This window comes from Mesorhizobium sp. P2_D1 (assembly GCF_056404455.1).
Genome location: NZ_JBFUDZ010000014.1, coordinates 55,114 through 111,980, shown reverse-complemented (window position 1 = coordinate 111,980; position 56,867 = coordinate 55,114). Strand labels below are relative to the sequence as shown.

Below are 56,867 nucleotides of genomic sequence, written 5' to 3'. Positions count from 1 at the left end.
AGGATGGCAGACTGGCACCGGCAAGCTGGGCCGAGGCCTTCGCCGCGATCAAGGATGCGGTGTCGAAGACAACACCAGAAAAGATCGGCGCCATTGCAGGCGATCTGGCCGCGGTCGAGGAAATCTATGCGCTGAAGCTGCTGATGGCTTCGCTCGGTTCGAAGAACACCGACTGCCGTCAGGACGGCGCCGCACTCGATCCGGCCCTCGGACGGGCCAGCTATATCTTCAACCCGACCATCGAGGGCATCGAGCAGGCCGACGCGGTGCTGATCATCGGCGCCAATCCGCGCTATGAAGCCTCGGTGCTCAACGCCCGCATCCGCAAGCGTTGGCGGATCGGCAATCTGCCGGTCGGCGTCATCGGCGATGTCGGCGACACGCGCTACGACTATGAACAACTGGGCGCCGGACCGGACTCGCTAAAGGATCTGGCCGACGGCAATGGCAAATTCTTCCAGACGCTGAAGAAGGCGACGCATCCGCTGATCATCGTCGGCCAGGGCGCGCTGGCGCGCGCCGATGGTGCGGCCGTGCTCGGCCAGGCGGCAAAGCTCGCCGCCGCCGTCAACGCCGCCAGGGCGGACTGGAACGGCTTTGCAGTGCTGCACAATGCGGCCGGTCGCGTCGGCGGCCTCGATCTCGGCTTCGTGCCGGGCGAGGGCGGCAAGAACGTCGCCGGTATGCTGGGCGAGATGGAACTGCTGTTCCTGCTTGGCGCCGACGAGATCGATATGGCCAAGACCGGCGGCGCCTTCGTCGTCTATATCGGCACGCATGGCGACCAGGGCGCGCACCGTGCCAATGTCATCCTGCCGGCGGCAGCCTACACCGAAAAGTCGGCCACCTATGTCAACACCGAAGGCCGCGTGCAGCAGACCAACCGCGCCGGCTTCGCGCCGGGCGATGCGCGCGAGGACTGGGCGATCCTGCGGGCGCTGTCGGATGTACTGGGCAAGAAGCTGCCGTTCGATTCGCTGCCGCAGCTGCGTGCGAAGCTCTATGGCGAATTCCCGCATCTGGCCCGCATCGACCAGGTCGCGGCCGGCAATGCCGAGGACATCGCCAAGGTGGCGAAGCTCGGCGGGCGGCTGAACAAGGGCACCTTCACCTCGCCGGTCGCGGACTTCTACCTGACCAACCCGATCGCGCGGGCATCGGCCGTGATGGCGGAATGCTCGGCACTGGCCAAGAGCGGCTTCAAGCAGGCGGCGGAATAAGCATGGACACTTTCTTCTCCTTCTACGTGCTGCCGGCGCTGCTGATCCTTCTCAAGTCGGTCGTGCTGATCGTCGTGCTTTTGATCTTCGTCGCCTACATCCTCTACGCCGACCGCAAGATCTGGGCGGCGGTGCAGCTGCGCCGCGGCCCGAACGTGGTCGGCCCATGGGGAACGCTGCAGGCCTTCGCCGATCTTTTGAAGTTCGTCTTCAAGGAACCGGTCATCCCGTCCGGCGCCAACAAGGGCGTTTTTCTCCTGGCGCCGCTGGTTTCTGCCGTGCTGGCGATCTCGGCCTGGGCGGTCATTCCGGTCAACCAGGGCTGGGCGATCGCCAACGTCAATGTCGGCATCCTCTATGTCTTCGCGATCTCCTCGCTCGAGGTCTATGGCGTGATCATGGGCGGCTGGGCGTCCAACTCGAAATATCCGTTCCTCGGCGCGTTACGTTCGGCCGCACAGATGGTGTCCTATGAAGTCTCGATCGGCTTTGTCATCGTCACCGTGCTTTTATGCGCCGGTTCGCTCAACCTGTCCGACATCGTGATGTCGCAGCAGGATGGGCTGGGCACCAAGCTCGGCCTGCCCAATACCTTCCTCGACTGGCACTGGCTGTCGCTGTTCCCGATGTTCGTCATTTTCTTCATCTCGGCGCTGGCCGAGACGAACCGGCCGCCCTTCGACCTGGTGGAAGCTGAATCGGAACTGGTCGCCGGCCACATGGTCGAATATTCGTCGACGCCGTTCCTGCTGTTCTTCCTCGGTGAGTATGTCGCCATCGTGCTGATGTGCGCGCTGGCCACCATCCTGTTCCTCGGTGGCTGGCTGCCGCCCTTCGACTTCGCGCCGTTCACCTGGGTGCCGGGCGTCATCTGGTTCGTGCTAAAGGTCTGCTTTGTGTTCTTCGGCATCTCCATGGTGAAGGCCTTCGTCCCGCGCTACCGCTACGACCAGCTGATGCGGCTCGGCTGGAAGGTGTTCCTGCCGATCTCGCTGTTCATGGTGGTCGCCACCGCCGCCTTCCTCAAGATCACGGGGTTTGCGTGATGTCCGCTCTGTCCCAAGCCGCAAAATCGCTGCTGCTGCAGGATTTCGTCAGCGCCTTCTTCCTGTCGATGCGCCAGTTCTTCGCACCGAAGGAGACGATCAACTATCCGCACGAGAAGGGGCCGACCAGCCCGCGCTTTCGTGGCGAGCATGCGCTGCGCCGCTATCCCAACGGCGAGGAGCGCTGCATTGCGTGCAAGCTCTGCGAGGCGATCTGCCCGGCGCAGGCGATCACCATCGAAGCCGGCCCGCGCCGCAATGACGGCACGCGCCGCACGGTGCGTTACGACATCGACATGGTGAAGTGCATCTATTGCGGCTTCTGCCAGGAAGCCTGCCCGGTCGACGCCATCGTCGAGGGGCCCAATTTCGAATTCGCTACGGAGACGCGCGAAGAGCTCTACTACGACAAGGACAAGCTTTTGGCGAATGGCGACCGATGGGAGCGCGAACTGGCGCGCAACATCTCGCTGGACTCGCCGTATCGCTGATATTTGACGCATGGACGGGGCGAGGGGCCTCGTCTAAGGACAACGCGACTTGGGAACCGGAGGCGGTACCAAGCCACAGAAGCGGACATGGCGAGAGCCGGTCCGGACAGGAACCCGGGGGAACCCCATGCTGAGTGGACTAGAGGCGGCCTTTTTCTACCTCTTCGCCTTTGTCGCGGTGGCGTCGGCGTTCATGGTCATTTCGTCGCGCAACCCCGTGCATTCGGTGCTGTTCCTGATCTTGACCTTCTTCAACGCGGCCGGCCTGTTCATGCTGACCGGCGCCGAGTTCCTGGCGATGATCCTGCTCGTCGTCTATGTCGGCGCGGTCATGGTGCTGTTCCTGTTCGTCGTCATGATGCTCGACGTCGATTTCGCGGAGATGAAGGAAGGCGCGCTGCAGTATGCGCCGATCGGCGCGCTGGTCGGGCTGATCCTGGCGGCGGAGCTTATCGTCGTGCTGGGCGGTTACACATTCGCACCGCAGCTCGCCTCGACGGTCTCCAAGCCCATTCCGGACCTCGCCACGCGCTCGAATACGGCAGCACTCGGCGACATCCTCTATACGGACTACCTCTACTACTTCCAGATCGCCGGCCTCGTGCTCTTGGTCGCCATGATCGGCGCCATCGTCTTGACGCTGCGCCACAAGGAAGGGGTCAAGCGGCAGTCGATCGCAGCCCAGGTCGGCCGCACCGCGGCGACCGGCATGGAAATCCGCAAGGTCAAGTCGGGCGAAGGAGTCTGAGATGGTCGTCGGCATCGCACATTATCTGACCGTATCGGCGATCCTGTTCACGCTCGGCGTGTTCGGCATCTTTTTGAACCGCCGGAACGTCATCGTCATCCTGATGTCGATCGAGCTGATCCTGCTCGCGGTCAACATCAACTTCGTCGCTTTCTCCGCCGCACTCGGCGATCTCGTCGGCCAGGTGTTCGCGCTGTTCGTGCTGACGGTCGCGGCGGCCGAGGCTGCCATCGGACTTGCCATTCTCGTCGTCTTCTTCCGCAACCGCGGCTCGATCGCGGTCGAAGACGTGAACATGATGAAGGGTTGACGGAACCACCATGTATCAGGCCATCGTCTTCCTTCCCCTGCTCGGCTTCCTGATCGTCGGCCTGTTCGGCACGTCGCTCGGCGCCAAGGCGTCCGAATACATCACCTCAGGCTTCCTGGTGATCGCGGCGGTGCTGTCGTGGGTTGCGTTCTTCAGCGTCGGCTTCGGCCATGGCGAGGTGTTCACCGTGCCGGTGCTGCGCTGGATCCAGTCGGGCGGATTGGAAGCGTCCTGGGCACTCCGGATCGACACGCTGACGGTGGTGATGCAGGTGGTGGTCAACACTGTGTCGGCGCTGGTCCACATCTATTCGATCGGCTACATGCACCACGATCCGAACCGGCCGCGCTTCTTCGCCTATCTGTCGCTGTTCACCTTCGCCATGCTGATGCTGGTGACCGCCGACAATCTGGTGCAGATGTTCTTCGGCTGGGAAGGGGTGGGTCTCGCGTCCTACCTGCTGATCGGCTTCTGGTACAAGAAGCCGTCGGCCAACGCCGCCGCGATCAAGGCCTTCGTCGTCAACCGAGTCGGCGATTTCGGCTTCGCGCTCGGCATTTTCGGTCTGTTCGTGCTGTTCGGTTCGGTCAATCTGGGCACCATCTTCGCCAATGCGGCGACGTTCATTCCCGCTGAAGGCGCGCCGCAAGGTGCCGCCGTGCTGACCTTCCTCGGGCACGCGCTCGACAAGCAGTCGGCAATGACGATCGTCTGCCTGCTGCTGTTCATGGGCGCCATGGGCAAGTCGGCGCAGGTGCCGCTGCACACCTGGCTGCCGGACGCCATGGAAGGCCCGACGCCGGTCTCCGCACTCATCCACGCCGCCACCATGGTGACGGCGGGCGTGTTCATGCTGGCGCGGTTGTCGCCGCTGTTCGAACTGTCGCATTCGGCGCTGACGGTCGTGACCTTCATCGGCGCCTTCACCGCCTTCTTCGCGGCAACCGTCGGCCTCGTCCAGAACGACATCAAGCGCGTCATCGCCTATTCGACCTGTTCGCAGCTCGGCTACATGTTCGTGGCGCTCGGCGTCGGCGCCTACGGTGCCGCGATCTTTCACCTGTTCACCCATGCCTTCTTCAAGGCGCTGCTGTTCCTCGGCTCGGGCTCGGTCATCCACGCCGTCTCCGACGAGCAGGACATGCGCAACATGGGCGGCCTGCGCAAGCTGATCCCGACCACCTACTGGATGATGGTGATCGGCACGCTGGCGCTGACCGGTGTCGGCATTCCGGTGACGGTCATCGGCACCGCCGGCTTCTTCTCCAAGGACGCCATCATCGAAAGCGCCTTTGCCGGCCACAATTCGGTTGCCGGCCTCGCCTTCGTGCTTTTGGTCATCGCCGCCTGCTTCACCTCCTTCTATTCCTGGCGGCTGATCTTCATGACCTTCCATGGCGAGCCGCGGGCGAGCCATGAGGTGATGCACCACGTCCATGAATCGCCGCCGGTGATGCTGGTGCCGCTGTTCATCCTGGCCGCTGGCGCGCTGTTCGCCGGCATCATCTTCCACGGCGCCTTCATCGGCGAGGGCTATGCCGAGTTCTGGAAGGCATCGCTGTTCACACTGCCGGACAACCACATCCTGCACGAAATCCACGAACTGCCGCTGTGGGTCGAGCTCTCGCCCTTCATCGCTATGCTGATCGGCTTCGCGCTGGCCTGGAAGTTCTACATCCGCTCGCCGGAATTGCCGCGAAGCGTCGCCGCCAACCACCGCTTGCTCTACGCCTTCCTGCTCAACAAGTGGTATTTCGACGAGCTGTACGACTTCCTGTTCGTGCGGCCGGCCAAGCGGCTCGGTCGTTTCCTGTGGAAGACCGGCGACGGCACCATCATCGACGGTCTTGGTCCTGACGGCATCTCGGCGCGCGTCATCGATGTCACCGACCGCGTCGTCAAGCTGCAGACCGGCTACCTCTACCACTATGCCTTCGCCATGCTGATCGGCGTTGCCGCACTCGTCACCTGGATGATGCTCTGATGACCGCCTGGCCAATCCTCTCGCTGGTCACCTTCCTGCCGCTGGTTGGTGTGCTGCTCATCCTGTTCATCAATGATGACAGTGAAAACGCGCGCCGCAACATCCGCGCCATCGCGCTGTTGACGACGACGTTCACGTTCATCATCTCGCTGTTCATCTGGACCGGCTTTGACAATTCGCAAGCGGGTTTCCAGTTCGTCGAGAAGGTTGCCTGGCTCGACTCCGGCATCTCCTACCATATGGGCGTCGACGGCATTTCAATGCTGTTCGTCATCCTGACGACGTTCCTGATGCCGCTCTGCATCCTGGCCTCGTGGGAAGCGATCGAGAAGCGCGTCAAGGCCTACATGATCGCCTTCCTGCTGCTCGAAACGCTGATGATCGGCGTGTTCTGTGCGCTGGACATCGTGCTGTTCTACGTCTTCTTCGAGGCCGGCCTGATCCCGATGTTCATCATCATCGGCGTCTGGGGCGGCAAGCGGCGCGTCTATGCCTCGTTCAAGTTCTTCCTCTACACGCTGGCCGGCTCGGTGCTGATGCTGCTCGCCATCATGGCGATGTTCTATCAGTCCGGCACGACCGACATCCCGACGCTTTTGACGCACAATTTCCCGGCCAACATGCAGACTTGGTTGTGGCTCGCCTTCTTCGCCTCCTTCGCGGTGAAGATGCCGATGTGGCCGGTGCACACCTGGCTGCCTGACGCGCATGTCGAAGCGCCGACAGCGGGCTCGGTGATCCTGGCCGCAATCCTGCTCAAGATGGGCGGGTACGGCTTCCTGCGCTTCTCGCTGCCGATGTTCCCGCTGGCGTCGGAAATGTTCGCGCCGCTGGTGTTCACGCTGTCGGTCGTCGCCATCATCTACACCTCGCTGGTGGCGCTGATGCAGGAGGACATGAAGAAGCTGATCGCCTATTCCTCGGTCGCCCATATGGGCTTCGTGACCATGGGCATCTTCGCCATGAACCAGGAAGGCGTGCAGGGCGCGATCTTCCAGATGCTCAGCCACGGCCTTGTCTCGGGCGCGCTGTTCCTGTGCGTCGGCGTTATCTACGACCGCATGCACACGCGCGAGATCGACGCCTATGGCGGGCTGGTCAACAACATGCCGAAATACGCCACCGTGTTCATGGTCTTCACCATGGCCAATGTCGGCCTGCCCGGCACCAGCGGCTTCGTCGGCGAGTTCCTGACCATGCTCGGCGTCTTCCGGGTCAACACCTGGGTGGCGTTCTTCGCAGCCACCGGCGTCATCCTGTCGGCAGCCTATGCGCTGTGGCTCTATCGCCGGGTGATTTTCGGCGCGCTGACCAAGGACAGCCTGAAGGGCCTGCTCGATCTGTCGCCGCGCGAGAAGGTGATCATCTACCCGCTGGTCGTGCTGGTCATATTCTTCGGCGTCTATCCGGCGCCCGTCTTCGACGCGACGGCCCAATCGGTCAAGTCGCTCGTCACCAATGTCACTGCATCCATCGGCGCCGCGCAGACCGCGGCGGCGAATTAACCCAAGGGTTTTGCGAACCATGACGCCGGACCTTCTCTCAAGCCTGTCGCTGTCGACGCCAGAGCTGATCCTCGCCATCGGCGCGCTGGCGCTGCTGATGGTCGGCGCCTATTCGCGCGCCAACACCGCCAATACGGTGACCGGCCTCGCAGTCGCCGTGCTGGTGTTATCAGGCGCCTGGCTGGTCTTCCGCACGGGGCAGGGCAGCGCCTATGGCAATGCCTTCATCCAGGATTCCTTCGCCCACTTCATGAAGGTGCTGGCGCTGATCGGCTCGGCGGTGACGCTGGTGATGTCGATGCGCTTTGCCAAAGCGGAGCATTTCGACAAATTCGAATATCCGGTGCTGATCCTGCTTTGCACGCTCGGCATGATGCTGATGATCTCGGCCAACAGCATGATCGGGCTCTATCTCGGCCTCGAACTGCAATCGCTGGCGATCTACGTGCTGGCGGCGATCAACCGTGACAATCTGCGTTCGACCGAGGCCGGCCTGAAGTATTTCGTCCTCGGCGCACTGTCGTCGGGCATGCTCCTCTATGGCATCAGCCTGGTCTACGGCTACACCGGCAACACCGGCTTCCAGGAGATCGCCACGGCGTTGGGCAGCGGCGAGCGCCAGCTTGGCCTGGTTTTCGGTCTGGTCTTCGTGTTGGCCGGCCTTGCCTTCAAGATCTCGGCGGTGCCGTTCCACATGTGGACGCCCGACGTCTATGAAGGCGCGCCGACGCCGGTGACGGCCTTCCTGGCGGCTGCTCCCAAGATGGCGGCGATGGCGCTGATGGTGCGCGTCACCATGGGCGCGTTCAAGCCGATCGCCTCGGACTGGCAGCAGATCATCGTCTTCATCTCGATCGCCTCGATGGCGCTCGGCGCCTTCGCGGCGATCGGCCAGACCAACATCAAGCGACTGATGGCCTATTCCTCGATCGGCCACATGGGCTACGCGCTGGTCGGCCTTGCCGCCAACAGCCAGGCGGGCGTGCGTGGCGTCGCCATCTACATGCTGATCTACCTGGTGATGACGCTCGGCACCTTCGCCTTCATCCTCGCCATGCGGCGCAAGGAAGGCAATGTCGAGTTGATCAGCGACCTGGCCGGTCTGTCGTCGACCAACCCGATCATGGCGACGATCCTGACCATCCTGATGTTCTCGCTGGCCGGCATTCCGCCGCTCGCCGGCTTCTGGGGGAAATGGTACGTCTTCCTCGCCGCCATCAACGCCAACCTCTACGCGCTGGCGATCATCGGCGTGCTGGCCTCGGTGGTGGGTGCTTATTATTATCTGCGCATCATCAAGATCATGTGGTTCGATGAGCCGGTTGGCGGCTTTGTGCCGATGGCGAGTGAACTGCGCCTGGTGCTCGGCGTCAGTGGCGCCTTCGTGCTGTTCTACGTGCTGATCGGCGGGCCGATCGGCACCTATGCCGAAGCCGCTGCCAAGACATTTTTCTAAACGGCATGGCGTTTCGGCTGGCTCCTACCTCGGCGTCGGAAGGGTTCCGGCTCGAGGCACATGACAGCGTCGGCTCCACCAATGCGCTGGCGCTGGACCATGCCCGGGCGGGCGACCCCGGCAGATTGTGGGTCGTTTCCAAGAAGCAGGAAAGCGGGCGCGGGCGGCGCGGCCGTGTCTGGGCGACGCCGGAAGGCAACCTCGCGGCGACGCTGCTTGTCATCACCACTGCCGAGCTTCGTCTTGCCGCGACGCTGGGCTTCGTCGCCGGGCTGGCGCTGGCCGATGCGCTCGACGCGGTCGTGCCGAAGGGCCGGATCGCCATAGGCCTCGACGGCGCAAGTGCGGGCAAAAACCGGTTCGAGCTGAAATGGCCGAACGACGTGCTTGCCTCGGGCGCCAAGCTGGCCGGCATCCTGCTGGAATCGGCGATCCTGGACGGCGGCCGTTTCGCGGTGGCGGTCGGCATCGGCGTCAATGTTGTGGCATATCCCGAGGATTTGCCTTATCCGGCAACTTCATTGCGCGCGCTGGGCGCGACATGCGATGCGGAAACATTGTTTCTGGCGCTGTCGGATGCCTGGAGCGAGAATGCCCGGTTGTGGGATGAGGGGCGCGGACTTGCCGCTGTCAGGCAACGCTGGCTGGCACGGGCTGCGGGGCTTGGCGGCGAGGTTGCTGTCAGAATTGACGGTAATGTGGTGCGCGGCGTGTTTGAAACCATTGACGAGGACTGCCGTTTCGTGATCCGCGACGATGAAGGTTCTATTCTGACGATCGCCGCCGGCGACGTGCATTTCGGCGCGGTGGCGTCTGCCCGCGTCTAACGGGCTGGCCTGAGGGCCAGGAAGGAAAAAACATGGCGAAAGCGGAAAACGCCGAACTCGTCTTCGTGCCGCTCGGCGGCGTCGGCGAGATCGGCATGAACTTCGCCCTCTACGGCTACGGCCCGCCGAGCGCGCGCGAGTGGATCGTCATCGATGTCGGCGTCACTTTCCCCGACGCCAGCCTGCCCGGCGTCGACCTGGTGCTGCCCGACACGCGCTTCATCGAGGAGAACCTCGCCAATCTGCGCGGCATCATCATCACGCATGCGCATGAAGACCATTATGGCGCGCTGCTCGACACCTGGCCGAAGCTGAAGGCCCCGGTCTGGATGACGCCGTTCAGCGCCGGCCTGCTCGAAGCCAAGCGGCAGGGCGAACAAGGCGCGCCGAAGATCCCGCTGACCATTTACCGGGCGGGCGAGAAATTCACGGTCGGCCCGTTCGAGATCGAAGCCATTCCCGTCGCGCATTCCATCCCCGAGCCAATGTCGCTGGCGATCACGTCGCCGGCCGGCACCGTCATCCACACCGGTGACTGGAAGATCGATCCGGAACCGACGATCGGACCCAAGACCGACGAAGCGCGTTTCCGCGCCTATGGTGACAAGGGTGTTCTGGCGCTGATCTGCGATTCGACCAATGCGCTGCGGGAAGGCGAGTCGCCTTCGGAAGTCGCCGTGGGCGAGGGCCTCAAGGGCGTCATCCAAGCTGCCAAGGGCCGCGTCGCCGTCACCACTTTCTCCTCCAATGTCGGCCGCATCGTCTCCATTGCCAAGGCGGCGCGGGATGCCGGACGCCAGTGCCTAGTGCTCGGCCGTTCGCTGAAGCGGGTGATCGATGTGGCTGATGAACTCGGTTACATGGACGGGCTGCCCGAGTTCATCGCCGAAGAGGATTTTGGCTTCATACCGCGCGAAAACCTGGTGATCATCTGCACTGGCAGCCAAGGCGAGCCTTTGGCGGCGCTGGCCAAGCTGTCGCGCGAAGAAATGAAATCGGTGTCGCTGACGGCCGGCGACACAGTGGTGTTTTCCTCGCGCACGATCCCCGGCAATGAAAAGGCGATCCTCGAGATCAAGAACCGCCTGATCGACCTCGGCATCAAGATCATCGAGGACGGCGACGCGCTGGTGCATGTTTCCGGGCACCCGCGGCGCAGCGAATTGCGCAAGATGTACGAATGGGTGCGGCCGCAGATCGGCGTTCCCGTGCATGGCGAGGCGGCGCATCTGGTGGCGCAGGGGTCGCTGATGTCGACCTCAGGCATCGGCCAGGTGGCGCAGGTGCGAGACGGCGACATGCTCAGGCTCGCTCCCGGTCCCGCCACCATCATCGACCAGGTGCCGTTCGGGCGCATCTACAAGGACGGCAGTCTGATCGGCACCGATCAGGCGATGGGCATTCGCGATCGGCGCAAGCTGTCCTTTGCCGGCCATGTCGCGGTCAATGTCGTGCTCGACGACAAATATGAGCTTGCCGGCGATCCCGATCTGGTCGCCATCGGCGTCGCTGAGGCCGATGCAAGCGGTGAGGCGCTCGAAGATCTGATGATCGATGCGGCAGTCGGCGCGGTGGATTCGATCCCCCGCCAGCGCCGAAAGGATCTCGACCTGGTGCAAGAGGCAGTACGGCGCGCTGTGCGCGGCGCTGCCAACGAAGCCTGGGGCAAGAAACCGCTGGTGACGGTGTTCGTCACCCGGTGAGGGTGGCAGCGTTCGCTATACGTTCAGCTGATAGCTGACGGGAAGCCAGCGAAAAGAGCCGTCTACCTGCTCGACGTAGCCCAGTCCTGGAAATGGCATGTGGTGGCCAGCGATCAACAGACGCTGTTCCGCGGCCATCTTCAGCAGTCGCTTGCGGGTCTCGATGGCCAGGTCTTTGTCATCATCCAGATCGGCACGCCACTCCGGCCGCTGGATGGACACGACATAGTGCAGGAAAGCGTCCGACCAGATGAGCAATTGCTGTCCGTCGCTTTCGACGAGAAACGCCAGCAGCCCGGGAGAATGACCGGCTGCGTCGATGGCGGTAATGCCAGGCGCAACCTTATCTCCGGGCGCTATGAATGTTGCCTGGTCGGCCAGGTTGCTGCAAATGCGCCTGAATAGATCGCGGTTTTTCAATCTGGCCTCGCGCACCGCATTTCCCTCGGTCCAGAAGCTGAATTCCGCCGCGCCGAATACATAGCGTGCGCGCCTGAAAACGGGTTCGCCATCCTTCACAAGTCCTCCGATGTGATCCGGGTGCCCGTGGGTGATGATCACCACGTCAATGTCATCAGGCCCGAGCCCAAGGTCCTGCAGACATTCCAAAAGCGAACTGTCCGCATCTCCGCATCCGGTGTCGAACAGGATCTTTTCGGAACCGGTGTCGATCAGCGTCGGGATGAAACAGTGCTCGTAGCGATCGCGGTCGATGAAGTTCGAGCCAGCGAGTTCGTGCACTGCGGTTGACGACTGTCCAGGTGCCAGGGCCGATGCAAGGTTGTCGCGAACATCGACGGCATCGAGCAAAGCGGCAACCTTGAATGAGCCAAGACCGAATGTGAAAACGCGTGGGCGAGAAGGGTGAGCATCGGACATTGCCGTTTGTACTTCGCAGTTGCCGATTGGAACAGCCTGGGCGGCTATTTTTGAAACTCTCGGCCCGTTCAACGGCGTTCGAGGACGGCTCATCGAAGTGCGACAGTGCGCGCCTGGTGAAAGGCTGTTGATATCAGTCGATTTGACGTATGACGCCAGCCATCGGGACCCAGAAGGGAATGCTCGGATATGCTCGGTCGCCTGAATCATGTCGCGCTTGTAGTGCCGGATCTGGCTGTGGCCGTCGCCGCCTATCGCAACACGCTCGGCGCCGAAGTGACGGAGCCGCAGGCACTGCCGGAGCACGGTGTGACCGTGGTGTTCGTCAATGTCGGCAACACCAAGATCGAACTTCTGGAGCCGCTGGGCGAGGGCTCGCCGATCGCCGCTTTCCTGGAGAAGAACCCGTCCGGCGGCATGCACCATCTTTGCTACGAGGTCGACGACATCCTGGCCGCGCGCGATCAGCTCAAGACCGCAGGCGCGCGCGTGCTAGGTGACGGCAATCCGAAGACCGGGGCGCATGGCAAGCCGGTGCTGTTCCTGCATCCGAAGGATTTCTTCGGTACGCTGATCGAACTGGAGCAATCATGAGCTGGGTGTCGTTCACCGCACTTTTCTTCGCCACCTGGTGGATCGTGCTGTTCGTCGTGCTGCCGTTCAGCGTCAGGACGCAGGACGACGATCATGACGTGACGCTGGGCACGGTTCCAAGTGCGCCGCGCGGCCCGCATATGCTGCGCGCCATCCTGCGAACCACCGTCGCGACGGCGGTTCTCATGGGCATTTTCTATGGCCTGACGAAAGGGTTGGGATACAGCCTCGACGAGGTGCCGCACATCATTCCGGAATTCAGTCAGACGCCAACGAAATAGGCCTTTTCAGGCCGCGTTTCAGCCGATTCGAGATCGACACGATATCGCCTGGAGGCCATGGCGATTCTGGCTTTGTGCCGGTTGACGCAAGGTCATCCAGTTTATCAATCTCTGCTGCTAACCAGATGTTTGCACAAAAAAAATGCAAGGCACAAGGCCTTGCAATTTAAACGCGTCCGATCTGTTTCCGGTTTCCGGCGGCAGCGAGTTACCGCGCCTAGATCGCATCCTCCCAAGACTTTGACCGCGTAGGAGAGCAGATTTTTCTCTACCCTCTYGGTTATCGGGGCACATTAGCCCAACGCGAATGAAAATGTCACGTAGAATTTTKCCTTGAAACGGGCATTCTCGTGCTGCACTGCACAATAGTGTGGCAGGCTTTGCTTGGGAAACGACCAGTAAGACGCGCGCGGCACTGCAGCATCCCTGGAACGCCGGGTGTCCGAGGCACGCGCGAGGATGCTCAGGCACGTTCGACCCCATGTATCGTGCCATTCCGAAAGCCGATTTCCGATTTTCGGATCGATGCGTCCGGGTTTCCATTCCGCCATGAAATGGCTATGAAGCCGGGGCAAGCAAGCCCGTGTCGCGCCGATTCCCGCGCGGCCATCCTCACTCACGGACCAGTCCATGCGTTTGTCGCGCTATTTCCTGCCTATCCTCAAAGAAAATCCGCGCGAGGCCGAAATCGTCTCGCACCGGCTAATGTTGCGCGCCGGCATGATCCGACAGCAGGGGCAGGGCAGTTTCTCGTGGCTGCCGCTCGGCAAGCGGGTGCTGGACAAGGTTTGCCGGATCATCCGCGAGGAGCAGAATCGCGCCGGTGCGCTGGAAATCCTGATGCCGACCATCCAGTCGGCGGATCTGTGGCGCGAAAGCGGCCGCTATGATGACTACGGCAAGGAGATGCTGCGCATCAAGGACCGGCAGGACCGCGACATGCTCTACGGCCCGACCAATGAGGAAGTGGTCACCGAGATCGTCCGCGCCTACGTGAAGTCCTACAAGGACCTGCCGCTCAATCTCTACCACATCCAGTGGAAGTTCCGCGACGAAGTGCGGCCGCGCTTCGGCGTCATGCGTAGCAGGGAATTCCTGATGAAGGACGCCTATTCCTTCGACCTCGACTTCGAGGGCGCCAAGGCGGCGTACAACAGGATGTTCGTGTCCTATCTCAGGACGTTTACGCGCATGGGCCTGCAGGCGATTCCGATGCGGGCCGACACCGGGCCGATCGGTGGCGATCTCAGCCATGAGTTCATCATCCTCGCCGACACCGGCGAGAGCCAGGTTTTCTGCCATCGCGACTATCTTTCGCTGGACGTGCCCGGAGAAAAGACCGACTTCGCCAACGACGCCGAGATCGGCGACATCGTCAAGACATGGACGACGCCCTACGCCGCCACCGACGAGATGCATGACGAGGCGGCCTGGGAGAAGATCGGCGAAAGCGACAAGGTTTCGGCGCGCGGCATCGAGGTTGGCCACATCTTCCATTTCGGCGACAAATATTCCAAGCCGATGGGCGCCAAGGTGACCGGGCCCGACGGCAAGGATCATTTCGTCTCCGGCGGCTCCTACGGCATCGGTCCGTCGCGCCTGGTCGCGGCGATCATCGAAGCCAGCCATGACGACAACGGCATCATCTGGCCGGAAGCGGTGTCGCCATTCGACATCGGATTGATCAACATGAAGGCGGGCGATGCCGAGTGCGACCGCGTCTGTGACGAGCTGCATGCCGCCTTCGTCGCCGCCGGCAAGGATGTGCTCTACGACGACACCGACCAGCGGCCGGGCGGCAAGTTCGCCACCGCCGACCTGATCGGCCTGCCGTGGCAAGTCATCGTCGGGCCGCGCGGCGTTGCCGCAGGCGAGATCGAGATCAAGAATCGCAAGACCGGCGAGCGCGAGACGCTGCCGATCGCCGACGCGAAAAAACGCTTTGGCAGCGCCGCATGAGCGACGTGGCGGCGGCAAGATCGGCGGGCGCCGGACCTTTTTCCATCTTCGAGCGCATGGTTGCCTGGCGCTACCTGCGCTCGCGGCGCAAGGAGACGGTGATCTCGGTGATCGCCTCGATCTCCTTCCTCGGCATCATGCTGGGGGTCGCCACGCTGATCGTGGTGATGGCGGTGATGAACGGCTTCCGGGCGGAGCTGTTGACGCGCATCCTCGGCGTCAACGGCCATCTGATCGCGCAGCCGCTCGATTCGCCGCTTGAGGATTACGCGCAGGTCGCCGGACGCATCAACGGCGTGCCCGGCGTCAAATACGCCATCCCGCTGATCGACGGCCAGGTGCTGGCGCAAGGCAATGTCGGCGGCGGGACCGGCGCGCTGGTGCGCGGCATACGCGGCGAGGATCTGAGCAAGATCGCCATCGTCGCGGCCAACGTCAAGCAGGGTTCGATCGCCGGTTTCGACACCGGCGAGGGCGTCGCCATAGGCAAGCGCATGGCCGAGAATCTCGGCCTGGCGCTCGGCGACACGATCACCTTGATCTCGCCCGACGGCGACGTGACGCCGCTTGGCACGACGCCACGCATGAAGGGCTATCCGATCACCGCGATCTTCGAAGTCGGCATGTCGGAATATGACAGTTCCATCGTCTACATGCCGTTCTCGGAGGCACAGCTCTATTTCAACATGGACGGCCGGGCCCAGACGATCGAGATCTATGTCGACAATCCCGATGATGTCGACGCGCTGAAACCGAAGGTGGAGGAGGCGGCGCAGCGGCCAATCGACCTCGTCGACTGGCGCCAGCGCAACGAGACCTTCTTTTCCGCCCTGCAGGTCGAGCGCAACGTCATGTTCATGATCTTGACGCTGATCGTGCTGGTGGCGGCGCTCAATATCATTTCCGGCCTGATCATGCTGGTGAAGGACAAGGGGCATGACATCGCCATCCTGCGCACCATGGGGGCGTCGCGCGGCGCCATCCTGCGCATCTTCCTGATGACGGGGGCGGCGATCGGCGTGACCGGCACGATCGCCGGCGTGCTGCTCGGCGTGCTGATCTGCACCAACATCGAATCCATCCGCCAGTTCTTCTCCTGGATGACCGGCAAGGTGCTGTTCAACCCGGAGCTCTATTTCCTCAGCCAGCTGCCGGCGAAAATGGATCCGCGCGAGACGACCTACGTCATCCTGATGGCGCTCGGGCTGTCATTCCTGGCAACGGTGTTTCCTGCGTGGCGAGCCGCCCGGCTCGATCCCGTCGAAGCTTTGAGGTATGAATGATGGCCGAGGCCATTATCGAGCTGAAGAGCGTCGAGCGGCACTACGTCCAGGGGCCGCGCAAGCTCACCATTCTCAACGGCGCCGATTTCTCGCTGAAGCGCGGCGAGATGGTTGCGCTGGTGGCGCCGTCGGGCACCGGCAAGTCGACGCTGCTGCACACTGCCGGCCTGCTGGAGCGGCCTGATGCCGGCGACGTCATCCTGGCCGGCCGTGCCTGCGGGCGGCTCTCCGACGACGAGCGCACGGCGATCCGCCGCAACGATGTCGGCTTCGTCTACCAGTTCCATCACCTGCTGCCGGAATTCTCGGCGCTGGAAAACATCATGATGCCGCAGCTCATCAAGGGGCTGAGCCGCAAGGAGGCGTCGGAGCGCGCGGCGCAACTGCTCGACTACATGCAGATCGGCAAGCGCGCGTCGCACCGTCCGTCCGAGCTTTCCGGCGGCGAGCAGCAGCGTGTCGCCATTGCCCGCGCGGTTGCCAACGCACCGCTGGTGTTGTTGGCCGACGAGCCGACTGGCAACCTCGACCCCGTCACCGCCTCCTATGTGTTCGAGGCGCTGGCGGCGCTGGTCAAGCAATCGGGCCTCGCGGCGCTGATCGCCACCCACAATCACGAACTGGCCTCGCGCATGGACCGGCGCGTCACGCTGGCCGACGGCAAAGTGGTGCCGCTCGGCTCGGGCTGATCTCAGTCTCGACAGCTCGCAGACAGTCCACCCTCAGTCCACCCTCAGTGCGCGTTGCGGCTCCATTGATGGTTGTCGCACGCCCGTCAACCTTTCCTTAACCCTGCCGATTTGATCGCCCGGAAATTCCGGACGCGGCCGGATTCCGACCGTTGACAATAGAACAAAATTAGAACAAATTAGAAACATATCAACAACAGGAGAGAGTTATGACCGATCTGGTTCAGGATGTCATCTCACTGGTTTGCATGAGCACGTTTCTCATTTCCATGGCGATCTGGATCGGCGCCATGTGATCTGGAGTTGAGGACGTGGCGCGAACGCAAGCGTCCCTCGGGCGCGAAACTCCTCACATACCCTCTCCCCGTTCAAGACGGGGAGAGGGGGGCATCAACGCTGGCGGCATGCCTTTCACTGAGACGCCGACGCGAATGGCTTGTGACCGGGAACTGGGCTTTCCTGTTAAGCTTTTCTTGCCGCCGCGACGTTTAGGGTAATCCCTCCAAGACAGGGAGCAACGTCGCGTGTCGCCCATCGTCACGGCCATCCTCGTGGCCAGCAATCTCGGGCTGATCTTTCTCTTGATGAGCGTGCCGCTTGGTTTGCGCACGATCAGGCTCAGCCGTGTCGTGGCAATGGACCGGCAGCGCCTCTGGCAGGCGCTGTGGCCACTCGGCAGCGATGCCGGTTGGTCCGGCGAGATCCTTTCGGCCGAGCTGCTGGACGGCGAGGGCATGGCACGCATTATGCTGTCCTGGGAAGGCCGCGACGGCAAGCCGATCGAGCGCAAGTCGCGGTTTGAAGACGTGGTCGAGGGCAGCCGCTTCTCGATGCGGGTCATTGAGGATACCGCGCTCGACACCTCGTTCTGGAAGGATTTTCGCGAGACCACTGAGCTCGTTTCCGAAGGCAGCGGCACGCGGGTCACGCTTGGCCAGACCGATCGCTATCGCGGCTTTGCCTTCCTGGTTTTCCGCTATTTCGCCATGCGCCGAGAACTCTCCAAGCTGCAGCGCTGGGCAAGGACCGGACGGTATCGCAAGGGCGGCTGGTTCGAGCATCCGCTCAGCCAGGTCGGCTTTGCGGCATTGTCGGCATTGATCCTGTGGCCGTTCTTCGGTCTTCATTTCGGCGGACTGGCGCTGGCAGCGATCCTGACGTCAGTGGTGGCCCTGCACGAGCTCGGCCACATGGCCGCGTTTCGCCTGATGGGTCACAACAAGGCGCGCATGATCTTCATTCCGCTGCTCGGTGGCATCGCCATTGGCGGGCGTCCATATGACAGCCGTTTCGAAGTCGCCTTCGTGGCGTTGATGGGCGCTGGCTTCTCCGCCTTCCTAGTGCCGGTCGTCATCGTCGCCAGCACCTTTGCCGGCGCGGAAGGATATCGACTGGCAGCAATGCTGCTGGCGACGCTGGCGGGCTTTGCTGCCCTGTTCAACATCGCCAATCTGGTGCCGGTGTGGAAGTTCGATGGCGGCCAGGTGCTGCGCCAGATCTGCCCGGGGCCGATCGTGCTGGCGCTGGCCTCGTTCTCCCTGCTTTCGGCCTTCCTGGGGCTTGGCCGAAAGGCCGGCTTTTCCCCGGGCTTTCTGCTCGCCGCGGGCGCGGTCTTTTCAATCCTCAGCCTGCTGACGATGCGCAGCGGGGTAAAGCCGCGCCACGAGCTGAAACCGATCCGCACCGTCGACCGCCTCGTCATCGCCGGCGCGCTGCTGGCGGTGTTCGCTATCCATGGCTTCGGCGTCCTGTGGGCGTCCGCGCAACTGATCTGAGGTGTGTTGATATTCGGGCCGGATGGGTCAGCCGGCTTTACGGGTGGCTTCGACAGGCAAAGCCGTGGCGGGACCGAAGACGTCCTCGAAGGCGGATTTCAGGGCCAGGTCGAGGTCCGCCATTGTCACAGGCAAGCCGAGATCGACCAGGCTGGTGACGCCGTGGTCCTGCACGCCGCACGGCACGATGCCGCTGAAATGGTCGAGATCCGGTTCGACATTGATGGCGATGCCATGAAAGCTCACCCAGCGCCGCAGCCTGATGCCGATGGCGGCGATCTTGTCTTCGGCCGGCGAGCCGTCCGGCAGGGCAGGGCGATCCGGCCGCACCACCCAGACACCGACGCGGTCCTCGCGGCGTTCGCCGTGCACGTTGAAAGCGGCGAGCGTGCCGATGATCCACTGTTCAAGCGCGGCGACAAAAGCACGGACATCCTCGCGGCGCCGCTTCAGGTCGAGCATCACATAGGCGACCCGCTGGCCCGGCCCATGATAGGTGTACTCACCGCCGCGCCCAGCCGCGAACACTGGAAAACGGTTCGCGTCGATCAGGTCCTCGCTACGGGCACTGGTGCCGGCGGTGTAAAGCGGCGGATGTTCGACAAGCCAGACCATTTCGCCGGCGGCACCGCTTCGGATCTCCTCGGCGCGCGCCTCCATGAAGGCCAACGCATCCGGATAGGCGGTGAGGCCAGGCTCGATGCGCCATTCGACCGGTGCTGACCCGGGGAGCGGCAGGAACGACGTGGCGATCTGGCTGCGTTCTGGCATGGCTTTTCGTTTTTCGTTTATGCATGTCACGATCCAAAACCGCCTTGCGCTTTCGGGCGACATGCATTTGCCTTCCATATGGCGCTATCGGGCCGAAACGTCCAGTTTCGGCTACGCATTCCAATTCTGTGGAACGTTATGCCAATCGCTGGCGATTATTGCTTGCGGCGCACTTGTTTCGCCGGAAACGATTTGCTACACGCCGCGAGCCGGTCGGTTCCGGCTCCTACCACGTGCGGTCGTGGCGGAATTGGTAGACGCGCAGCGTTGAGGTCGCTGTGGGGCAACCCGTGGAAGTTCGAGTCTTCTCGACCGCACCAAGATTTCCCTGATAGATTGCTTATGGCGAGCTCTGACGGCAGGCGATGACACGTCGCGGCCACAGGGCTTCCTGCTGATCGAAACGGCAGCGGCGGCGCGTCCTTCAGACCACGCCGCCGCTTCGCCTTTTAGGACCTATCCCGTCCACCCAAGGCCAGCCGAAATACAATTGATCGATACAAGCAGAGCGTCGGTCGCCCGCTTTTGATCCGCCGTGCCGGTATTTGCCCGAACTTCACGCAGCAGATCGACCTGCAGCCGGTGAATGTCATCCATCTGTCGCCGCAGACTGTCGAAACGCCGCTTGAACATCGGAAAGCGCGCGGAAAGATCGCCTCCCGTGAGGTCGCCGATCAGGCGTCGCGTCAACTCGTATTCGGCGGCGATGCGGGCGTAGATTCGCTGGGCCGCATCGCTGTCGGACACCAGGCGGGCGTAGAGCCCCGCGATCTCCATGTCGGACTGGTAGAGCGTCTTCTCGGCCTCGTCGACGATCAAGCGGAAGAAGCGCGAGTGCTCGAACATGCGAGCTAGAAGTTCGCGCCCGGCCTCGCCGCGCACGGCGACGAAAGAGCTAAGCGCGCTGCCGATGCCATACCAGCCAGTCAGCAGATGACGGTTCTGGCTCCAGGCGAACACCCATGGGATGGCGCGCAGATCGGCAATGCCGCTGGCGCCGAAACGGCGGTCCGGCCGTGACCCCATTTTCAGGAGCGCCAGCTCCGCGACCGGGCTCGCCTGGTTAAATAATCGAGGAAACCGGGCTCGGCCATCAACCCGGCGTAGGATGCCTGCGACATGCCTGCCAGAGCTTCCAGCGCCTCGTCGAATTCCGGCGTTTCCTTCGGCTCGACATCACCGGGCGATCCGACACCGTGGGCCAGCACGCCAGCGGCGAGAACCTCGAGCTGGTTGAGGCCGGTGCCGCGATTGGCGAATTTCGACGATACGACCTCGCCCTGCTCCGTCACCCGCATGGATCCGGCTACAGTGCCTTCCGGTTGTGCCGCGATCGCCCGGCCGGTCGGCGCGCCGCCACCGCTGACAGAGCCGCCGCGACCGTGAAAGAAACTGATCCTGACGTTGTGCTTGCGCCCGACGGCGGCGAGGCGCTTTTGCGCTTTTGCCAGTTCCCAATTGGAAGCCAGAAAACCGCCGTCCTTGTTGGAATCTGAATAACCAAGCATGATTTCCTGGCGCGCGCCGAAATCCCGCACTGTCCGCCTCACCAGTGAAACGCCGAGCAATCCATTCAGGATGCCCGGTGCGGCCTGTAGATCGGCGATGGTCTCGAACAATGGCACGATCCGCAGCCTGATCGTGCCGCCGCCACCGGGCGCGGTTGAAAGTCCGCAATATTGCGCCAGCAGATAGACAGCGAGCAGATCGTCGGCCGAACGGGTCATGCTGAGAACGAAGGAGCCGACAGCGTCGGCATCCGACCCGGAGATCTGCTCGCGGATAACTGAGAATGTCGAAAGCAGTTCACCTGCTTCAGGCGAGAGCCGGCCTGCGTCGATCTCCAGCCGCTCGCCCTGGCTGATGGCCGCGCGAATGCGCGCCGACCATTGCGGCGTGCCGGCTACGACCGGTTCGGCGGGATTTTCCAGCGCAAACAGCTCGGCCAGCACCCGGTTGACGACCGTGGAGTTCTGCCGGATGTCGAGCGAGACCGTACGGAAGCCGAAGCTTCCAACTTGCCAAAGCAGAGGCTGGATGAAACGCTTGGCTACCGCGCGCCCTCCGATTGCTTCGAGAACGGAGGACAGCCCGTTCAGATCGGCACGAAACGCCTCTGCCGAGAGATATGCCGCCGGACCGCCGTCTCGCGTGGCCTCCAGCCGGGCAAGCAAGGCCGAAGCGAACTGGCGAAGCGGTTCGTCAGGGTTGCGGGCGGCGATCACGTATGCCAGTCCGCTTTTATCAAGCGCCGTTTGCAGCACCGGCTTGAAGCTGGCCGGCAGGTCGATGACGTTCGAGCTGGCGCTGAGCACCGTCACCAGCCGCTGCACCTGCGTCAGATACCAGCCGATGGCGGTGTTGCGGTATTCGGCCATGGCATGGGCGGTGACCGCGGCAGTCACATTTGGATTGCCATCGCGGTCGCCGCCGATCCACGAGGCATAGCGCATGAATGAGGGAATTCTGATCGGCTCTCCCGGATAGTGACGCTCGAAGGCGGCCTGCAGCTTGCCATAGAGCTGCGGCGTTGCCTCGAAGATGACTTCGCGAAAGAAATGCAGGCCCCAGGCGATTTCACGTTCGACCGTCGGACGCTCCAGGCGCAGCTCACCCGTCATCCACAGAAGCTCGATCTCGCTTTCCAGATCGGCGACCAACAGCGAGCGTTCGCGCGGTGCCCAGCGCGGCTGGTCGAGCTCGGTCAGCTTGCGATAGATACGGCGGTGGATCTCCAGCACCGTGACGCGTTTGGCCTCCGTCGGGTGCGCGGTCATGGTCGGGCCGACGCGAAGCTCATCGAGCTTCGCCTGGACTTCCTCGGCGGATTGGCCGTTCGCTGCCATCTGCGCGATCACGCTGGCAAAGGATCCGGGCACTTCGTCGACACCCGCGCCTTGTTCGAGTTCGCGGCGCGCCCGCATGGCAAGCAACTCGTCTGCTATCGCCAGCAACTGGAACCATACGCCGCTCGCCTGGAGCGCCGGGATGCGCTGCTCCGCGGCGAGGGAGACAAGCGACCGACGTCCGGCCAGAACGGCGGCGATCTCGGGCTCACGCGCGCTTGCGACCTGAAGCAGCAAGCGCAACAACAGGCTGCGCTCGTCCTCACGAAAGTTGATGCGTCTGCTCTGTTCCAAACCGGTTTCCTGCTTCGTCCGCACCGATGCCGCTGTAGCCCTGAACCGAGGGCGGCGCCTGCTGTCAGGCGACCCGGTCGGGGACCGGGCGACCCTCGAAAAAGGCGGTCAGGTTCTCCACCACCTTCATGCCCATAGCCACCCGCGTTTCCTCGGTCGCACTCCCGAGATGTGGCAACAGCACCACGTTCTCCAACCGCTTCAGCGCCTCCGGAACGGCCGGCTCGTCGGCAAAGACGTCGAGACCCGCCCCAGCGATCTCGCGCCTTTCCAGCGCACCGATCAGGGCATCCTGGTCGACAACGTCGCCGCGCGCCGTGTTGATCAGGAACGCGTCGCTTTTCATGGACCGCAAGCTTCGGGCATTGATGAGATGGCGGTTTTCCGCGCCGCCCGGACAGTGCAGCGACACGAAATCGGATGCGGTGAGCACATCTTCCAGGGTTGGCATCTGCACCGCGCCCATGGCGCGCGTCTCGTCATCATCGACCGGGGACCGATTGAAGAACACGATGTTCATACCGAAGCCGAAATGCGCGCGCCTGGCTGTCGCCTTGCCGATGCGCCCCATGCCGACAATACCCAAGGTTTTGCCCGACACCTTCGCGCCGGCCATATGGGTTGGCGACCAGCCGCGCCACTCTCCGGCCCGCAACTGCCGCTCGCCCTCACCAGTCCGGCGCGCGACAGCCAACAGCAAGCTGAGGGCGAGGTCGGCGGTGCAATCGGTCAGCACGCCCGGAGTGTTGGTCACGACGATGTCGCGGTCGCGGGCTGCCGCGACATCGATATGGCTGAAGCCGACGCCGAAATTGGCAATGATCCGGGTGCGGGCGGTGTTCTCGGGAAACACTGCACCAGGCAAGCGGTCGCTGACCGTTGCCAGGATCGCGTCAAAATTCGCGAATGCCGATGTCATTGCGGCAGGGCTCAGCGGCGTATCGCTGGGGTTGAGCGTCGTGTCGAAGCGCTCGGCGAGGATCGCTTCAACGGGGGCCGGCCATCTCCGGGTGACAATCAAACGCGGTTTCATCGAATTTCCTGCCGATCGATGGGCCGCGATGCATCCGCCGACCCGAAACAGACTTCACATTTTGAGCCATGCGACCGTCAGGCCGCCTTCTTCATCCCGGCCAGGGTATCGGCAACGACCTCCCCGAAGGACGATGGCGTCGGCACGATGACGACGCCGGCCTCTTTGAGGATTTCGACCTTTTCCTGCGCCGACTCGCCGAAGGCCGAGATGATGGCGCCGGCATGGCCCATGCGCCGGCCCTTCGGCGCGGAAAGCCCGGCGATGTAGGCGATCAGCGGCTTGCGCATGTTGTCGCGCGCCCAGATCGCGGCTTCCGCCTCCTGCGGTCCGCCGATCTCGCCGATCATGACCACGGCATCGGTTTCGTCGTCCTGTTCGAACAGCTTCAGCATGTCCTTGAAGGACGAGCCGTTGATCGGATCACCGCCGATGCCGACGCTGGTCGAAACGCCGATGCCGAGCGCCTTCATCTGCGAGGCTGCCTCATAGCCGAGCGTGCCCGAGCGCCCGACGATGCCGACGCGACCGGGGAGATAGATGCTGCCCGGCATGATGCCCATCAGTGCCTGTCCGGGCGTGATCACGCCAGCGCAGTTCGGACCGATCAGCCGCATGCGGTCCTCGAAACGGTAGCGAAGCATGTAGCGCTTCACCTGCATCATGTCCTGCGAGGGGATGCCGTCGGTGATGCAGACGCATAGCTTTATGCCGGCATCGGCGGCTTCCATGATCGAATCGGCAGCGAAAGGCGGCGGCACGAAGACGATGCTCGCTTCGGCGCGGGTTTCGCGAACGGCGCCCTTGACGGTGTTGAAGACCGGCAGGCCGAGATGCTTCTGACCGCCCTTGCCGGGCGTCACGCCGCCGACGAGCTTGGTGCCGTAGCGCTTCATGTCTTCGGCATGGAAGCTGCCGATCTTGCCGGTGAAGCCCTGGACGATGACCCGCGTGCCGCGGTTGAGCAGGATTGCCATATTTTTCAGCTCCCTCAGCTTGCTTTTTTGAGCATTGCCGAACGCCATGCGGCGACGGCTTTTTCGGCGGCTTCCGCCAGCGTTTCGGCGACGATCACCGCCTCGCCGGAATCGGCCAGGATGCGGCGCCCTTCCTCGACCTTGGTGCCGGCAAGCCGCACCACCAGGGGGACATTGACGCCGACTTCGCGGATCGCCTTGACGACGCCTTCGGCGACCCAGTCGCAACGGTTGATGCCGGCGAAGATGTTGACCAGGATGGTCTCGACATTCTTGTCGCCCAGCACGGCCCGAAACGATTTCGCGACCCGCTCGGGCGAGGCGCCGCCACCGATGTCGAGGAAGTTGGCCGGCTCGCCGCCGGCGATCTTGATCATGTCCATCGTCGCCATGGCGAGGCCGGCGCCGTTGATGATGCAGCCGATATTGCCGTCGAGACCGACATAGGAGAGGCCCCGGTCGCTGGCGAAGGTCTCACGAGGGTCCTCCTGGCTCTTGTCGCGCAGCTCCGAGATTTCCGGCCGCCGGAACAACGCGTTCTCGTCGAACGACATCTTGGCGTCGAGCGCGACGAGGTTGCCGTCGCGCGTCACCACCAGCGGATTGATCTCCAGCATCGAGGCGTCGTAGTCGCGGAACACCTGGTAGCAGCTGAAGATGGTTTCGGTCGCCTTGCCGATCAGGTTCTGATCCAGGCCGAGCCCGAAGGCGATCTCGCGCGCCTGGAAGCGCTGCATGCCGACGCCCGGATCGACCGTGGTCCGGATGATGGAATCCGGCGCCCTCTCGACAATATCCTCGATCTCCATGCCACCGGCGGCCGACGCCACGATCATGACGCGCTCCTCCTTGCGGTCGAGAACGAAGCCGACATAGAGCTCCTGCGCGATGTCGACGGCCTCCTCGAGGTAGAGCCGCGATATCAGCTTGCCTCGCGGGCCGGTCTGCTGGGTCACGAGCTTGCGGCCGAGCATTGCTTCGGCCGCGTTGGAGATCTCCTCGTCATTGGCGCAGAGCTTGATGCCGCCGGCCTTGCCGCGGGCACCGGAATGAACCTGCGCCTTGAGAACCCATTTGCCGCCGCCGATCTCGCGCGCCCGATAGGTTGCCTGCTCGGGGCTGTAGGCCAGGCCGCCGCGCGGAACATGAATCCCGTGGCGGGCAAGCAGCTCCTTGGCCTGGTATTCGTGAATGTCCATTTTTTGTCCTCCCAAGAGCCTTCAGTGCGTGGCAGCGTGCGCTTGGCCGGCGCGTTCGATTGCTTCGTTGACCACCAGCACATTGCGCGCCATGCGTTCCGACGCCGCGTCGATCATTTTTCCGTCGAGCGCCGCCGCGCCCTTTCCGAGCGCCTCCGCTTCCTTGAGCACTTCCAGGATGCGCCTGGCGCGGACGACTTCCTTTTCCGGCGGCGAGAAGACGCTGTTGGCAAGCGCGATCTGCGAGGGGTGGATCGCCCATTTGCCTTCGATGCCAAGTGCCGCCGCGCGCCTTGCCGCAGCCGTGTAGCCCTCGGGGTCCGAGAAGTCGCCGAACGGCCCGTCGATGGCGCGCAGGCCGTAGGCCCTGCAGGCAACGGTCATCCGCGACAGGGCGAAATGCCACTGGTCGCCCGGATAGTCGGGATTGAGGCCACCGATGTTGACGGTGCGCGCCTTGTTGCTGGCGGCATAGTCGGCGACGCCGAAATGCATCGCCTCCAGGCGGCCGGGCGTCGCGGCGATCGCCTCGACATTGGCCATGCCGAGCGCCGTCTCGATGAGGGCTTCGAGGCCGACGCGGGTCTTGTAGCCCTTGGCCATCTCGATCTGGTTGACCATGGCTTCGACCATATAGAGGTCGGCCGGAACGCCGACTTTCGGCACCAGGATGGTGTCCAGCCGGTCGCCGGCCTGTTCCATCACGTCGACCACGTCGCGGTACATGTAGTGCGTGTCGAGGCCGTTGATGCGTACCGAAACGGTCTTGCCCTTGGCGCGCCAGTCGATGTCGTTGAGCGCCTGGATGATGTTTTTGCGGGCACGTTCCTTGTCCGGCGGGGCGACCGCGTCCTCGATGTCGAGGAAGACGAAGTCGGCGGCACTGTTGGCCGCCTTTTCGATCATCTCCGGGCTGGAGCCTGGAACCGCGAGTTCGCTGCGCTGCAGCCTGAGTTTTTTGAGATGGTTGATCGTGTGGCTCATGGTCGCGTTCCTCTCACGCCGCTTCGGCGACAGGTACCTCGGCCGAGGCACGGAAGTGCTGGATGGCGGCGCCGACGCCCGAGCCCGGCGCCAGCCGGACGCCGCAATCGAGCAGCGCCATTTCGGCCGCCGACAGCGAGGCGAGCACCATCACCTCGTTCAGCCAGCCGAGATGGCCGATGCGGAAGACCTTGCCGAGCACCTTGTTGAGACCCCCTCCGAGCGAGGTCCGGTAGCTCTGGTAGGCGCGCTTGACGACGTCGCCGCTGTCGATGCCTTCCGGCACCAGGATGGCGCTGACGGTGTCGGAGTGCCATTTCGGCGCCTTCGCGCAAAGCTTCAGGCCCCAGGCGTCGACCGCCTTGCGCACGCCTTCGGCGAGGCGATGGTGACGGGCGAAGATATTGTCGAGCCCTTCCTCGGCGATCAGGTCGAGCGATGCGCGGAGACCGCGCAGCAGCTGCGTCGCCGGCGTATAGGGGAAATAGCCGGCGTCGTTGGTGCGGATCATGTCCTCGAACGAGAAGAAGCAGCGGCGGTGGGTCGCGACCCTGGAAGCGGCCAGCGCTTTCTTGCTGACCGAGAGGAAGCCGAGGCCGGCGGGCAGCATGAAGCCTTTCTGCGAGCCGCTGACGGCGCAGTCGACACCCCATTCTTCCTGACGGAAGTCGATCGAGCCAATCGACGACACACCGTCGACAAAGAGCAGCGCTGGGTGGTTCGCCGCGTCGAGTATGGCTCGGCAGCCTGCGACATCGCTGGTGACGCCGGTGGCGGTCTCGTTCTGCGTGCAGAAGATTGCCTTGATGCGGTGTGCCTTGTCGGCCTTCAGCTTTTCTGAGTAGAGGTCGAGCGGCACGCCGGTTCCCCACTCGCAGTCGATCACGTCGACCTCGAGGCCGAGGCGCTCGGCCATGTCGACCCACAGATGCGAGAACTGTCCGAAGCGCGACATCAGCACGCGATCGCCGGGGCTGAGCACGTTGGTCATCGCCGCCTCCCAGGCGCCGGTGCCCGACGACGGGTAGATGAAGACGCGGCCGGTTTCGTTCTTGAAGACTTTTTTGATGTCTTCGAACAGCGGCAGCGTGAAATCAGGAAATGATCCCGCACGCATGTCCTCCATCGGAAGGTTCATCGCTTGCCGGACCTGCTCCGGAATGTTGGTGGGTCCTGGAATAAAAAGGTGGGTGAACCCAGCCATGCGTGAACTCCTCCGAAGTTAGAGATTTGTGGAGGGAGTGTCGTTTGGAAGGCGAGGGGCAACAACACCTTGGTGGGTAAGTTCTCGCCGCGCGCGGGTGGGGCGAGCCTACCCGCTTGGCCTACCCGGTCGTCCTATCCGACAGGCTGTTTGGGACTGCGACGCTTCTCGCTCGAATAGAGCGCGACGGCCATTGCCCTATTGCGGACGTCAAGCTTGTCATAGAGATTCTTGAGGTGATACTTCACCGTATTCTCGGAAATTCCCGTGCGCGTCGCGATCTGAAGGTTGGTCCAGCCGTCGGAAAGCACCGCCAGCAGTTCGCGCTCGCGAACCGTGAGCTGCGCCAAAGGCGTGTCGTTGACCTTGTTGATGTCGATGTAGGGGATGCAGATGCGGCCGTGCGCGACGGCCAGGATCGTCTCGAAGATGATATGCGGATCGTCGAACTGGAAGCAGTAGCCTTGAGCACCAAGCCGCACGCACTGCTTCAAGATGCCGATGTCGTGGTCGTTGGAAAACACCGTGATGCGCACATCGAGCTTACGGCTCTGGACCTCGGCCAGCACATCCGCGCCGTCCATGTCGGCGAGCCTCCAGCCGATGACGGCGACATCGAACGTGGTCTTTCCTGCCAGGTCCAGGAGTTGCCTGCCGCTCTGCACGGCGCTCAGCAATTCGAAACGTCCGTCGCATTCCAGCATTTCGCGGAGCGCCGATATGACAAGCGGATTGCGCTCGGCGACAACGACGCGAATGCGTTGCTGTCCTGATGTGGCCTCGTTCGTTCTCGCCGACCTTGCGTTCAAGGGCTTCCGTTCTGGACCGGTTGCGGGCATGGGCGGATCCGGCTGGTATCCGGACCCTATGCCATGACAATCGCCGCAACCGCGCAGGAGTGCTCTTTCCCCAGCGACATGCGCTGTCGCGCCACCTGAACCGGTACCCAGTTGGTTTTGACGGGATCGGCATCGTCAGCCCAGGGCTCGGCGATGTCCGCCTCTGGCGACGTCAGGCCGGTAGGAGCGCGCGTATTTCGTTTGATATTCCGTGCGTTAGGACCATAGGTTCCCAAATCGAATCGTGCTGCCGCGCCATCTCTGGATCGAGCGGCGGATTCTCCCCAAAAGCGGTTTCCACTTTTGGGTCCGATGCTCTAGACCTGAGACGCACCTTTTCCGGGATTGCGATGGCGGGAGGCGCTGGTGGAAGGCCAGGACGAACGGACGACCGGCGCCAGGGCCGCTGAAGACGCCCACGCCGATATTTATGGCGAGGATGGCGCCGTCCTTTCGTCCTTCCTTGCCCAGATCGGTGCGGCGATCGCCGACCGCGACACGCTCACGCTCAAGCATGAAGTCGACCACCTGCACCAGTCGGAGCTCGGCGACCTGCTCGAGGCTCTGCATCCCGAACAGCGCCGCACGCTGGTCGAATTGTTGGGCGCCGATTTCGACTTCTCCGCGCTGACCGAGGTCGACGAGGCGATCCGTATGGAGATCGTCGACAATCTGCCCAATGCGCAGATCGCCCAGGCGGTGCAGGAGCTCGATTCCGACGACGCGGTCTACATTCTCGAAGACCTCGAAAAGGAAGACCAGGACGAGATCCTGTCGCAACTGCCGTTCACCGAGCGGATCAGGCTGCGCCGCTCGCTCGACTATCCGGAAGAGACGGCCGGCCGCCGCATGCAGACCGAGTTCGTCGCGGTGCCGCCGTTCTGGACGATCGGCCAGACCATCGACTACATGCGCGAGGACAAGAACCTGCCCGAGCGCTTCAGCCAGATCTTCGTCATCGATCCGACCTTCAAGCTGCTCGGCGCCATCGACCTCGACCAGATCCTGCGCACCAAGCGCGCGGTCAAGGTGGAAGAGGTCATGCATGAGACGCGACACGCCATTCCCGCCACCATGGACCAGGAAGAGGCGGCGCGGGAATTCGAACAGTATGACCTTCTGTCTGCCGCCGTGGTCGACGAGAATGAACGGCTGGTCGGCGTGCTGACCATCGACGACGTCGTCGACGTCATACAGCAGGAAGCGGAAGAAGATCTCCTGCGCATGGGCGGCGTCGGTGACGAAGAGCTCTCCGACAGCATCTTTTCGACCTCGCGCTCGCGCGTGCCTTGGCTGCTGGTCAACCTCTTGACCGCATTCCTGGCGGCATCGGTGATCGGCCTGTTCGACCGCACGATCGAGCACATCGTGGCGCTGGCGGTGCTGATGCCGATCGTCGCCGGCATGGGTGGCAATGCCGGCTCGCAGACCATGACCGTCACCGTGCGCGCGCTGGCGACCAAGGATATCGACATCTACAATGCCGGCCGCATCATCCGCCGCGAGATGGGTGTCGGCTTCATCAACGGAATCGTCTTTGCCATCCTGATCGGCATTGTCGCCGCGACCTGGTTCCACGACAACAATCTGGGCGGCATCATCGCCGCGGCGATGATCATCAACATGTTCGCGGCCGCTTTGGCCGGCATCCTGATCCCGCTGCTGCTCGACCGTTTCAAGATCGATCCGGCGGTCGCTTCGGCGGTCTTCGTCACCACGGTCACCGATGTCGTCGGCTTCTTTGCCTTTCTCGGCATTGCCACGTGGTGGTTTGCGGTGCCTTGAAGGCGCATCGTGCCCTCAATTGACTTTTACGTAAATGCCGTGCGAGGCTTGCGCGGGGTGCCATGTCGATTCCGGCTTGGCATGGGTTTGGTTCGGGACAGGAGGGGCTGCCGCATGGCGATCCCCGGGTTCCGGGGTGTGGGAGTGACAATGCGGGAATATTATTCGATCACCGAACTGACCCGCGAATTCGACGTGTCGACGCGGACGCTGCGCTTCTATGAGGACGAGGGGCTGGTGCAGCCGGTGCGGCGCGGCCGCACGCGGCTGTTTCGCCCGTCCGACCGCCATCTCATCCGCCAGATCATGCGGGGAAAACGGCTCGGCTTCTCGATCAACGAGATCCGCGAAATCATCCAGATGTACAAGGAGCCGCCCGGCGAGGTCGGTCAACTCAAGCTGATGATCAAGCGCATCGAGGAAAAGCGCGAGGACCTGCGGCAGAAGCGCCGCGACCTCGAGGAGACGCTGGCCGAACTTGACCAGGCCGAGGAATCCTGTGTCGAGCGACTGGTGGAACTCGGCGTCAATACCTAACGCTGTTCAAATCCAGCGCCGCACTCTCTTGGCGTAGTCCCGGTATTTCTTGCCGAATTTCACCGCCAGCACCTTTTCCTCGCCCTCGATCGCGACCTTCTGCGTGACAAAGGCAGCGATGAAGGCGAACGGCAGGAACCAAACGATCCCCGAGACAAAGGCGACGCCGATCAACAGCAGCGTGTTGGCCAGATACATCGGATTGCGGGTGATGCCGAAGGGGCCCGTGGTAACCAGGTGATCGGGCACCGCGTTGGGATTGAGCGTGGTCTTGGCCCGAATCATGGTGCGGATCGCGGTGAACCAGAGTGCCGCGACGCCGAGCAGGGCCACCCAGCCGGCGGCGAACAGGATATCGCCCAAGAGGTCGCCAATCCAGGGCAGGGGATAGAGCAGGCCGAGTGCGATGCTGATGGCGATGGCCGCAACGTAGATCACCGGCGGCCACGGTATGAGCCCTGCCTTCGGCTGGTTCTCGGTCATTTGACCCCTCCCTCCGTCATCTTGTCTTCGGTCTTGGCGGTGCACATACCGGCGAGATCGGATATATGCGTCTTCCATTCGGCAGTCTGGTCGTTGTTGTAGAGCCGATCAAGTGAGGCTTCGCTCTCGAGCGTGTCGAGCATGCAGACACAGTAGCTCGAACAGAATTCGGTGTCGCGCGACTGCTCGCAAGACAGCTGGCAGGTCTTCAGGAAGTTCACCTGCGGGGTTTCGACCTTGGCCGGCATGACTTGCGCGAACAGCCACACACAGCCGATCAAAAGCGGCTGGTGGATCAGGTAGAAGGCCAGGCTGTGGCGGCCGATGAAGACCAGCGGGTTGGCCCAGCGGCCGGGTGTCAATTCGGCAAGCCGGGCAAGCAGGCCCGAAGCGGTGGCGAGCTTCGTCACCGCGATGCCTGCAAGCACGGCGCCGAACCACGGAAACAGCGGAACGTAGTCGTTGGAACGCGGATTGATCGCCGACAGGCCGATCCACCACAGCCATGGATGGTCGAAGGCCTCGAAGCGCAGATAGACGGGCGTTGCGATGACCAGCGCTGCCACAAGGAGCGTCAGCAGCGCCGGCAGCCGCAGGAAGGCGAGGCCGAGCAGGCTGGCCAGCGCAATCTCATGCAGGATGCCGAAGAAGATAAAACCGTCCGGGGTGGCGATGCGGGTGACGACCGAGATGGCGATCGCCGCTCCGGCGACCATGGCGAAACGCCTCCAGAAGCCGTTCCAGCGGATTTGCCGGCCATGGGCGAGGTACAGGCTGACGCCGACCAGGAACAGGAAGGTCGAGGCGATGCAGCGCGCGTAGATCTTCCACCAGCCGAAGGCGGTGAGGCCCGGGTCAGTATAGCCGAAGAATTCCAGGTCCCAGGTGAAGTGGTAGCTCGCCATGGCGATGAGCGCGATGCCGCGCACGATGTCGATGGCGACGATGCGCTTCGGTCGATCCTGAACGGGTGCGGTCGGCGTGTGGATGCTCATGGTCTCGTATTTCTGATTCAGCCCCGAAAGACGACTATCACGGTTGCCACGGACAAAAGAAGGCCGGCAGCTTGGGGTATAGGCTGCGCTGCAGACGCTGGATCAGGCGCCGCCTTAGGCCAGTGCCGGAAAGCCTTTGGCCGACTTCGCTTTTGCCGGATAGGCGTCGGTTTCCTGTTACCCGCACAGGAATCACCACGGCAGATTTGACCCGCTGATTCTGCTTTGGGGAAGCGATGTCCACCCATGTGCGCCACCCGGTCTGGCTGCCGGCCTTGCGGCCGGCCGACGCGCGCACCTTCGCCTCGCTCTATGCGGTCGAATCCTTCGCCCGCGCCACGGTGTCGAGCGTCATCCCGATCCAGGCCTACGAGATCCTGCACAACGAGCAGATCGTCTCGATCCTCTACACCATCGTGGCGATGCTCGGCCTGTCGGTGACGCTGTTCATGCCGATGCTGATCCGACGCTTTGCCCGGCGCTGGGTCTACACGGCAGGCGCCTGCCTGCTGGCCATCGGCTCGCTGTTCTTCGTCACCCATACGCTTGCCGGACAATTGGCCGGCATGCTGTGCCGCGTGATGGGCGCCAGCGCGCTGTCGATCACGCTCAACCTCTACATCATGGACCACATCCGCAAGACCGATTTCATGCAGGCCGAATCACTGCGCATGGCGTGGTCGATGTTGGCCTGGACCGGCGGGCCGACGCTCGGCATCTTCCTCTACACGCGCTTCGGCATCTATGCCGCGCACGGTGCGGTGGCGGTGTTCGCGCTGGCCTTGCTGGCGCTGTTCTGGACCTACCGCCTGGGCGACAACCCATCGATCCGCCCTGGCAAGACGCGGCCGGCCAATCCGCTCGCCAATATCGGCCGCTTCGTTGCCCAGCCCAGGTTGCGGCTGGCCTGGCTGATCGCCTTCGGCCGCTCCTGTTTCTGGACGACGTTCTTCGTCTACGGGCCGCTGTTCATGGTCATCACCGGCGAGGGCAAGCTGGCCGGTGGTCTTTTGGTTTCGGCCGGCAACGCGCTGCTGTTCATGGCCATATTCTGGGGCAAGGCGGGAAAGCGCTTCGGTGGTCGCCGAACCATGACATTTGCCTATTTCGCCATGTCGGCCATGCTGCTGGCGGCGGGTGCGGTTGGCCAAACCGTGCCGCTGCTCACCGGCGCCTTTCTGCTCTGCGGCGCTTTCTTCACCATCGCGCTCGATGCACTGGGCTCGACCGCCTTCATGCGCTCGGTACGATCCTATGAAAGGTCGCAGATGGCTGCGGTCTACCGGACCTATCTCGACTTTTCCGAACTGACGCCGCCGCTGGTCTATTCGGTGGTGCTGGCGTTCTTCGGGCTAGGCTCGGTGTTCGTCACGCTCGGCCTGCTGGCGGCGGTCTGCGGCTTCGTGACGTGGCGATACCTGCCGAAATCGCTGTGATCATCAGGGCTTGGGGGTAGCCGCTGCGTGCCGTTCGCGGATCCAGTTGTGGAAGCGGTGCAGGTCGTACTCCTCGGGCATCAGCACGCCGGCCGCGTGGCGCATCGAGCGCAAGCCTTTCTGGTTGACCTCGCAGATCCCTGCATCCTCCTCCAGCACCTGTTTGCCGAAGGCGACGATGTTGTCGATGTCGGTTGCATCAAGCGCCTCCGGCGCAAACAGCCATTCGGCGACAAGCTCGGTCTGCTCGGGGCCAAGCGGCACCAGCCGCACGGTCCTCATATAGTCGACGTGCCCGACGATGAACATCGACGGCAGGTTGGTGGCGTAGGTCTGGCCGGCGGCGCGTTCAGCTGATGTGAGGCCGGTGAAGACCGGCCCATGCGCCTGGCCATCGCGCGACCATGTCTGCGCGCCGGCGCGCAGACCGCCGGAAAACTCCGGCGCGTCATTGTCGGCGTGGCGGGACCATTCGGGATCGTCATGGCGACCCATCAGGCCGCGGCCATAGATCGGCACCAGCCGCGACAGGTCCTTGTGGACGCCTGGACAATGCAGGCACTCGTTGAAGTTTTCCCAAAAGATCTTCCAGTTGCAGTTCATCACCTTGCGCAGCACATGGCCGGTAACAAGCGTTTCCAGCGGCCAGTTGGCGAGACTGCCGGACGCCGGATCGAAGGAGGTTTCCGCCGAGCCGGCGGCGTCCTCCTGCAGATTGACGAAGACAAAACCGCGCCACACGGAGAGCGCCACGCGATAGAGCGGATGATTTGCCTTGTCGAAGCCTTCCGGCAGCGACTTCGACGGCACGCGCACGAGGTCTCCGCGCAGCGAATAGGACCAGGCGTGGTAGGGGCAGGTGATGAGCCGCGCCTTCAGCCGGCCTTCGCCTTCCTGGCAAAGCTGCGAGCCGCGATGGCGGCAAGTGTTGTGAAAAGCGCGCAGTTCGCCGGTCTCGTCGCGGAGCACGACGATTTCCTGCGTGCCGACGCGGAAGGTGCGGAATGAAAGCGGCTGCGCAAGGTCGGCCTCGCGGCAGACGAGCAACCAGCTTTTGTACCAGATGGCGTCGAGATCGCGCTGATAACTGTCCGCATCCCAATAGGCCGACGATGGCAGCGTCGGTTCGGCCCGGGTCAGGCCGTTGTAGGGATCGCGCTCGCTGGCAATGGGCTGCATGGCTGGCTTCCTGTGGACTTGTCAGCCGACACCCGACCACGGGAATTGTCAATTGTTGTGCCGGAGACCCGATTTATCTGGATGGCGCAATCGCGCTGGTTGTCGGCGGAATTTGGTTTGCCGGTCGCGACGATTTTCCCTATAGTCGCGCTTGTCGTCGGTTCCGTTTGGAGCCAAGAGGGAATGCGGTGCGGGCGGACTTGTTGCCCAATGCCGTGGCTGCCCCCGCAACTGTGTGCGGTAGTCCTCTCCATATGCCACTGAAGGTTTCTCTTCGGGAAGGTGGGGAAGGGCGCTGATCCGCGAGCCAGGAGACCTGCCGGCGACAGGAAACTGACTTCGATGCCCTCGGGTGGAGGGTGAAAGGACAAGACATGACTACCGCTTCCGTCTCCCTCGGCGCCTCCGTCTCCTCGCAGTCGCGCTTCATGCAGCTTGCACTCGTGGCGCTGATCGGCATCTTCGTCGTCGGCTTTGTCGGCTTCTCGCATATCGATGCGGTCCACAATGCGGCTCACGACTATCGCCATTCGATGGCGTTTCCCTGCCACTGACGAGGATTTGACATCATGAACCTGTTTCGCAACGTCGTGTTCATCGCGGCGATCGCAGGGCTCGTGGCCGGCGTCGTTCTCGCCTGCCTGCAGGCCTATGCCACCGTGCCGCTGATCCTCAAGGCGGAAGTCTACGAACAGGCCGGCGGCGGCCACCACCATGACCATGCCGCTCCGGCCGCAACCGATACCAATGCCATGAGCACGGCCGCTCCGGCGGGGAATGCCATGAGTTCTGCCGCCCCGGCGCCGGCGGAAGCAGCCGCGCCGGCCGCGGAAGACGAAGGCTGGGCACCGGCCGACGGTTTCGAGCGTTTCGCCTTCAGCGTTGTCGCCAATATCGTCACCGGCATCGGTTTTGCGCTGATCCTGGTCGCGGTTTCCGAATTCGCCGGCGGCATCGGCAATTGGCGCCAGGGCGTGTTCTGGGGCCTGGCCGGCTTTGCCGTGTTCACGTTGGCACCGGGCCTCGGCCTGCCACCGGAATTGCCCGCGATGCCGGCGGCCGATCTCACGCAGCGCCAGATCTGGTGGTGGGCAACCGTGGTGGCGACCGCGGCGGGTCTCGGCCTGATTGCGTTCCGCAAGTCGCTGCCGCTCGCGATCCTTGCCGTCCTGCTGATCGTCGCGCCGCATATTGTCGGCGCACCGCAGCCCGACAGTTTCGAGACGCCGATCCCTGAAGGCCTGCACCACGAGTTCGTGGTGGCGGTCACTGTGACCAACCTGGTGTTCTGGCTGGTGCTCGGCGCCGTCGTCGGCGTGGTGCGCGGCCGCTTCACCGGCACAGCGACCAGCCTGCGCGACAGCTTTGCCTGATCGCAGCAAGCTGACCTTCATCATCGGCGGTGCGCGCTCTGGCAAGAGCGCGCATGCCGAAACCCTGGCGACGGTTTTGCCCTCGCCATGGACCTATATCGCCACGGCGCAAGCCTATGATGACGAGATGCGTGAGCGCATCGCGTTGCACCGCTCCCGGCGCGGCCAGGGCTGGGCGACCATCGACGCACCGCTCGATCTCGCCGGCACGCTCGAGGCTTTGCCGGACGACCAGCCGGTGCTTGTCGACTGCCTGACACTGTGGCTGACCAATCATATGCTGGCCGAACACGACCTCGACCTTGAATGCCGTCGGCTGGCGGACGTGCTGTCGCGGCCGCGCGGGCCCTGGTTCGTCGTGTCCAATGAAGTCGGCCAAGGGATCGTGCCTGACAACGCGCTGGCGCGCCGTTTTCGCGATGCCGCCGGCCGGCTCAACCAGCAAGTGGCCGCTGCCGCCGATTCGGTGCTGCTGATGGTGGCGGGGCTGCCGCTCAAGGTGAAATGAAATGACCGATATCGACAACAAAACCGACCGGGATGAAGACCGCCACCGCGCCAAGATGGCCAAGCGCAAGGCGGTGCAGGATGCCGAGGTGGCGGCCAAGACGATCGAGAAGGGGCTGCTGATCGTCAACACCGGACCGGGCAAGGGCAAGACCACCGCCGCCTTTGGTCTGGCGCTGCGGATGCTCGGCTACGGCAAGCGTGTCGGCGTCGTCCAGTTCATCAAGGGCAAATGGCACACCGGCGAGAAGGATGCCTTCGCCGCCTTTGGCGATCGCGTCGTCTGGCACGCCATGGGCGAGGGGTTCACCTGGGAAACCCAGGATCTGAGGCGCGACATTGCCGCAGCCGAAGCCGCATGGGCCAAAGTGCTCGAGCTGATGGCCGATCCGTCGATCAGCCTGCTGGTGCTCGACGAACTGAACATCGCGCTGCGCTACGATTATCTCGATCTCGACAAAGTGGTTGCGGCGCTGAAGGCGCGGCGCGAGGGCCTGCATGTCGTCGTCACCGGCCGCAACGCCAAGCCGGCGATGGTCGAGGCGGCCGATCTCGTCACCGAAATGGGCGTGACCAAGCACCATTTTTCCGCGGGCGTGAAAGCGCAGCAAGGCATCGAATTCTGATAGCCTTAACCAGCAGGCCCGATCACGCGACGATCACGATTGCCGAGACCAAACCGAACAGCGCGATCAGCAGATAATCGGCGACACGATAGAGTTTCAGCGCCTGCCTGATGTCGATGCTGTCGGCTTCGCGGCGGCCGCCTTCGCCCATGAAGACGTCGTCGACCAGCACGCCGCCATAGCTGCGTGGTCCAGCAAGCGCCAGGCCGAGCGCGCCGGCCATCGCCGCTTCCGGCCAGCCGGCATTGGGCGAGCGGTGTTTTTTCGCGTCGCGCCACACAGCCTGCCAGGCGTTTTTCGCATCGGCACCCCTGACGAGGAATGCGGCCAGCACGATCAACAGCGCCGTCAGGCGCGATGCCGGCAGGTTGATCCAATCGTCGAAGCGCGCCGCCGCCCAGCCGAACGCTTCGTGGCGCGGGGTGCGGTGGCCGATCATTGAATCGGCGGTGTTGGCTGCCTTGTAGGCAGCGCCTCCTGCCAGCCCGCCGACGCCGGTCCAGAAGGCGGGAGCAACGATGCCGTCGGAAAAATTCTCGGCCAGGCTCTCGATCGCCGCGCGGCTGACACCGGCCAGGTCCAGCGATTCGGGATCGCGGCCGACGATGCGCGAGACGGCGATGCGTCCAAGAGCAAGGCCACCTGTGTCGAGCGCGTCGGCCACGGCCTCGACATGCTCGTAGAGGCTCTTCTGCGACAGAAGCGATGTCGCCAGAAGGGCGGCAATGATCAATCCCATGGGAACGAACCAGAGCAGGATCTGCACGCCGAGCCCGATCGCCGCCGGCACCAGCACGATGACCAGCAGCGCCTGGACACCACGCTTGCGACGCAGCGCGTCGGGATCAGTGGCGCGGTTGAGCCGGCCGTCGAGAAAGGATATCAGCCTGCCGAACCACGTCACCGGATGGCCGATGGCGCGAAACAGCCAGTCCGGGTAACCCAGGACGAATTCAGCGGCCAATGACAGGAAAGCGATCAGGATTGACATGAAGCTTCTTGATGGGGCGGCGGTGGACCATGGTGGAAGTCTCGGCCGGGCGAGGGCGCTTTTCCCCAACGCGCCGCAGCCTTTCGTCGACCTCTCGACCGGTATCAATCCGCACTCCTACCCGCTTTTCGAGTTGCCCGCCACCACCCTGTCGCGGCTGCCGGAGGCAGCGCGTGCCAGCGAGCTGGTCGAGATCGCGGCGAGCGCCTATGGCGCGCCATCGCCAGCCAATGTGGCGGCGGCACCCGGCACGCAGATCCTGTTGCCGCGCGTCGCATCGCTGATCGCGCCCGGCAAGGCGATGGTGCTGGGTCCGACCTATGCCGAACATGGGCGGGCAGCGGCGATCGCCGGACACGCGGTGACGGAGGTCGGCGATTTCGAAGTTTTGGTGGAAGCCGACCTTGCCATCATCGTCAATCCCAACAATCCGGATGGGCGCATCATCGAGCGCGACAGGCTGCTGGCGCTGGCCGCAGGGCTGCGCGCCAAGGGCGGGCTGCTGGTGGTCGACGAGGCGTTCATGGATGTCGGCCCGCGCGAGCACAGCCTTGGCGGCGATGTCGGTCAGGGCGGCATCGTGGTGCTGCGCTCATTCGGCAAGTTCTTTGGCCTGGCCGGGCTGCGGCTCGGTTTTGCGCTTTCCGATGCGGTGACGGTCGGCCGGCTGGACACGCAATTCGGACCATGGGCCGTCGCCGGCCCGGCGCTGGAATATGGCATTCGCGCGCTTGCCGATATCGACTGGCAGGACGCGATGCGGGCATCCCTTGCGGAGGCATCGGCGCGGCTCGACGCGCTGTTCGGCCGCTTCGGCGCTGCTGTCGCGGGCGGCACCACATTGTTCCGCTATCTTCACTTGCCCGACGCCGCCGACCTGTTCGCCACACTTGGTGAGCGAGGAATCCTGCTGCGCCATTTTGCCGACCGTCCTGGCGTCTTGCGCGCCGGCCTGCCGGGGAGCGAGGTGGAATGGCAGCGGCTCGAATCCGCTCTTGCCGAATGGGCGTCCCGGCGCGAGGATCGATCGAAGGGTTCGAAACAATGATCCATGTCTGCTCTCTGGCGAAGGTCGAGGAAACGGTGGCACGGACCGGCGCCGACCGCATGCTGTCGCTGCTCGCCGCTGGAACCGAGGTGATCCGCCCGGTCTCGATCGCCCAAGAGAATCATCTGCATCTCGTCATGCACGACATTGCGGTGGCGCAGGACGGCATGACCATGCCGGGCGAGGAGCATGTCCGCAACCTGCTTGATTTCGCGCGCCGATGGGACCGGGCAAAGCCGATGGTCGTGCATTGCTATGCCGGCATCAGCCGCTCGACCGCTTCCGCCTACATCATCGCCGCGGCATTGGCGCCGAAGCGCGACGAAGCCGAACTGGCTCAGACGGTGCGGGCGCTGTCTCCCTCGGCGACGCCCAACCCGCGGCTGATTGCGGTGGCCGACCTCCTGCTCCATCGCAACGGCCGCATGATCGAGGCGATCCAGGCGATCGGGCGTGGCGCCGACGCCTTTGAAGGAACGCCCTTCGCGCTGAAGATCGACATCTAGGACATCTTGATATTCAGGTGACCTACCCTGCGACGGAAGTGCTATCTCAGCCAGTCGGCGAGCTTTGCCTTACGCACATCGCGCAGCAGGCTGATGAAACCGTCGGCCTGATGTTCTGATGTCAGCCGGCCTTTCTCGGCCGTGGCGATGCTGGCATCGCCGACCACGCCATTCGGGTTGAGATCGCTGGCGATCCAGGCAAAGGCATGGGTGCCGGTGTGGCGCAGCAGCGAAAATTCCTTTTCAGCCTTCGCGACATTGGAAACGAAATTGTCGGCCTTGCCCATGTCGACGAGATCCGGCCGGAAATGCAGCATCAGCGACGTCTCGACATCGCCGCCATGGATCCCGTGACGGTCCTCGATCTCGGTGTACATGCCGGCCGGGCGGCCAAAGCGCTGCCAGCTGGTCTTCACCGCCAGCATGTTTTCGCGCACGCGCAGTTCGCGCGTGACGATGCCCATGATCTCTTCATTGCCGCCATGCGAATTGACGACGATCAGCTTGCGCACGCCGGCCCGTGCGATCGACAGGCCAAGTTCGGTCCAGGCGTCGACCAGCGTCGTTGCCGGCAGGGTGAGGGTGCCCGGTGCGTGAAGATGCTCGTTCGACTTGCCCACGGCCTGCACCGGCAGGATGCGGATGTCGAGATCGTCGGGCAGGCGGGCAATCACCGTGTCGAGCATGCCGTTCATGATCGAGGTGTCGGTCGAGACCGGCAGATGCGGACCATGTTGCTCGATCGCCGCCAGCGGCAGCACGGCGATCGTCGCCTCCGGGTCGATCGAGGCGTATTCGGTCGTGCGGTAGTCGCCCCACCACACGCGTCTTTTTGTTTCGTTCATAGCGGGCCTCAGAGGAACTGTTTGGCGTTTGTGCTGCCCCTCACCCTTACCCTCTCCCCGTGAAGAACGGGGAGAGGGGGTCGCCAGCGCTGGAGCGCTTCCCTTCTCCCCGTCACAATATGGGGAGAAGGTACCGGCAGGCGGATGAGGCAGCGCAGACTTTGGTGTGGTGTAGCTTCAGATTGCGGACCTGTCGATTCGTAGCGTCTCGCCGACGTCTCACCCAGCCGCGATGGCCTCGACCTCGACCTTGAATTCGGGCCGGGCGAAACCGGAGACGATCATCAGCGTCGAGGCCGGCGCCGGGCTGGAAAACAGCCGGTCGCGGACATCCATATAGGGTCGCAGGTGCGCGCGGTCGGTGACGTAGGCGTTGATGCGGACGATATCCTGCAGCCCCAGACCGGCCTCTCCGAGCACTGCCGCGATGTTGCGGAAGCAGAGTTCGGCCTGTGCGCCGGCATCTTCCGGTATCTGGTCGTCCGCCGTGATGGCGACCTGGCCCGAGCACAGCACCAGCCGCTTGCCGGCGGGCACCTCGACGCCGTGGCTGTAGCGGGCAAAGGGTGGCTTTATCGACTTCGGGGTGAGGAACTTGAACATGGCAATCTCCGGTTCGTCGGTAGCCTAAGACCGGATGCACCATACCTTCAAGATGGCGGTGCATGTCGCTGGGGCGATTGTGGACAGGCGTTCAAAAAATAGGCACGATGCCTCCGGTGCAGCACGACCCGTCCGGCTTCGCAGATGGCTGTGGTGCAAGCGGGCGGTCCCGGCGCAAGACGCCGGTGGCATGTGTCTTGCTTCTTGAATCTCTGGTGTCGAGCCTGGCGCGTGGCGTGCCGGAGCAAACAAAGGGTGATGTTGATGTACGGAAAACAGAAGATCTCGGTGGCGGTGGTGGCCCTGCTTGCTGCCAGCACGCTCGGTGCCGCGGCGAATGAAAAAGTCACCTTCGGCACCAACTGGTTGGCCGAGCCGGAACATGGTGGATATTATCAGGCGGTGGCTGACGGCACTTACGCCGCTTGCGGCCTCGACGTCACCATCATGCAGGGCGGTCCGCAGGTCAGCGGCCGGCCGATGCTGCTTGCTGGCAAGATCGATTTCTACATGGGCGGCAATCTGCTGTCGGCTTTCGATGCCGTCCAGCAAGGCATTCCGATGCGCGTGGTGGCGGCGGATTTCCAGAAGGACCCGCAGGTCATCATGTCCCACCCCGGCGAGGGGCTCGACAAGTGGGAAGATCTGAAGAACGCCGACCAGTACATATTGGGCGACGAGGGCGTGCAGACCTTCTTCCAGTGGATGGTCATCGAGCTCGGCTTCGCCGCCGCTAAGCGCGCGCCCTACACCTACAACACCGCTCCCTTCCTCGCCAACAAGAAGTCGATCCAGCAGGGCTACGTCACCTCCGAGCCGTTCGCGGTCAAGAAGGAAGGCGGCTTCGTACCGAACCAGTTCCTGCTTGCCGACTATGGCTGGGACACCTACTCGACGACGATCGAGGTGATGCAGGACACGATCGACAAGAAGCCGGAGGTGGTCCAGTGCTTCGTCGATGGCTCGGCCAAGGGCTGGTACAAATATCTCTACGGCGACAACAAGGCCGCCAACGACATGATCAAGAAAGACAATCCTGACATGAGCGACGAGCAGATCGCTTTCTCGATCGAGCAGATGAAAAAGTTCGGCCTTGCCGATTCAGGCGACACCGAAAAGCTCGGCATCGGCGCCATGACCGACGCGCGTATCCAGAGCTTCTACGACAAGATGGTCAAGGCCAAGGTCACGCCAGCCGGCATCGACATCAAGAAGGCCTACACGCTGACCTTCGTCAACAAGGGCGTTGGGCTCGAGCTGAAGAAGTAGGCCGTTCCGGCATGATGCAGGAGAATGTGGCGCAAGCGCTGGCGAGCGCGTCGGATGTCGCTCCGACATTGCTGGCGCTGCGTGGCGTCGGCAAGGTCTTTTCCAACGGCGTGACGGCGCTCAACGATGTCGATCTGACGATCCGGGAAGGCGATTTCCTCAGCCTGCTCGGACCGTCCGGCTGCGGCAAGTCGACGGCGCTGCGGCTGATCGCCGGCCTGTCGACGCCGACCTCCGGCGTGCTCGACTGGCGCGGCGGCGGCTCGCTTGACCGTTCGAACATCGGCTTCGTCTTCCAGGAGCCGACGCTGCTGCCCTGGGCCAGCGTCTTCGACAATGTCTGGCTGCCGCTCAGGCTGAAAGGCGTTTCCCGCGCCAAGGCGGCGCCGGCGGTGACGCAAATGCTGGCGCGGGTTCACCTGACCGGCTTCGAAGACGCGGTGCCGCGCGAACTGTCCGGCGGCATGAAGATGCGTGTCTCGATCGCGCGCGCCATGGTGACGAAACCGCGTGTGCTGTTGATGGACGAGCCGTTCGCCGCGCTCGACGAGATCACCCGCTTCAAGCTCAACAACGATCTTCTGGAGTTGTGGCAGGACGAGCGCTTCACCGTCGTCTTCGTCACCCACAGCGTCTTCGAAAGCGTGTTTCTCTCCAACCGCGTCGTCGTCATGGCGGCGCGGCCGGGCAGGGTGTTCGACGAACTCGCCATCGAGGCAGCCTATCCGCGCGACGAGGCGTTCCGGACCTCGCCCGACTATGCGGCGTTGTGCCGGCAGGCCTCCGACGTGTTGGTCAAGGCCATCAATTCAACAGCAGGCGCGCATCATGACGGCCATTGACGAGGGCGTGCTTAAGCTCGATCCCGAGGAAGCGCGCCGCGTGCGCCAGGATCGGCTCGAACGGATTGGTCGCTGGGTGCTGCCGCTGGCGATCATGATCCTGGCGATCTGGCTTTGGGATCGCATCTGCGTGTGGAATGAGATCCCGCAATACATCCTGCCGCGCCCCGGCGTGGTGCTGTGGACGCTCTACAACGATGCCGGCCTGCTGTTTTCCGCCCTGCTGGTGACCTTGCGCATCACCTTCCTCAGCCTGGCCTTGGCCGTCATCGGCGGTGTCGGGCTGGCGGTGCTTTTCGCGCAATCGAAATGGGTCGAAATGTCGTTCTTCCCGTTCGCCATCGTGCTGCAGGTGACGCCGATCGTGGCGATCTTCCCGCTGATCAACATCTATGTCGACAACCAGACGACCAAGCTCCTGCTCTGCGCCTGGATCGTTGCCTTCTTTCCGATCCTGTCCAACACCACGCTCGGCCTCAATTCGGTCGACCGCAATCTGCGCGACATGTTCAAGCTCAACGGCGCGACGCGCTGGCAGCAATTGCGCTATCTCAGATTGCCGGCGGCGATGCCGTATTTCCTGGGCGGATTGAAGATCGCCGGCGGCCTGTCGCTGATCGGTGCCGTGGTGGCCGAGTTCGTCGCCGGCGCCACCGGCCAGTCGTCGGGCCTTGCCTCACGCATCATCGAAGCCGGTTACCGGCTCAACGCGCCTCGGCTGTTCGCGGCGCTGTTCCTGATCTCGCTCACCGGCATCCTGATCTTCCTCGTGCTGTCGCTGATTTCGCATCTCATTCTAAGGCGCTGGCACGAAAGCGCGCTGAAGCAGGAGCGCTAGTTCCTTGGTGCCGAACACAGGTTCATACCACCTCGCCAACGCCCGGCTTCACGCGTCCCTGACGCCGGGATTCACCGCTGCTTTCGACAGCGATGGCTTTGCTCTGGCAGACATCGCTGTCGCCGACGGCAAGATTTCCAGCATTGCCGCCCATGGCCGTACCGCAGTGCCGGTGGACGCCGCAGACCTTGGCGGCCGCATTATCCTGCCGTGCTTCGTCGACTGCCATACGCATATCGACAAGGGCCATATCTGGCCACGAAAACCCAATCCGGATGGCACCTTCATGGGTGCGCTGAACGCCACCGGCGCCGACCGCACTGCGCGCTGGAACGCCGAGGACGTGGCGCGGCGCATGGATTTCTCGCTGCGCTCAGCCTACGCGCATGGCACCAGGGCGGTGCGGACTCATCTCGACAGCGTCGCGCCGCAAGAGGAAATCTCCTGGCCGGTGTTCGAAACGATGCGCGAGACATGGCGCGGCCGCATCGAATTGCAAGGCGCGTGCCTGATCGGCATCGAGGGCGTGCGCGACAGGAAATGGTTCGACAGGCTGGCAAAAAGGGTTGCCGCGGCCAAGGGTGTTCTCGGTGTCGTCACCTATATGGTGCCGGATCTCGAAGAACTGCTCGACCACGTCTTCGCGCAGGCGATCAAGCATGGCCTCGATCTCGATTTCCATGCCGACGAGACCGACGACATCGCGGCGATCTCGCTGAAGAAGATCGCCGAGGCGGCACTCTGGAACGGCTTCGAGGGCAACATCCTCGTCGGCCATTGCTGCTCGCTGGCGCGCCAGCCGGACCTCGATGTTCTCGACACGCTGGACAAGGTGGCGAAGGCCGGGCTCGCGGTCGTATCGCTGCCGATGTGCAATCTCTATCTGCAGGACCGGCGCGGCGACCACACCACACCGCGCTGGCGCGGCGTGACGCTGCTGCACGAGATGAAGGCGCGTGGCATTCCAGTCGCCGTCGCTTCCGACAACACGCGTGACCCGTTCTATGCCTATGGCGATCTCGACATGCTGGAGGTCTACCGCATGGCGACGCGCATCCTGCATTTCGATCATCCGGTCGCCGACTGGCCGCAAGCGGTCACCGCGACACCTGCCAGGGTGATGAGGCTCGACGGTTTCGGCACGCTCGCTGCCGGCGGTGATGCCGACTTCGTCGTGTTCAAGGGCAGGAGCTGGACGGAATTGCTGTCGCGGCCCGAATCGGATCGCATCGTCGTGCGCAGCGGGCGCGCGATCGACCGGCAACTGCCCGACTATGCCGAACTCGACGAACTGATGGTGGAATGATGGATGTTTCGGCGCTCAAACGCGATCTCGAAGGCTTGAAGCTCGACGACAATCCGGCCATCGTCCAGCAGAAGAGCCGGGACTTCTACTGGTACAGCCCGGTGCTGAAGCGGCAACTCGACCATGTCACCGGCGACCTGATCGTGACGCCGAAGGACGAGGCCGAACTGATCCGCGTGCTTGCGGCCTGCCATCGGCATGGTGTGCCGGTGACGCCGCGCGGCAGCGGCACGGGCAATTACGGCCAGGCCATGCCGCTCTCCGGCGGCTTGGTGCTCAACCTTGCCGAAATGAACGAGATCAAGTCGATCGCGCCGGGGCGCGTGGTGACCGGACCGGGTGCGGTTCTGGCCGACATCGACAAGGCAACGCGGGCGCATTCCGGCCAGGAACTCCGGCTGTCGCCCTCCACCTACAACACGGCTTCGATCGGCGGCTTCATTGCCGGTGGCTCGGGCGGCGTCGGCTCGATCAATTTCGGCGGCCTGCGCGATTTCGGCAATGTGCTTCGCCTACGCGTGGTGACCATGGAGGCCGAGCCGAAGGCGCTCGAACTCACCGGCGAGGATCTGCACAAGGTGACCCACGCCTATGGCACCAACGGCATCATCACCGAAGTCGAGATGCCGCTGACATCAGCCTATGACTGGGTCGATGTCATCGTCGGCTTCGACAGCTTCATGGAGGCGGCCCGCTATGGCAATGCGCTGGCTTGCCAAGACGGCATCCTGACCAAGCTGATCACGCCGATAGCGGCACCCGTGCCGCAGCTCTATTTCAAGCGGCACCAGAAGTTTCTCAGCGAAGGGAAAAGCATCTGCGTCGTCATGGTGGCGCAGCATGGGCTCGACGCCTTCCTGGCCTTCACCCGCCGTGCCGGCGGCGAGGTGATCTTCAATGCCGCCACAGCAACGCCGGACGACAAGAAGGGCCTGCCCCCGGCCTTTGAGCTGGCTTGGAACCACACCACGCTCAGGGCGCTGCGGGTCGACCCCTCGATCACCTATCTGCAATCGCTCTATCCCTTTCCCAACCAGCTGGCGCTGGTCGAGAAGATGGACGCGATGTTTCCCGGCGAGGTGTTCTCACATCTGGAATTCGTGCGGCTGGACGGCAACATCACCTGCTTCGGCCTGCCGCTGGTCAAGTTCACCACCGAAGCGCGGCTCGACGAAATCGTGCGCCTGCATGAGGAGAATGGCTGCCCGATCTTCAACCCGCACCGCTACACGCTGGAAGAGGGCGGCATGAAGCAGACGGATGCGGTGCAGCTTGCCTTCAAGCGCGAGACCGATCCGCAGGGCTTGCTCAACCCCGGCAAGATGATCGCTTGGGAAAACCCGGACTACGACTACCGTTCGGGCCGGACATTCCTGTTCAAGGGGCTGCAAAAGGCCGGCTGATGAACATTCTCGTCCTCCACGCCCATCCGGTCGAGACCAGCTTCAATGCCGGCCTGCACCGGATGATCGTCGAGCGGCTGACGGCAGCGGGCCACAAGGTCGACGATTGCGATCTCTACGCCGAGAATTTCGATCCGCGCCTGACACGTCAGGAGCGGCTGGACTACCACAATGCGCGCGGCCCGGCCGACCCTGTGGCGCCTTATGTCGAGCGCCTGCTGCGGGCCGAAGCGCTGGTGCTGTCCTACCCGGTCTGGAACTATGGCTTTCCGGCGGTCCTGAAAGGCTTCTTCGATCGCGTCTTCCTGCCCGGCGTGTCGTTCAAGCTGGTCAACGGCAAGGTGCAGCCGTCGCTGCACAACATAGTCAAGGTCGCGGCGGTGACCACCTATGGCGGCAGCCGGTTCCGCGCCATGCTGATGGGCGACCCGCCGCGCAAGCTGATCAAGCGCATGCTGCGCGCCACTGTAAGGCCCGGCGCGCCGGTGAGCTATCTCGCGCACTATGCAATGAACCTGTCGACCGCTGAAACGCGCAAGGCGTTCATGACCAAGGTCGCGGCCAGCATGGACGCCTTCTGATGCGGGCACTGGTGGTCTACTGCCATCCGGTGCCGGAGAGCTTTTGCGCGGCGATCCGCGACACTGCCGTCGAGGTGCTGAAGGCGCGAGGCTGGGAGGTGCGGCTGCTCGATCTCTATGCCGAGAAATTTGACCCGGTGATGGGATGCGACGAACGGCGCTCCTACAACGACCAGGCGCCGCAGGATCCGGCGCTGAAGCCGCATCTCGAGCTGCTCAACTGGGCCGAAGCGATCCTGTTCGTCTATCCGACCTGGTGGTACGGGCTGCCTGCGATGCTGAAGGGCTGGCTCGACCGGGTGTGGGCGACCGACGTCGCCTTCAAGCTGCCGGCGGGCAAGGGGCGGATCAAGTCGCTGATGACGCATGTGACCAAGGTCGGTGTCATCACCACCTGCGGTGCGCCGACCTGGTGGAGCGTCGTCGTCGGCCAGCCCGGACGCAAGACCCTGCTGCGCGGCATGCGGGCGCTTTGCGCGAGGCGCTGCCGGACCTTCTTCCTGGCGCACTATCTGATGGATGCCTCGACGCCACAGACACGGGCTGCGTTTCTGGCGAAGGTGCGATGGAAGCTGGAGCGGTTCTGAGGGCTTTACCCTCCCCCTTGCGGGGAGGGCACACAGCAAATGCCGCAAAGCGGCTTTTGCGAAGTGGGGTGGGGTCTCGTAGGGCGCACCCCCACCCCGTCTCGCAATCTTCGCTTCGCTACGACTGCGAGCCGACCCTCCCCACAAGGGGGAGGGTGAAACAACTACATCCTCGTCCGCTCCGACTTCGGGTCATACATCGGCTTCAGCGATGCTTCCGCAGCAAAACGCTCGCCGGCGATCTCGATCTCGTAGGACGATGCCAGAACATCCGCCTCGCTCTCGCCCTGGGACGGCACATAGCCCAGCCCAATGGCGCCGCCGAGATGATGGCCGTAATTGCCCGAGGTGATCGGGCCGACGATCTTGCCGTCGCGCAGAATCGCCTCGTTGTGGAAGAGCAGGGGCTGCGGCTCCTTCAATCGGAACTGCACCAGCCGGCGTGACAGGCCGGCCTCCTTCTTCCGCAGCACCGCATCGCGACCGATGAATTCGCCCTTGGCCGTCTTGACGGCAAAGCCRATGCCGGCTTCCAGCACATTGTCCTCGTCGGTGATGTCGTGGCCGAAATGCCGGAAGGCCTTTTCGATGCGGCAGGAATCCAGCGTGTGCAGGCCGCAGAGCTTTAGGCCGACATCGGCACCCGCCTCGTCGATCGCCTCGAAGACATGAGCTGCCTGGTCGGTCGAGACGTAGAGTTCCCAGCCGAGTTCGCCGACATAGGTGACGCGATGGGCGCGGGCCAGGCCCATGCCGATCTCGATCTCCTGGAACGTCCCAAACGGGTTGGCTTCGTTGGAGAAATCATTCGGGCTGACCTTCTGGATCAGCTTTCGTGAGTCCGGCCCCATCAGGCAAAGCACGGCTTCAGCCGCCGTTATGTCGGTGACGACCACGAACTCGTCGGTCAGATGCTTGCGCAGCCAGGCGAGGTCACGCTGCAGCGTCGCGCCGGGAACGACAAGGAAGAAAGCCGTTTCCGACAGCCGCGAGACGGTGAGGTCGCTTTCGATGCCGCCGCGCTGGTTGAGCATCTGTGTGTAGACGATCTTGCCCGGCGCCACGTCCATGTCGTTGGCGCAGAGCTTTTGCAGGAAGGCGCAGGCATCGCGGCCCTCGACGCGGATCTTGCCGAACGAGGTCATGTCGAACAGGCCGACCTTGTTCCTGACCGCCAGATGCTCCTCGCGCTGGTTGTCGAACCAGTTCTGCCGCTTCCAGGAATAGCGGTATTCGCGCTCCTGGCCCTCGCGGGCGAACCAGTTGGCGCGCTCCCAGCCGGCGACCTCACCGAAGACGGCGCCTCGCGCCTTGAGATGTTCATGCAGGGGCGAGCGACGGACATTGCGCGAGGTCGCCATCTGCCGGTAGGGGAAATGATCGGCATAGAGCAGGCCGAGCGTTTCGGAGACGCGCTCCTTCAAATAGCGGCGGTTCTTCTGGAATGGCTGGGCGCGGCGAATGTCGACTTCCCAGAGATCAAAGGGTGCTTCGCCGTCATTGATCCACTGCGCCAGCGCCATGCCGGCGCCACCGGAGGAGACGATGCCGATCGAGTTGTAGCCGGTCGCCATCCAGTAGCCGGACAGCTCCGGCGCCTCGCCGAGATAATAGCGGTCGTCGGGGGTGAAGCTCTCGGGACCGTTGAAGAAAGTATGGATGCCGGCGGTCGCCAGCATCGGCATCCGGTTGACGCCCATTTCGAGGATCGGCTCGAAATGGTCCATGTCCTCAGGCAATTGGTCGAAGCAGAAATCCTCGCGGATGCCATCCATGCCCCAGGGTTTTGCCACCGGCTCGAAGGCGCCCAGCATCATCTTGCCGGCGTCTTCCTTGTAGTAGGCGCATTCGTCCGGCACGCGCAGCACCGGCAGGCGGGTAAGGCCCGGGATTGGCTCGGTGACGAGATAAAAGTGCTCGCAGGCGTGCAGCGGGATGGTGACGCCGTTCTGGGCGCCAAGCTCACGCGCCCACATGCCGGCGCAGTTGATGACGATGTCGGCTTCGACCGTGCCTTGTTCTTCACCTTGCGCCCACGACACGCCGGCGACGCGACCGGCCTTAGTGTGGACCTTGGTGACCTTCACATTCTCGACGATGGTGGCGCCGCGCTGGCGGGCACCCTTGGCCAGCGCCATCGCGATGTTGGCGGGGTCGCATTGGCCGTCGAGCGGCAGATGCACGGCGCCGACGACGTCGGACACATTGAGATGCGGGTACATCTCCTTGACTTCATTCGGTGAAATCTCGCGCACGTCGACATCGAACGCGCGAGCGAGAGACGCCTGCCGGTAGATCTCATGCTTGCGCTCTTCGGTCAGCGCCACGGTGATCGAGCCGACCTGGCGCATGCCCGTACCGACCTCGGTCTCGGCTTCCAGCTTGACGTAAAGGTCGGCCGAATATTTCGCCAACCGGGTCATGTTCTGCGAGCCGCGCAGCTGGCCAATAAGGCCGGCGGCATGCCAGGTTGTGCCCGACGTCAGCTGCTTTCGCTCCAGGAGCACGATATCGGTCCAGCCGAGCTTGGCCAGATGATAGGCGACCGAACAGCCGGAGACGCCGCCGCCGATGATGACAGCTCTTGCCTTGGTGGGGATGGCCTTGGCGGTCATGCGGCCTCGCGGCGATAGCTGGAGGCAAAACGGCGCAACCGAAGTGCTGCTTCCTGCAACACGAGCTCCGGCTGGCAAAGGCTGATGCGAATGTGGCCGGCGGCGGCCTCGCCGAAGCTGGAGCCAGGCATCACGCCGACCTTTTCCTTGTCGAGCAAGGCCCAGGCGAATTTCTCGTCGTCGGGTTCGACGGCCGATATGTCGAGCATGACGTACATACCGCCCTCGGAACCGCGCACGGTGACATCGTTCATGCCACGCACGGCGTCGAGCAGGATGGTGCGGCGCGCGGCGTAGCGTTCGGCAATTTCCTTGACGCCATAACGGTTCTCGAGCGCCTCGGCGCAGGCAATCGAGATGAAGGCCGGCAAGCCATAGGTCGTCACCAGATTGAGATTGACCAGCAGCGAAATCATCTCTTGTGGTCCCGTCAGCCAGCCCATGCGCCAGCCGGTCATGCCATGGCTCTTCGACATGGAATTGATGACCAGAGTGCGCTCGGCCATGCCGGGCAGCGAGCGCGGCGAGACGTGCTCGCCGCCGCCCAGTGTCCAGTAGACCTCGTCCGACAACAGCCAGAGGTCATGCTCCCTGCAGACCTCCGCCAGCTGTTCCAGCCGCTCGCGCGAATAGACCGCACCGGTCGGGTTGTTCGGCGTGTTGATCAGGATGGCGCGCGTGTTGGGCCGAAGTGCTGCGCGGATCATGTCGGCGTGCGGCTGGAAGCCATCCTCGGCCGGTGTCTCGACCACGGTGAAACTGGCACCGGCGGCGCTGAACGTGTTGGGATAGGTGGCGTAGTAGGGCGCCACCACGATGGCATGGTCGCCTTGGTCCAGAACAGCCTGCACGGCCGCGTAGAGTGCGGCCTGGCCGCCCGGCGTGGCGATGACCTGATCCGGCGTCGTCTCGACGCCGGTGCAGGCGCTCGAGGCTGCCGCCATAGCCTTGCGCAGGCGCGGCAGGCCGGGAAGCGGGGTGTAGTGGTGATTGCTGCCGCGAACCGCGGCCACACAGGCTTCGATGGTTTCCGAGGGCGTGTCGAAATCATGGTCGCCCACTGACAGCATGATGATGTCTTCGCCGGCCGCCTTGCGGGCCCAAGCGGCCGAATGGACTTCCCAACCGTCCTTGCCCGAAGGCACGATGCCGGAAATGCGCGATGATGGTCTAGCCATGTATATCTCCCGAAATTTCGTAGCCGGCCTGTTCGAGCCGGTCGCGCAGCGCGGCGATGTGTGGCGGTCCGACTTCACAGCAGCCGCCGACAATGCTCGCGCCGGCCTCCACCCAGCCGATCGCCTGGTCGGCATAGGCATCCGGACCGAGGTCGTGGCGTGCGTGCAGGACATCCACCGTGCCGCCATGCTTGAGCGCTTCAACCGAGGTGAAGCCGTTGGCATAGGCCCCGACCGGGCCGCCAAGATCGATCAGCTCGGTCAGCGCTGCGCTGACTGCCTCGGGCCGGCAACAATTGACCAGCCGCGCCGCCACAGGCAGGCCATCGAGAGCGCTTGCTGCCGCGGCTAATGCCTCGCCACTGCGCAGGCGTGGCCTGCCATGATCGGCCAGCGTCCACGAAACCCATACCGGCTTGCCGCTTTCCGACGCCGCGGTCACCGCCGCACGCGCCTCCTCGGTGGACGCCATGGTCTCGCACAGGAACAAGTCGACGCCATCAGCCTGCTCGGCAACGATGCGGCGGTAGATGTCGAGCGTATCCTCGAATGAAATGGTCAGCGCATGGGCATAGCTACCGAAAAGCGGTGACAGGCAGCCGGCGATGGTCGCCTCGCCGGCCTGCTCACAGGCTTGCCTTGCAAGCTCGATGCCGCGCTTCTGCAAAGGCTTGAAGAGGTCTTCCGCGCCCTCGCGCGCCAGGCGTTCGGGTGTCGCCGAATAGGTGTTTATGGTGATGACGCGGGCGCCGGCACGGATAAATTCCGCGTGCAGGTCGCGCACGAGATCCGGCTCGTCAATCAGCACCCTGGCCGACCATAGCGGCGTCGGCTCGGATATGCTGCGGCGGACCAGTTCCTGGCCCATGCCGCCATCCGTGAGGATGATTTTCTTCACGCGCGCAGCCTCTTGTTCTTTGGATCCCACAAGGGCTCGTCTTTCTGCACGACCGCCTGAAAACGGTCGCCGAAGATTTCGACCTCGATCGCTGTTCCCGGTTCCGCCAGATCGGCGCGCAGCATGCCGAGCGCGATCGATTTGTCGATCCGATGACCCCAGCCGCCTGATGTCGTTTCACCGACGATCTTGCCGTCGTGCCAGAGTGTGGAAACAGAAGGGGCGTCGCAGTCACCGGGGTTCTCGACGACCAGCGTGACGAAACGCTTCTTTACCCCTTGCTGCTTCTCGTTCAGCAGTGCCGCCTTGCCGCGGAAATCGGGCTTGTCCCATTTGACGAAGCGCTCCAATCCGCCCTGGAGGATCGAATAGTCGGTCGACAGGTCGCCCTTCCAGGTGCGGTAGCCCTTTTCGAGCCGGAGCGAATCCAGCGCGTACATGCCGAATGGCCTGAGGCCATGCTGTTCTCCGGCCGCGCAGATGGCGTCAAAGATGGCGGCGGTGTCGTCGACCCTGGTGTGGATTTCCCAGCCGAGTTCGCCGGCGAAGGAGACGCGTATGAGTTTCGCCCAGCGGCCGGCGATCTTCGTCTCCTGATGCGTCAGCCACGGCAAAGCAAGGTCGGCGCTGCAGACATCGGCGAGGATTTTTCGCGAGTTCGGGCCGGCCAGGATCTGGGTCGAAAATTCCTCGGTGCGGTCGATCAGCCTGAACGGCGCATCCTTGGGGATCCTCGATTTCAGCCATTCGAAATCATGCCATTGCGCGACCGCCGCGGTGATCAGCGTCATCAGGTTCTCATCATGGCGCACGACCGACATTTCGGTGACGATGCGGCCCTTGTCGTCGGCGAAATAGACGAGGCCGATGCGGCCGATCTTCGGCACCAGCCCGGTGACCTGCAGGCTCAGCCATTCGGCGGCACCTGGCCCGTCGAGGTTGAAGCGCGAGAAGCCCGGCAGGTCGAGGATGCCGGCTGCGTCGCGAACGGCAAGGCATTCCTCGTGGACGCGATGCTGCCACGGTCCTTCGCGACGGAAGGTCAGCGTCGCCTCCTCGGAAACGTCGTCGCCGTCCTTGGCGTACCAGGTGGCGCGTTCCCAGCCATTGTAGGCGTCGAAGCGGGCGCCGAGCGCCTTGATGCGATCGTGGATCGGCGACAGCTTGCGGTCACGGCCTTCCGGCCAGGCATGGCGCGGGAACTGGATGGCGTATTCGTTGCCGTAGATCTCCATGCCCTTGGCGACGCAGTAGTCCGGCGCGGCAGCAAAGGAGGTGAAGCGGCGTGGATCGCACGACCACATGTCCCATTCGGTCTGGCCCTGTGTCACCCATTCGGCCAGCACCTTGCCGGCGCCGCCGCCCTGGGCGATGCCGAAGGTGAAGACGCAGGCCTCGAAGGCGTTGGGAACGCCGGGCATCGGCCCGATCAGCGGATTGCCGTCCGGCGTATACGGGATCGGCCCATTGATGACCTTGGACAGGCCGGCGGTGCCCAGGATCGGCACGCGGGCGACGGCATCGGCCAGATAATGTTCGAGCCGATCGAGGTCGTCGGGGAACAACTGGAAGGAAAAGTCCTCTGGCATCGGATCATTGTGGGTCGCCCAATGCGCGCGGCAGTTGCGCTCATAGGGGCCGAGATTCATGCCGTTCTTTTCCTGGCGCAGATAGTAGGAGGTGTCGACGTCGCGCAGCAGCGGCAGTTTCTTGCCCTGTTCCTTCGACCATGCCGCCAGTTCGGGGATTTCCTCGAACAATATGTACTGATGGCTCATCACCATCATCGGCACCTCGCGGCCGAACATCTTGCCGACTTCGGCGGCGCGGTAGCCGGCGGCATTGACGACGATCTCGCAGCGGATTTCGCCTTGCGTGGTCTCGACCACCCATTCGTCGTTCTCGCGGCGCACGCCGGTGACCGGGCAGAAGCGGATGATCCTGGCGCCCATGTCGCGCGCGCCCTTGGCCAGCGCCTGGGTCAACTGCGCCGGATCGATGTCGCCGTCGCTCGGATCGTAGAGTGCGCCTTTCAGATCATGCGTCTCGATGAAGGGATAGCGGCGCTTGATCTCGTCGACGCCGACGACGTCGATGTCCATGCCCTGATAGYGACCCATGCCCTTGGCGCGCTGGAACTCCTGCATGCGCTCGACCGAGTGGGCGAGGCGCAGCGAACCGGTGACGTGGTAGTTCATGGGATAGTCGACCGCTTCGGCCAGCCCACGGTAAAGCTCGGTCGAATAGCGCTGCATGTTCATCAGCGACCAGGACGAGGAGAAGGTCGGCACATTGCCGGCGGCATGCCAAGTCGAGCCGGAGGTCAACTCGTTCTTTTCGAGCAGCACGCAGTCGGTCCAACCCGCCTTGGCGAGATGATAGAGCGCGGACGTGCCGACGGCACCACCTCCGATGATCACCACGCGTGCCGTGCTCGGAGAACCGGCCATGTTCTTCTCCCTGACAAAACCCAAAAGCGCGTTGCGCTTCCATTTTTTGTTTTTGATACTTGTCGTTATCCCAAGCCGCTGCACGCTTCTGGGCGACATGCATTCAATAGACTGGCGGCGCAACCACCCAGATGACAACCGCCGGCTCGGCACCCGGATTGCGCCAGCGGTAGGGCTTGCCTTCGAAGCGAAAGGAGTCGCCTTCGCCGAGCCGATGCCAGACGCCCGATATCTCGATGTCGAACAGTCCGGACGCGACGTATCCGGCCTCTTCGGTCGGCCGACGCGCCTCGTTTTTCAGCTCCGCGCCCGGCGCGAAGACCGAACGCACCATCTCGAAGCTACCGCCGAGATCGGGCGACAGAAGCTCCTCCACCAGGCCGGATTCGCTTGTGCCAAGCGTGCGGCGCCTGCCGGCGCGCACAACCACGCCACGCTCGCTTTCGACCGGCACGTCATGGCTGAAGAACAGGCTGATCGGCACGCCGAACAGTTCGGCGAAGGCTCTGAGATCGCTGACCGATGGCGTCGAGAGACCACGCTCGACCTGGCTGACCCAGCCGACGGAACGGCCAAGCTTCAGGCCGATCTCGGCAAGCGTCAGCCCGCGCGCCTTGCGCAGCGCCCTGATATCGCTGGCCAGCACGCGTTCGTCAGGTCCCTGCAATGTTCGTGCGATAGGTGAAGGCAAAACGCTCACTGCATGAAAATTTGCATCCGAATTTCATGAGAAATGAAGCTCATGAAAAAATCAAGTGGATTTTCACGTATGCTCAAGATTTGCTTGCAGGATTTTGACGGTTCATGCAAAGGCTCGGGCACGAACGGCGAGTGGGGACGTCTGGTCGAGACGAGGGTTAAAGGACGGCCCATGCTTGAAAAGAACACCCGAATTGCGGACGAGGCCGAGATTGTCGACGAGGCGATCCTGTCGCGCCGCTCGGTGCGCGCATTCCTGCCCGACATGGTCGACGACGACACCATCCGCGCCATTCTGTCGGTTGCGGCGCGGGCTCCATCCGGCACCAACATGCAGCCGTGGAAGGTCTACGTCACCAAGGGCGAGACCAAGCAGCAGATCACCGACGC

At 63.4% G+C, this 56,867-nt stretch carries 52 protein-coding genes, 1 tRNA gene, 1 pseudogene and 1 riboswitch (2 of these 55 only partly in view); of the genes and pseudogenes, 34 read left to right on the top strand and 20 right to left on the bottom strand.

Annotation, left to right across the window (positions count from 1 at the left end; translation table 11 throughout):
* The 10 genes from nuoG to AC1D0I_RS13170 form a co-directional block, all read left to right on the top strand.
* Window positions 1–1,220 carry the 3' portion of an NADH-quinone oxidoreductase subunit NuoG gene (gene nuoG, locus AC1D0I_RS13215; RefSeq protein WP_477395542.1) on the top strand. It extends 862 nt beyond the left edge of the window, so the window shows 1,220 of its 2,082 coding nt (coding positions 863–2,082); its start codon lies off the left edge, out of view; the stop codon is at window positions 1,218–1,220.
* Between the two features lie 2 nt (window positions 1,221–1,222).
* The gene (nuoH, locus tag AC1D0I_RS13210; RefSeq protein WP_477395541.1) at window positions 1,223–2,266 is read left to right on the top strand and encodes an NADH-quinone oxidoreductase subunit NuoH; all 1,044 of its coding nucleotides are present in this window, start codon (window positions 1,223–1,225) and stop codon (window positions 2,264–2,266) included.
* On the top strand, window positions 2,266–2,757 hold the full coding sequence (gene nuoI / locus AC1D0I_RS13205; protein WP_023812382.1) for an NADH-quinone oxidoreductase subunit NuoI: 492 nt from the start codon (window positions 2,266–2,268) through the stop codon (window positions 2,755–2,757). Before nuoH ends, nuoI begins: the two co-directional genes overlap by 1 nt.
* A 127-nt stretch (window positions 2,758–2,884) precedes the next feature.
* A complete protein-coding gene (locus AC1D0I_RS13200; RefSeq protein WP_095087233.1) occupies window positions 2,885–3,505 on the top strand; it encodes an NADH-quinone oxidoreductase subunit J in 621 nt (206 codons plus the stop codon).
* A gap of 1 nt (window position 3,506) precedes the next feature.
* Window positions 3,507–3,815 carry an NADH-quinone oxidoreductase subunit NuoK gene (gene nuoK / locus AC1D0I_RS13195; protein ID WP_023676620.1) on the top strand — a complete coding sequence of 103 codons (309 nt, stop codon included), beginning with the start codon at window positions 3,507–3,509 and terminating at the stop codon, window positions 3,813–3,815.
* A gap of 10 nt (window positions 3,816–3,825) precedes the next feature.
* On the top strand, window positions 3,826–5,799 hold the full coding sequence (gene nuoL, locus AC1D0I_RS13190) for an NADH-quinone oxidoreductase subunit L (RefSeq protein WP_477395539.1): 1,974 nt from the start codon (window positions 3,826–3,828) through the stop codon (window positions 5,797–5,799).
* On the top strand, window positions 5,799–7,304 hold the full coding sequence (locus AC1D0I_RS13185) for an NADH-quinone oxidoreductase subunit M (RefSeq protein ID WP_095087237.1): 1,506 nt from the start codon (window positions 5,799–5,801) through the stop codon (window positions 7,302–7,304). The genes nuoL and AC1D0I_RS13185 overlap by 1 nt, the downstream gene beginning before the upstream one ends.
* Window positions 7,305–7,323: 19 nt before the next feature.
* The gene (gene nuoN, locus AC1D0I_RS13180; RefSeq protein WP_457153270.1) at window positions 7,324–8,760 is read left to right on the top strand and encodes an NADH-quinone oxidoreductase subunit NuoN; all 1,437 of its coding nucleotides are present in this window, start codon (window positions 7,324–7,326) and stop codon (window positions 8,758–8,760) included.
* Between the two features lie 5 nt (window positions 8,761–8,765).
* Window positions 8,766–9,587: a biotin--[acetyl-CoA-carboxylase] ligase gene (locus AC1D0I_RS13175; RefSeq protein WP_477395537.1), complete on the top strand. Its 822-nt coding sequence runs from the start codon at window positions 8,766–8,768 to the stop codon at window positions 9,585–9,587.
* A 32-nt stretch (window positions 9,588–9,619) separates the two neighbouring features.
* Window positions 9,620–11,290, top strand: a complete 1,671-nt coding sequence (locus tag AC1D0I_RS13170) for a ribonuclease J (protein ID WP_184873469.1) — start codon at window positions 9,620–9,622, stop codon at window positions 11,288–11,290.
* 15 nt (window positions 11,291–11,305) lie between these two features.
* Here AC1D0I_RS13170 and AC1D0I_RS13165 read toward each other — a convergent pair whose 3' ends face one another.
* The gene (locus AC1D0I_RS13165) at window positions 11,306–12,100 is read right to left on the bottom strand and encodes an MBL fold metallo-hydrolase (protein WP_477395535.1); all 795 of its coding nucleotides are present in this window, start codon (window positions 12,098–12,100) and stop codon (window positions 11,306–11,308) included.
* 258 nt (window positions 12,101–12,358) lie between these two features.
* Here AC1D0I_RS13165 and mce point away from each other — a divergent pair, with 258 nt between their 5' ends.
* The 6 genes from mce (at window position 12,359) to AC1D0I_RS13135 (ending at window position 18,750) form a co-directional block, all read left to right on the top strand.
* Window positions 12,359–12,763, top strand: a complete 405-nt coding sequence (mce, locus tag AC1D0I_RS13160) for a methylmalonyl-CoA epimerase (protein WP_477395533.1) — start codon at window positions 12,359–12,361, stop codon at window positions 12,761–12,763.
* Window positions 12,760–13,044, top strand: coding sequence for a DUF1467 family protein (locus AC1D0I_RS13155; protein WP_095087253.1), 285 nt, complete (start codon window positions 12,760–12,762; stop codon window positions 13,042–13,044). The genes mce and AC1D0I_RS13155 overlap by 4 nt, the downstream gene beginning before the upstream one ends.
* 630 nt (window positions 13,045–13,674) lie before the next feature.
* On the top strand, window positions 13,675–15,003 hold the full coding sequence (gene proS, locus AC1D0I_RS13150) for a proline--tRNA ligase (RefSeq protein WP_477395531.1): 1,329 nt from the start codon (window positions 13,675–13,677) through the stop codon (window positions 15,001–15,003).
* The gene (locus AC1D0I_RS13145; protein WP_477228755.1) at window positions 15,000–16,286 is read left to right on the top strand and encodes a lipoprotein-releasing ABC transporter permease subunit; all 1,287 of its coding nucleotides are present in this window, start codon (window positions 15,000–15,002) and stop codon (window positions 16,284–16,286) included. The genes proS and AC1D0I_RS13145 overlap by 4 nt, the downstream gene beginning before the upstream one ends.
* Entirely contained in the window at window positions 16,283–16,975 is a 693-nt protein-coding gene (locus tag AC1D0I_RS13140) for an ABC transporter ATP-binding protein (RefSeq protein ID WP_184873474.1), read from the top strand. Before AC1D0I_RS13145 ends, AC1D0I_RS13140 begins: the two co-directional genes overlap by 4 nt.
* 524 nt (window positions 16,976–17,499) lie before the next feature.
* Entirely contained in the window at window positions 17,500–18,750 is a 1,251-nt protein-coding gene (locus AC1D0I_RS13135; RefSeq protein ID WP_477395529.1) for a site-2 protease family protein, read from the top strand.
* Between the two features lie 27 nt (window positions 18,751–18,777).
* Here the strand turns inward: AC1D0I_RS13135 and lipB are convergent, their stop codons facing one another.
* Window positions 18,778–19,521 (bottom strand): lipoyl(octanoyl) transferase LipB, encoded by a 744-nt coding sequence (gene lipB, locus AC1D0I_RS13130; RefSeq protein ID WP_477395527.1) that lies wholly within the window; start codon window positions 19,519–19,521, stop codon window positions 18,778–18,780.
* Between the two features lie 235 nt (window positions 19,522–19,756).
* Here lipB and AC1D0I_RS13125 point away from each other — a divergent pair.
* Window positions 19,757–19,841 (top strand) — tRNA-Leu (locus AC1D0I_RS13125).
* Window positions 19,842–19,977: 136 nt separating this feature from the next.
* Here AC1D0I_RS13125 and AC1D0I_RS13120 read toward each other — a convergent pair.
* The 7 genes and pseudogenes from AC1D0I_RS13120 to AC1D0I_RS13090 all read right to left on the bottom strand — a co-directional run bounded on the left by AC1D0I_RS13120 (window position 19,978) and on the right by AC1D0I_RS13090 (window position 28,816).
* Window positions 19,978–22,685: pseudogene (locus tag AC1D0I_RS13120) on the bottom strand (phosphoenolpyruvate carboxylase).
* Window positions 22,686–22,725: 40 nt separating this feature from the next.
* The gene (locus AC1D0I_RS13115; RefSeq protein ID WP_477395525.1) at window positions 22,726–23,694 is read right to left on the bottom strand and encodes a 2-hydroxyacid dehydrogenase; all 969 of its coding nucleotides are present in this window, start codon (window positions 23,692–23,694) and stop codon (window positions 22,726–22,728) included.
* Window positions 23,695–23,771: 77 nt separating this feature from the next.
* Complete coding sequence (gene sucD / locus AC1D0I_RS13110) at window positions 23,772–24,671, bottom strand: succinate--CoA ligase subunit alpha (protein ID WP_184873479.1); 900 nt, start codon at window positions 24,669–24,671, stop codon at window positions 23,772–23,774.
* 14 nt (window positions 24,672–24,685) lie between these two features.
* A complete protein-coding gene (locus tag AC1D0I_RS13105; protein ID WP_477307047.1) occupies window positions 24,686–25,870 on the bottom strand; it encodes a malate--CoA ligase subunit beta in 1,185 nt (394 codons plus the stop codon).
* A 21-nt stretch (window positions 25,871–25,891) separates the two neighbouring features.
* Entirely contained in the window at window positions 25,892–26,854 is a 963-nt protein-coding gene (locus AC1D0I_RS13100) for an HpcH/HpaI aldolase/citrate lyase family protein (RefSeq protein ID WP_477228747.1), read from the bottom strand.
* Window positions 26,855–26,867: 13 nt separating this feature from the next.
* Complete coding sequence (locus tag AC1D0I_RS13095; protein ID WP_477395523.1) at window positions 26,868–28,058, bottom strand: aminotransferase class V-fold PLP-dependent enzyme; 1,191 nt, start codon at window positions 28,056–28,058, stop codon at window positions 26,868–26,870.
* A gap of 134 nt (window positions 28,059–28,192) precedes the next feature.
* A complete protein-coding gene (locus AC1D0I_RS13090; RefSeq protein ID WP_095087975.1) occupies window positions 28,193–28,816 on the bottom strand; it encodes a response regulator transcription factor in 624 nt (207 codons plus the stop codon).
* Window positions 28,817–29,263: 447 nt separating this feature from the next.
* On the opposite strand from AC1D0I_RS13090, the gene mgtE reads away from it, so the two are divergent.
* Window positions 29,264–30,682 carry a magnesium transporter gene (mgtE, locus tag AC1D0I_RS13085; protein ID WP_457150498.1) on the top strand — a complete coding sequence of 473 codons (1,419 nt, stop codon included), beginning with the start codon at window positions 29,264–29,266 and terminating at the stop codon, window positions 30,680–30,682.
* Window positions 30,683–30,832: 150 nt separating this feature from the next.
* Window positions 30,833–31,219: a MerR family transcriptional regulator gene (locus AC1D0I_RS13080; RefSeq protein ID WP_006203215.1), complete on the top strand. Its 387-nt coding sequence runs from the start codon at window positions 30,833–30,835 to the stop codon at window positions 31,217–31,219.
* A gap of 6 nt (window positions 31,220–31,225) precedes the next feature.
* Here the strand turns inward: AC1D0I_RS13080 and AC1D0I_RS13075 are convergent, their stop codons facing one another.
* Together AC1D0I_RS13075 and AC1D0I_RS13070 are read right to left on the bottom strand one after the other, a co-directional pair.
* Window positions 31,226–31,702 (bottom strand): methyltransferase family protein, encoded by a 477-nt coding sequence (locus AC1D0I_RS13075; RefSeq protein WP_477395521.1) that lies wholly within the window; start codon window positions 31,700–31,702, stop codon window positions 31,226–31,228.
* On the bottom strand, window positions 31,699–32,697 hold the full coding sequence (locus AC1D0I_RS13070) for a heparan-alpha-glucosaminide N-acetyltransferase (protein ID WP_477395519.1): 999 nt from the start codon (window positions 32,695–32,697) through the stop codon (window positions 31,699–31,701). The genes AC1D0I_RS13075 and AC1D0I_RS13070 overlap by 4 nt, the downstream gene beginning before the upstream one ends.
* A gap of 236 nt (window positions 32,698–32,933) precedes the next feature.
* On the opposite strand from AC1D0I_RS13070, the gene AC1D0I_RS13065 reads away from it, so the two are divergent.
* The gene (locus AC1D0I_RS13065; protein ID WP_477307058.1) at window positions 32,934–34,133 is read left to right on the top strand and encodes an MFS transporter; all 1,200 of its coding nucleotides are present in this window, start codon (window positions 32,934–32,936) and stop codon (window positions 34,131–34,133) included.
* 3 nt (window positions 34,134–34,136) lie between these two features.
* Here the strand turns inward: AC1D0I_RS13065 and AC1D0I_RS13060 are convergent, their stop codons facing one another.
* Window positions 34,137–35,312 carry an aromatic ring-hydroxylating oxygenase subunit alpha gene (locus AC1D0I_RS13060; RefSeq protein WP_477395517.1) on the bottom strand — a complete coding sequence of 392 codons (1,176 nt, stop codon included), beginning with the start codon at window positions 35,310–35,312 and terminating at the stop codon, window positions 34,137–34,139.
* A 141-nt stretch (window positions 35,313–35,453) separates the two neighbouring features.
* A riboswitch (cobalamin riboswitch) is annotated at window positions 35,454–35,650 on the top strand.
* Between the two features lie 36 nt (window positions 35,651–35,686).
* On the opposite strand from AC1D0I_RS13060, the gene AC1D0I_RS13055 reads away from it, so the two are divergent.
* Genes AC1D0I_RS13055 through cobO form a run of 4 tightly spaced genes read left to right on the top strand, consistent with a single transcriptional unit; the run spans window position 35,687 to window position 37,818 of the window.
* Entirely contained in the window at window positions 35,687–35,866 is a 180-nt protein-coding gene (locus tag AC1D0I_RS13055; RefSeq protein ID WP_477395515.1) for a CbtB domain-containing protein, read from the top strand.
* A gap of 15 nt (window positions 35,867–35,881) precedes the next feature.
* Window positions 35,882–36,685, top strand: a complete 804-nt coding sequence (locus AC1D0I_RS13050) for a CbtA family protein (RefSeq protein ID WP_477395513.1) — start codon at window positions 35,882–35,884, stop codon at window positions 36,683–36,685.
* Window positions 36,678–37,193 carry a bifunctional adenosylcobinamide kinase/adenosylcobinamide-phosphate guanylyltransferase gene (gene cobU, locus AC1D0I_RS13045; RefSeq protein WP_477395512.1) on the top strand — a complete coding sequence of 172 codons (516 nt, stop codon included), beginning with the start codon at window positions 36,678–36,680 and terminating at the stop codon, window positions 37,191–37,193. Before AC1D0I_RS13050 ends, cobU begins: the two co-directional genes overlap by 8 nt.
* A 1-nt stretch (window position 37,194) precedes the next feature.
* Entirely contained in the window at window positions 37,195–37,818 is a 624-nt protein-coding gene (gene cobO, locus AC1D0I_RS13040) for a cob(I)yrinic acid a,c-diamide adenosyltransferase (protein WP_477395510.1), read from the top strand.
* 22 nt (window positions 37,819–37,840) lie between these two features.
* Here cobO and cbiB read toward each other — a convergent pair whose 3' ends face one another.
* Window positions 37,841–38,809, bottom strand: a complete 969-nt coding sequence (gene cbiB / locus AC1D0I_RS13035) for an adenosylcobinamide-phosphate synthase CbiB (RefSeq protein WP_477395508.1) — start codon at window positions 38,807–38,809, stop codon at window positions 37,841–37,843.
* Here cbiB and cobD point away from each other — a divergent pair.
* Together cobD and AC1D0I_RS13025 are read left to right on the top strand one after the other, a co-directional pair.
* A complete protein-coding gene (gene cobD / locus AC1D0I_RS13030; RefSeq protein ID WP_477395506.1) occupies window positions 38,808–39,857 on the top strand; it encodes a threonine-phosphate decarboxylase CobD in 1,050 nt (349 codons plus the stop codon). The genes cbiB and cobD overlap by 2 nt on opposite strands.
* Complete coding sequence (locus AC1D0I_RS13025) at window positions 39,854–40,363, top strand: tyrosine phosphatase family protein (RefSeq protein WP_477395505.1); 510 nt, start codon at window positions 39,854–39,856, stop codon at window positions 40,361–40,363. Before cobD ends, AC1D0I_RS13025 begins: the two co-directional genes overlap by 4 nt.
* Window positions 40,364–40,404: 41 nt before the next feature.
* Here AC1D0I_RS13025 and AC1D0I_RS13020 read toward each other — a convergent pair whose 3' ends face one another.
* Both AC1D0I_RS13020 and AC1D0I_RS13015 read right to left on the bottom strand, forming a co-directional pair.
* A complete protein-coding gene (locus AC1D0I_RS13020; protein WP_477395503.1) occupies window positions 40,405–41,208 on the bottom strand; it encodes a creatininase family protein in 804 nt (267 codons plus the stop codon).
* 219 nt (window positions 41,209–41,427) lie between these two features.
* Window positions 41,428–41,811: a RidA family protein gene (locus AC1D0I_RS13015; RefSeq protein WP_140778289.1), complete on the bottom strand. Its 384-nt coding sequence runs from the start codon at window positions 41,809–41,811 to the stop codon at window positions 41,428–41,430.
* A gap of 264 nt (window positions 41,812–42,075) precedes the next feature.
* Between AC1D0I_RS13015 and AC1D0I_RS13010 the strand changes: the two genes are divergently transcribed.
* From AC1D0I_RS13010 to AC1D0I_RS12980, 7 genes are read left to right on the top strand one after another with little or no spacing between them, the layout of a single operon-like run.
* Window positions 42,076–43,080 (top strand): ABC transporter substrate-binding protein, encoded by a 1,005-nt coding sequence (locus AC1D0I_RS13010; RefSeq protein WP_477395501.1) that lies wholly within the window; start codon window positions 42,076–42,078, stop codon window positions 43,078–43,080.
* An 11-nt stretch (window positions 43,081–43,091) separates the two neighbouring features.
* Window positions 43,092–43,922, top strand: coding sequence for an ABC transporter ATP-binding protein (locus AC1D0I_RS13005; protein ID WP_477395499.1), 831 nt, complete (start codon window positions 43,092–43,094; stop codon window positions 43,920–43,922).
* Window positions 43,909–44,760, top strand: coding sequence for an ABC transporter permease (locus AC1D0I_RS13000; protein WP_477395497.1), 852 nt, complete (start codon window positions 43,909–43,911; stop codon window positions 44,758–44,760). The genes AC1D0I_RS13005 and AC1D0I_RS13000 overlap by 14 nt, the downstream gene beginning before the upstream one ends.
* Window positions 44,761–44,764: 4 nt before the next feature.
* On the top strand, window positions 44,765–46,066 hold the full coding sequence (locus AC1D0I_RS12995) for a cytosine deaminase (protein ID WP_477395495.1): 1,302 nt from the start codon (window positions 44,765–44,767) through the stop codon (window positions 46,064–46,066).
* Window positions 46,066–47,469, top strand: a complete 1,404-nt coding sequence (locus AC1D0I_RS12990; protein ID WP_477395569.1) for an FAD-binding oxidoreductase — start codon at window positions 46,066–46,068, stop codon at window positions 47,467–47,469. Before AC1D0I_RS12995 ends, AC1D0I_RS12990 begins: the two co-directional genes overlap by 1 nt.
* Complete coding sequence (locus tag AC1D0I_RS12985; RefSeq protein WP_477395494.1) at window positions 47,469–48,050, top strand: NAD(P)H-dependent oxidoreductase; 582 nt, start codon at window positions 47,469–47,471, stop codon at window positions 48,048–48,050. Before AC1D0I_RS12990 ends, AC1D0I_RS12985 begins: the two co-directional genes overlap by 1 nt.
* On the top strand, window positions 48,050–48,637 hold the full coding sequence (locus AC1D0I_RS12980; RefSeq protein WP_477395492.1) for an NAD(P)H-dependent oxidoreductase: 588 nt from the start codon (window positions 48,050–48,052) through the stop codon (window positions 48,635–48,637). The genes AC1D0I_RS12985 and AC1D0I_RS12980 overlap by 1 nt, the downstream gene beginning before the upstream one ends.
* Before the next feature lie 164 nt (window positions 48,638–48,801).
* Here the strand turns inward: AC1D0I_RS12980 and AC1D0I_RS12975 are convergent, their stop codons facing one another.
* From AC1D0I_RS12975 to AC1D0I_RS12955, 5 genes are all read right to left on the bottom strand, one after another.
* On the bottom strand, window positions 48,802–51,252 hold the full coding sequence (locus AC1D0I_RS12975) for a GcvT family protein (protein ID WP_477395490.1): 2,451 nt from the start codon (window positions 51,250–51,252) through the stop codon (window positions 48,802–48,804).
* The gene (locus AC1D0I_RS12970; protein ID WP_477395488.1) at window positions 51,249–52,430 is read right to left on the bottom strand and encodes a pyridoxal phosphate-dependent aminotransferase; all 1,182 of its coding nucleotides are present in this window, start codon (window positions 52,428–52,430) and stop codon (window positions 51,249–51,251) included. Before AC1D0I_RS12970 ends, AC1D0I_RS12975 begins: the two co-directional genes overlap by 4 nt.
* On the bottom strand, window positions 52,423–53,328 hold the full coding sequence (locus AC1D0I_RS12965; RefSeq protein WP_477395486.1) for a homocysteine S-methyltransferase family protein: 906 nt from the start codon (window positions 53,326–53,328) through the stop codon (window positions 52,423–52,425). The genes AC1D0I_RS12970 and AC1D0I_RS12965 overlap by 8 nt, the downstream gene beginning before the upstream one ends.
* Entirely contained in the window at window positions 53,325–55,778 is a 2,454-nt protein-coding gene (locus AC1D0I_RS12960) for a GcvT family protein (RefSeq protein ID WP_477395485.1), read from the bottom strand. Before AC1D0I_RS12960 ends, AC1D0I_RS12965 begins: the two co-directional genes overlap by 4 nt.
* 103 nt (window positions 55,779–55,881) lie before the next feature.
* Entirely contained in the window at window positions 55,882–56,445 is a 564-nt protein-coding gene (locus AC1D0I_RS12955) for a helix-turn-helix domain-containing protein (protein WP_477395482.1), read from the bottom strand.
* 204 nt (window positions 56,446–56,649) lie between these two features.
* On the opposite strand from AC1D0I_RS12955, the gene AC1D0I_RS12950 reads away from it, so the two are divergent.
* On the top strand, window positions 56,650–56,867 hold the 5' portion of the coding sequence (locus tag AC1D0I_RS12950; RefSeq protein WP_457150426.1) for a nitroreductase. Its footprint extends 487 nt past the window's final position; only the first 218 of its 705 coding nucleotides appear in the window; its start codon is at window positions 56,650–56,652; the stop codon falls past the right edge of the window.

Bases quoted from the DNA above. Each gene is read 5' to 3' on its own strand.
- nuoH (WP_477395541.1), top strand. From the start codon at position 1,223: ATGGACACTTTCTTCTCCTTCTACGTGCTGCCGGCGCTGCTGATCCTT.
- nuoI (WP_023812382.1), top strand. From the start codon at position 2,266: ATGTCCGCTCTGTCCCAAGCCGCAAAATCGCTGCTGCTGCAGGATTTC.
- AC1D0I_RS13200 (WP_095087233.1), top strand. From the start codon at position 2,885: ATGCTGAGTGGACTAGAGGCGGCCTTTTTCTACCTCTTCGCCTTTGTC.
- nuoK (WP_023676620.1), top strand. From the start codon at position 3,507: ATGGTCGTCGGCATCGCACATTATCTGACCGTATCGGCGATCCTGTTC.
- nuoL (WP_477395539.1), top strand. From the start codon at position 3,826: ATGTATCAGGCCATCGTCTTCCTTCCCCTGCTCGGCTTCCTGATCGTC.
- AC1D0I_RS13185 (WP_095087237.1), top strand. From the start codon at position 5,799: ATGACCGCCTGGCCAATCCTCTCGCTGGTCACCTTCCTGCCGCTGGTT.
- nuoN (WP_457153270.1), top strand. From the start codon at position 7,324: ATGACGCCGGACCTTCTCTCAAGCCTGTCGCTGTCGACGCCAGAGCTG.
- AC1D0I_RS13175 (WP_477395537.1), top strand. From the start codon at position 8,766: ATGGCGTTTCGGCTGGCTCCTACCTCGGCGTCGGAAGGGTTCCGGCTC.
- AC1D0I_RS13170 (WP_184873469.1), top strand. From the start codon at position 9,620: ATGGCGAAAGCGGAAAACGCCGAACTCGTCTTCGTGCCGCTCGGCGGC.
- mce (WP_477395533.1), top strand. From the start codon at position 12,359: ATGCTCGGTCGCCTGAATCATGTCGCGCTTGTAGTGCCGGATCTGGCT.
- AC1D0I_RS13155 (WP_095087253.1), top strand. From the start codon at position 12,760: ATGAGCTGGGTGTCGTTCACCGCACTTTTCTTCGCCACCTGGTGGATC.
- proS (WP_477395531.1), top strand. From the start codon at position 13,675: ATGCGTTTGTCGCGCTATTTCCTGCCTATCCTCAAAGAAAATCCGCGC.
- AC1D0I_RS13145 (WP_477228755.1), top strand. From the start codon at position 15,000: ATGAGCGACGTGGCGGCGGCAAGATCGGCGGGCGCCGGACCTTTTTCC.
- AC1D0I_RS13140 (WP_184873474.1), top strand. From the start codon at position 16,283: ATGATGGCCGAGGCCATTATCGAGCTGAAGAGCGTCGAGCGGCACTAC.
- lipB (WP_477395527.1), bottom strand. From the start codon at position 19,521: ATGCCAGAACGCAGCCAGATCGCCACGTCGTTCCTGCCGCTCCCCGGG.
- AC1D0I_RS13115 (WP_477395525.1), bottom strand. From the start codon at position 23,694: ATGAAACCGCGTTTGATTGTCACCCGGAGATGGCCGGCCCCCGTTGAA.
- sucD (WP_184873479.1), bottom strand. From the start codon at position 24,671: ATGGCAATCCTGCTCAACCGCGGCACGCGGGTCATCGTCCAGGGCTTC.
- AC1D0I_RS13105 (WP_477307047.1), bottom strand. From the start codon at position 25,870: ATGGACATTCACGAATACCAGGCCAAGGAGCTGCTTGCCCGCCACGGG.
- AC1D0I_RS13100 (WP_477228747.1), bottom strand. From the start codon at position 26,854: ATGAGCCACACGATCAACCATCTCAAAAAACTCAGGCTGCAGCGCAGC.
- AC1D0I_RS13095 (WP_477395523.1), bottom strand. From the start codon at position 28,058: ATGGCTGGGTTCACCCACCTTTTTATTCCAGGACCCACCAACATTCCG.
- AC1D0I_RS13080 (WP_006203215.1), top strand. From the start codon at position 30,833: ATGCGGGAATATTATTCGATCACCGAACTGACCCGCGAATTCGACGTG.
- AC1D0I_RS13075 (WP_477395521.1), bottom strand. From the start codon at position 31,702: ATGACCGAGAACCAGCCGAAGGCAGGGCTCATACCGTGGCCGCCGGTG.
- AC1D0I_RS13070 (WP_477395519.1), bottom strand. From the start codon at position 32,697: ATGAGCATCCACACGCCGACCGCACCCGTTCAGGATCGACCGAAGCGC.
- AC1D0I_RS13065 (WP_477307058.1), top strand. From the start codon at position 32,934: ATGTCCACCCATGTGCGCCACCCGGTCTGGCTGCCGGCCTTGCGGCCG.
- AC1D0I_RS13060 (WP_477395517.1), bottom strand. From the start codon at position 35,312: ATGCAGCCCATTGCCAGCGAGCGCGATCCCTACAACGGCCTGACCCGG.
- AC1D0I_RS13055 (WP_477395515.1), top strand. From the start codon at position 35,687: ATGACTACCGCTTCCGTCTCCCTCGGCGCCTCCGTCTCCTCGCAGTCG.
- AC1D0I_RS13050 (WP_477395513.1), top strand. From the start codon at position 35,882: ATGAACCTGTTTCGCAACGTCGTGTTCATCGCGGCGATCGCAGGGCTC.
- cobO (WP_477395510.1), top strand. From the start codon at position 37,195: ATGACCGATATCGACAACAAAACCGACCGGGATGAAGACCGCCACCGC.
- cobD (WP_477395506.1), top strand. From the start codon at position 38,808: ATGAAGCTTCTTGATGGGGCGGCGGTGGACCATGGTGGAAGTCTCGGC.
- cbiB (WP_477395508.1), bottom strand. From the start codon at position 38,809: ATGTCAATCCTGATCGCTTTCCTGTCATTGGCCGCTGAATTCGTCCTG.
- AC1D0I_RS13025 (WP_477395505.1), top strand. From the start codon at position 39,854: ATGATCCATGTCTGCTCTCTGGCGAAGGTCGAGGAAACGGTGGCACGG.
- AC1D0I_RS13020 (WP_477395503.1), bottom strand. From the start codon at position 41,208: ATGAACGAAACAAAAAGACGCGTGTGGTGGGGCGACTACCGCACGACC.
- AC1D0I_RS13015 (WP_140778289.1), bottom strand. From the start codon at position 41,811: ATGTTCAAGTTCCTCACCCCGAAGTCGATAAAGCCACCCTTTGCCCGC.
- AC1D0I_RS13010 (WP_477395501.1), top strand. From the start codon at position 42,076: ATGTACGGAAAACAGAAGATCTCGGTGGCGGTGGTGGCCCTGCTTGCT.
- AC1D0I_RS13005 (WP_477395499.1), top strand. From the start codon at position 43,092: ATGATGCAGGAGAATGTGGCGCAAGCGCTGGCGAGCGCGTCGGATGTC.
- AC1D0I_RS13000 (WP_477395497.1), top strand. From the start codon at position 43,909: ATGACGGCCATTGACGAGGGCGTGCTTAAGCTCGATCCCGAGGAAGCG.
- AC1D0I_RS12990 (WP_477395569.1), top strand. From the start codon at position 46,066: ATGGATGTTTCGGCGCTCAAACGCGATCTCGAAGGCTTGAAGCTCGAC.
- AC1D0I_RS12985 (WP_477395494.1), top strand. From the start codon at position 47,469: ATGAACATTCTCGTCCTCCACGCCCATCCGGTCGAGACCAGCTTCAAT.
- AC1D0I_RS12980 (WP_477395492.1), top strand. From the start codon at position 48,050: ATGCGGGCACTGGTGGTCTACTGCCATCCGGTGCCGGAGAGCTTTTGC.
- AC1D0I_RS12970 (WP_477395488.1), bottom strand. From the start codon at position 52,430: ATGGCTAGACCATCATCGCGCATTTCCGGCATCGTGCCTTCGGGCAAG.